55 protein-coding genes and 2 tRNA genes (2 of these 57 only partly in view) are annotated in these 56,563 nt (G+C 70.2%); 47 read left to right on the top strand and 10 right to left on the bottom strand.

Annotated elements, in window-relative coordinates; all coding sequences use genetic code 11:
- A tRNA-Gly gene (locus tag OO014_RS00565) sits at positions 1-46 on the top strand (it extends 30 nt beyond the left edge of the window).
- A 52-nt stretch (positions 47-98) separates the two neighbouring features.
- Here OO014_RS00565 and OO014_RS00560 read toward each other — a convergent pair.
- On the bottom strand, positions 99-665 hold the full coding sequence (locus OO014_RS00560) for a hypothetical protein (RefSeq protein ID WP_272460277.1): 567 nt from the start codon (positions 663-665) through the stop codon (positions 99-101).
- Between the two features lie 148 nt (positions 666-813).
- Between OO014_RS00560 and ligD the strand changes: the two genes are divergently transcribed.
- The 8 genes from ligD to OO014_RS00520 all read left to right on the top strand — a co-directional run bounded on the left by ligD (position 814) and on the right by OO014_RS00520 (position 5,947).
- Entirely contained in the window at positions 814-1,785 is a 972-nt protein-coding gene (gene ligD / locus OO014_RS00555; RefSeq protein ID WP_272460276.1) for a non-homologous end-joining DNA ligase, read from the top strand.
- A 74-nt stretch (positions 1,786-1,859) separates the two neighbouring features.
- Positions 1,860-2,342 carry a glutathione peroxidase gene (locus OO014_RS00550; protein WP_272460275.1) on the top strand — a complete coding sequence of 161 codons (483 nt, stop codon included), beginning with the start codon at positions 1,860-1,862 and terminating at the stop codon, positions 2,340-2,342.
- A 44-nt stretch (positions 2,343-2,386) separates the two neighbouring features.
- Positions 2,387-3,412, top strand: coding sequence for a chorismate-binding protein (locus tag OO014_RS00545; RefSeq protein WP_272460274.1), 1,026 nt, complete (start codon positions 2,387-2,389; stop codon positions 3,410-3,412).
- Positions 3,413-3,416: 4 nt separating this feature from the next.
- Positions 3,417-4,262: an aminotransferase class IV gene (locus OO014_RS00540; protein ID WP_272460273.1), complete on the top strand. Its 846-nt coding sequence runs from the start codon at positions 3,417-3,419 to the stop codon at positions 4,260-4,262.
- Positions 4,259-4,789 (top strand): TIGR02611 family protein, encoded by a 531-nt coding sequence (locus OO014_RS00535; RefSeq protein ID WP_272460272.1) that lies wholly within the window; start codon positions 4,259-4,261, stop codon positions 4,787-4,789. Before OO014_RS00540 ends, OO014_RS00535 begins: the two co-directional genes overlap by 4 nt.
- A gap of 41 nt (positions 4,790-4,830) precedes the next feature.
- Positions 4,831-4,904: transfer RNA gene (locus tag OO014_RS00530), tRNA-Val, on the top strand.
- A gap of 180 nt (positions 4,905-5,084) precedes the next feature.
- Entirely contained in the window at positions 5,085-5,435 is a 351-nt protein-coding gene (locus OO014_RS00525) for a hypothetical protein (RefSeq protein ID WP_272460297.1), read from the top strand.
- On the top strand, positions 5,432-5,947 hold the full coding sequence (locus OO014_RS00520; RefSeq protein ID WP_272460271.1) for a flavin reductase family protein: 516 nt from the start codon (positions 5,432-5,434) through the stop codon (positions 5,945-5,947). The genes OO014_RS00525 and OO014_RS00520 overlap by 4 nt, the downstream gene beginning before the upstream one ends.
- 8 nt (positions 5,948-5,955) lie before the next feature.
- On the opposite strand, the gene OO014_RS00515 is transcribed toward OO014_RS00520, so the two are convergent.
- The gene (locus tag OO014_RS00515; protein ID WP_272460270.1) at positions 5,956-6,672 is read right to left on the bottom strand and encodes a TetR/AcrR family transcriptional regulator; all 717 of its coding nucleotides are present in this window, start codon (positions 6,670-6,672) and stop codon (positions 5,956-5,958) included.
- 103 nt (positions 6,673-6,775) lie between these two features.
- Here OO014_RS00515 and OO014_RS00510 point away from each other — a divergent pair, with 103 nt between their 5' ends.
- The 5 genes from OO014_RS00510 to OO014_RS00490 all read left to right on the top strand — a co-directional run bounded on the left by OO014_RS00510 (position 6,776) and on the right by OO014_RS00490 (position 12,513).
- A complete protein-coding gene (locus tag OO014_RS00510) occupies positions 6,776-8,095 on the top strand; it encodes an acetyl-CoA C-acetyltransferase (protein ID WP_272460269.1) in 1,320 nt (439 codons plus the stop codon).
- Between the two features lie 3 nt (positions 8,096-8,098).
- Positions 8,099-9,433 carry a 3-oxoacyl-ACP reductase gene (locus tag OO014_RS00505; RefSeq protein WP_272460268.1) on the top strand — a complete coding sequence of 445 codons (1,335 nt, stop codon included), beginning with the start codon at positions 8,099-8,101 and terminating at the stop codon, positions 9,431-9,433.
- The gene (locus OO014_RS00500) at positions 9,430-10,314 is read left to right on the top strand and encodes a MaoC/PaaZ C-terminal domain-containing protein (protein WP_272460267.1); all 885 of its coding nucleotides are present in this window, start codon (positions 9,430-9,432) and stop codon (positions 10,312-10,314) included. Before OO014_RS00505 ends, OO014_RS00500 begins: the two co-directional genes overlap by 4 nt.
- Before the next feature lie 155 nt (positions 10,315-10,469).
- Positions 10,470-11,558, top strand: a complete 1,089-nt coding sequence (locus tag OO014_RS00495) for a hypothetical protein (RefSeq protein WP_272460266.1) — start codon at positions 10,470-10,472, stop codon at positions 11,556-11,558.
- Complete coding sequence (locus OO014_RS00490) at positions 11,473-12,513, top strand: zinc-dependent alcohol dehydrogenase family protein (RefSeq protein ID WP_272460265.1); 1,041 nt, start codon at positions 11,473-11,475, stop codon at positions 12,511-12,513. Before OO014_RS00495 ends, OO014_RS00490 begins: the two co-directional genes overlap by 86 nt.
- Positions 12,514-12,655: 142 nt before the next feature.
- On the opposite strand, the gene OO014_RS00485 is transcribed toward OO014_RS00490, so the two are convergent.
- The gene (locus tag OO014_RS00485; protein WP_272460264.1) at positions 12,656-13,147 is read right to left on the bottom strand and encodes a hypothetical protein; all 492 of its coding nucleotides are present in this window, start codon (positions 13,145-13,147) and stop codon (positions 12,656-12,658) included.
- Between the two features lie 231 nt (positions 13,148-13,378).
- Here OO014_RS00485 and thrS point away from each other — a divergent pair, with 231 nt between their 5' ends.
- Together thrS and OO014_RS00475 are read left to right on the top strand one after the other, a co-directional pair.
- Positions 13,379-15,373, top strand: coding sequence for a threonine--tRNA ligase (thrS, locus tag OO014_RS00480; protein WP_272460263.1), 1,995 nt, complete (start codon positions 13,379-13,381; stop codon positions 15,371-15,373).
- Between the two features lie 18 nt (positions 15,374-15,391).
- The gene (locus OO014_RS00475; RefSeq protein WP_272460262.1) at positions 15,392-15,889 is read left to right on the top strand and encodes a hypothetical protein; all 498 of its coding nucleotides are present in this window, start codon (positions 15,392-15,394) and stop codon (positions 15,887-15,889) included.
- On the opposite strand, the gene OO014_RS00470 is transcribed toward OO014_RS00475, so the two are convergent.
- From OO014_RS00470 to OO014_RS00460, 3 genes are all read right to left on the bottom strand, one after another.
- Positions 15,861-16,193 carry a hypothetical protein gene (locus tag OO014_RS00470; RefSeq protein WP_272460261.1) on the bottom strand — a complete coding sequence of 111 codons (333 nt, stop codon included), beginning with the start codon at positions 16,191-16,193 and terminating at the stop codon, positions 15,861-15,863. The genes OO014_RS00475 and OO014_RS00470 overlap by 29 nt on opposite strands.
- A gap of 136 nt (positions 16,194-16,329) precedes the next feature.
- Positions 16,330-17,019, bottom strand: coding sequence for a response regulator (locus OO014_RS00465; protein ID WP_272460260.1), 690 nt, complete (start codon positions 17,017-17,019; stop codon positions 16,330-16,332).
- Positions 17,016-18,662 (bottom strand): sensor histidine kinase, encoded by a 1,647-nt coding sequence (locus OO014_RS00460; RefSeq protein ID WP_272460259.1) that lies wholly within the window; start codon positions 18,660-18,662, stop codon positions 17,016-17,018. The genes OO014_RS00465 and OO014_RS00460 overlap by 4 nt, the downstream gene beginning before the upstream one ends.
- Before the next feature lie 483 nt (positions 18,663-19,145).
- Between OO014_RS00460 and OO014_RS00455 the strand changes: the two genes are divergently transcribed.
- The 19 genes from OO014_RS00455 to pdxS all read left to right on the top strand — a co-directional run bounded on the left by OO014_RS00455 (position 19,146) and on the right by pdxS (position 40,411).
- Entirely contained in the window at positions 19,146-20,066 is a 921-nt protein-coding gene (locus tag OO014_RS00455) for a tetratricopeptide repeat protein (protein WP_272460258.1), read from the top strand.
- Between the two features lie 12 nt (positions 20,067-20,078).
- Complete coding sequence (locus OO014_RS00450) at positions 20,079-21,164, top strand: SMP-30/gluconolactonase/LRE family protein (RefSeq protein ID WP_272460257.1); 1,086 nt, start codon at positions 20,079-20,081, stop codon at positions 21,162-21,164.
- A 135-nt stretch (positions 21,165-21,299) separates the two neighbouring features.
- Positions 21,300-22,502 (top strand): cytochrome c3 family protein, encoded by a 1,203-nt coding sequence (locus tag OO014_RS00445; RefSeq protein WP_272460256.1) that lies wholly within the window; start codon positions 21,300-21,302, stop codon positions 22,500-22,502.
- Between the two features lie 437 nt (positions 22,503-22,939).
- Positions 22,940-25,018 (top strand): cytochrome c3 family protein, encoded by a 2,079-nt coding sequence (locus OO014_RS00440; RefSeq protein WP_272460255.1) that lies wholly within the window; start codon positions 22,940-22,942, stop codon positions 25,016-25,018.
- A gap of 260 nt (positions 25,019-25,278) precedes the next feature.
- Positions 25,279-26,157 carry a tetratricopeptide repeat protein gene (locus OO014_RS00435; RefSeq protein ID WP_272460254.1) on the top strand — a complete coding sequence of 293 codons (879 nt, stop codon included), beginning with the start codon at positions 25,279-25,281 and terminating at the stop codon, positions 26,155-26,157.
- Positions 26,158-26,205: 48 nt separating this feature from the next.
- Positions 26,206-26,943 (top strand): cytochrome c biogenesis CcdA family protein, encoded by a 738-nt coding sequence (locus OO014_RS00430; RefSeq protein ID WP_272460253.1) that lies wholly within the window; start codon positions 26,206-26,208, stop codon positions 26,941-26,943.
- A 53-nt stretch (positions 26,944-26,996) separates the two neighbouring features.
- On the top strand, positions 26,997-28,547 hold the full coding sequence (locus tag OO014_RS00425; RefSeq protein ID WP_272460252.1) for a cytochrome c biogenesis protein ResB: 1,551 nt from the start codon (positions 26,997-26,999) through the stop codon (positions 28,545-28,547).
- A 27-nt stretch (positions 28,548-28,574) separates the two neighbouring features.
- Positions 28,575-29,513, top strand: a complete 939-nt coding sequence (gene ccsB, locus OO014_RS00420; RefSeq protein ID WP_272460251.1) for a c-type cytochrome biogenesis protein CcsB — start codon at positions 28,575-28,577, stop codon at positions 29,511-29,513.
- Positions 29,514-29,563: 50 nt separating this feature from the next.
- Positions 29,564-30,415, top strand: a complete 852-nt coding sequence (locus tag OO014_RS00415) for a TlpA family protein disulfide reductase (RefSeq protein ID WP_272460250.1) — start codon at positions 29,564-29,566, stop codon at positions 30,413-30,415.
- On the top strand, positions 30,412-32,088 hold the full coding sequence (locus tag OO014_RS00410; protein WP_272460249.1) for a cytochrome c3 family protein: 1,677 nt from the start codon (positions 30,412-30,414) through the stop codon (positions 32,086-32,088). Before OO014_RS00415 ends, OO014_RS00410 begins: the two co-directional genes overlap by 4 nt.
- 2 nt (positions 32,089-32,090) lie before the next feature.
- Positions 32,091-32,765, top strand: coding sequence for a MerR family transcriptional regulator (locus tag OO014_RS00405; RefSeq protein WP_272460248.1), 675 nt, complete (start codon positions 32,091-32,093; stop codon positions 32,763-32,765).
- Between the two features lie 185 nt (positions 32,766-32,950).
- Positions 32,951-33,442 (top strand): cytochrome c nitrite reductase small subunit, encoded by a 492-nt coding sequence (gene nrfH / locus OO014_RS00400; protein ID WP_272460247.1) that lies wholly within the window; start codon positions 32,951-32,953, stop codon positions 33,440-33,442.
- A gap of 7 nt (positions 33,443-33,449) precedes the next feature.
- Entirely contained in the window at positions 33,450-34,895 is a 1,446-nt protein-coding gene (locus OO014_RS00395; protein WP_272460246.1) for an ammonia-forming cytochrome c nitrite reductase subunit c552, read from the top strand.
- A gap of 456 nt (positions 34,896-35,351) precedes the next feature.
- The gene (locus tag OO014_RS00390; RefSeq protein WP_272460245.1) at positions 35,352-35,945 is read left to right on the top strand and encodes an HIT family protein; all 594 of its coding nucleotides are present in this window, start codon (positions 35,352-35,354) and stop codon (positions 35,943-35,945) included.
- 72 nt (positions 35,946-36,017) lie between these two features.
- A complete protein-coding gene (pgsA, locus tag OO014_RS00385; RefSeq protein ID WP_272460244.1) occupies positions 36,018-36,641 on the top strand; it encodes a phosphatidylinositol phosphate synthase in 624 nt (207 codons plus the stop codon).
- Entirely contained in the window at positions 36,638-37,633 is a 996-nt protein-coding gene (locus tag OO014_RS00380; protein ID WP_272460243.1) for a phosphatidylinositol mannoside acyltransferase, read from the top strand. The genes pgsA and OO014_RS00380 overlap by 4 nt, the downstream gene beginning before the upstream one ends.
- Complete coding sequence (locus OO014_RS00375) at positions 37,630-38,802, top strand: glycosyltransferase family 4 protein (RefSeq protein WP_272460242.1); 1,173 nt, start codon at positions 37,630-37,632, stop codon at positions 38,800-38,802. The genes OO014_RS00380 and OO014_RS00375 overlap by 4 nt, the downstream gene beginning before the upstream one ends.
- The gene (locus OO014_RS00370; RefSeq protein ID WP_272460241.1) at positions 38,799-39,350 is read left to right on the top strand and encodes a hypothetical protein; all 552 of its coding nucleotides are present in this window, start codon (positions 38,799-38,801) and stop codon (positions 39,348-39,350) included. The genes OO014_RS00375 and OO014_RS00370 overlap by 4 nt, the downstream gene beginning before the upstream one ends.
- Before the next feature lie 140 nt (positions 39,351-39,490).
- Entirely contained in the window at positions 39,491-40,411 is a 921-nt protein-coding gene (pdxS, locus tag OO014_RS00365; RefSeq protein WP_272460240.1) for a pyridoxal 5'-phosphate synthase lyase subunit PdxS, read from the top strand.
- Between the two features lie 93 nt (positions 40,412-40,504).
- Here the strand turns inward: pdxS and OO014_RS00360 are convergent, their stop codons facing one another.
- Positions 40,505-40,975, bottom strand: a complete 471-nt coding sequence (locus tag OO014_RS00360) for an RsbRD N-terminal domain-containing protein (protein ID WP_272460239.1) — start codon at positions 40,973-40,975, stop codon at positions 40,505-40,507.
- Between the two features lie 154 nt (positions 40,976-41,129).
- Between OO014_RS00360 and pdxT the strand changes: the two genes are divergently transcribed.
- The 10 genes from pdxT (at position 41,130) to OO014_RS00310 (ending at position 51,422) form a co-directional block, all read left to right on the top strand.
- Positions 41,130-41,729 (top strand): pyridoxal 5'-phosphate synthase glutaminase subunit PdxT, encoded by a 600-nt coding sequence (gene pdxT / locus OO014_RS00355; protein ID WP_272460238.1) that lies wholly within the window; start codon positions 41,130-41,132, stop codon positions 41,727-41,729.
- Positions 41,730-41,774: 45 nt separating this feature from the next.
- Complete coding sequence (locus OO014_RS00350; RefSeq protein WP_272460237.1) at positions 41,775-42,533, top strand: YebC/PmpR family DNA-binding transcriptional regulator; 759 nt, start codon at positions 41,775-41,777, stop codon at positions 42,531-42,533.
- Positions 42,534-42,699: 166 nt separating this feature from the next.
- On the top strand, positions 42,700-43,266 hold the full coding sequence (ruvC, locus tag OO014_RS00345) for a crossover junction endodeoxyribonuclease RuvC (protein WP_272460236.1): 567 nt from the start codon (positions 42,700-42,702) through the stop codon (positions 43,264-43,266).
- Positions 43,263-43,868, top strand: a complete 606-nt coding sequence (gene ruvA, locus OO014_RS00340; protein WP_272460235.1) for a Holliday junction branch migration protein RuvA — start codon at positions 43,263-43,265, stop codon at positions 43,866-43,868. Before ruvC ends, ruvA begins: the two co-directional genes overlap by 4 nt.
- Positions 43,865-44,968: a Holliday junction branch migration DNA helicase RuvB gene (ruvB, locus tag OO014_RS00335; RefSeq protein WP_272460234.1), complete on the top strand. Its 1,104-nt coding sequence runs from the start codon at positions 43,865-43,867 to the stop codon at positions 44,966-44,968. The genes ruvA and ruvB overlap by 4 nt, the downstream gene beginning before the upstream one ends.
- A 210-nt stretch (positions 44,969-45,178) precedes the next feature.
- Positions 45,179-45,502 carry a preprotein translocase subunit YajC gene (gene yajC, locus OO014_RS00330; protein ID WP_272460233.1) on the top strand — a complete coding sequence of 108 codons (324 nt, stop codon included), beginning with the start codon at positions 45,179-45,181 and terminating at the stop codon, positions 45,500-45,502.
- A 9-nt stretch (positions 45,503-45,511) separates the two neighbouring features.
- A complete protein-coding gene (gene secD, locus OO014_RS00325) occupies positions 45,512-47,389 on the top strand; it encodes a protein translocase subunit SecD (protein ID WP_272460232.1) in 1,878 nt (625 codons plus the stop codon).
- A complete protein-coding gene (gene secF, locus OO014_RS00320; RefSeq protein WP_272460231.1) occupies positions 47,386-48,555 on the top strand; it encodes a protein translocase subunit SecF in 1,170 nt (389 codons plus the stop codon). Before secD ends, secF begins: the two co-directional genes overlap by 4 nt.
- The gene (locus OO014_RS00315) at positions 48,552-49,109 is read left to right on the top strand and encodes an adenine phosphoribosyltransferase (RefSeq protein WP_272460230.1); all 558 of its coding nucleotides are present in this window, start codon (positions 48,552-48,554) and stop codon (positions 49,107-49,109) included. The genes secF and OO014_RS00315 overlap by 4 nt, the downstream gene beginning before the upstream one ends.
- Before the next feature lie 27 nt (positions 49,110-49,136).
- Positions 49,137-51,422, top strand: a complete 2,286-nt coding sequence (locus tag OO014_RS00310; RefSeq protein ID WP_272460229.1) for a RelA/SpoT family protein — start codon at positions 49,137-49,139, stop codon at positions 51,420-51,422.
- An 88-nt stretch (positions 51,423-51,510) separates the two neighbouring features.
- Here OO014_RS00310 and OO014_RS00305 read toward each other — a convergent pair whose 3' ends face one another.
- Positions 51,511-53,286: a DUF349 domain-containing protein gene (locus tag OO014_RS00305; protein WP_272460228.1), complete on the bottom strand. Its 1,776-nt coding sequence runs from the start codon at positions 53,284-53,286 to the stop codon at positions 51,511-51,513.
- On the bottom strand, positions 53,283-54,131 hold the full coding sequence (locus OO014_RS00300; protein ID WP_272460227.1) for a peptidylprolyl isomerase: 849 nt from the start codon (positions 54,129-54,131) through the stop codon (positions 53,283-53,285). Before OO014_RS00300 ends, OO014_RS00305 begins: the two co-directional genes overlap by 4 nt.
- Positions 54,132-54,309: 178 nt before the next feature.
- Here OO014_RS00300 and OO014_RS00295 point away from each other — a divergent pair, with 178 nt between their 5' ends.
- Both OO014_RS00295 and hisS read left to right on the top strand, forming a co-directional pair.
- A complete protein-coding gene (locus OO014_RS00295; protein WP_272460226.1) occupies positions 54,310-55,011 on the top strand; it encodes an MBL fold metallo-hydrolase in 702 nt (233 codons plus the stop codon).
- Positions 55,008-56,378: a histidine--tRNA ligase gene (gene hisS, locus OO014_RS00290; RefSeq protein ID WP_272460225.1), complete on the top strand. Its 1,371-nt coding sequence runs from the start codon at positions 55,008-55,010 to the stop codon at positions 56,376-56,378. The genes OO014_RS00295 and hisS overlap by 4 nt, the downstream gene beginning before the upstream one ends.
- Positions 56,379-56,546: 168 nt before the next feature.
- Here hisS and OO014_RS00285 read toward each other — a convergent pair whose 3' ends face one another.
- Positions 56,547-56,563, bottom strand: the 3' end of a protein-coding gene (locus OO014_RS00285) for a hypothetical protein (protein WP_272460224.1). It continues 595 nt past the right edge of the window; 17 of the gene's 612 nt are visible here — the last part of the coding sequence; its start codon lies beyond the right edge, outside the window — the gene reads right to left on this strand; the stop codon is at positions 56,547-56,549.

Raw genomic sequence — 56,563 nt, 5'->3', positions numbered from 1 at the left:
CTTGCCAAGGTTGAGGTCGCCGGTTCGAGCCCGGTCGTCCGCTCCACGAGAAGGCCCCCGACCTCATGGTCGGGGGCCTTCGTCGTGTGCCGGCCCGCTCAGCACACCAGCGAGGTGAGTCCCTGGTCGCTCTCCGAGCCGCCACGGAGGAGCTTGCCCCAGCCCTGCGTGCAGGACTGGGTCGTGCGGACGGGCGTCGAGTAGGTCAGCCGCTGCCGGTTGTCGCCGACGGTGTAGCCGCGGGTGTCGGTGCTGCCGCCGACGACGATGCCCGCCTGCGGGCGGTAGCCGAAGCCCAGGTTGTGATATTGCGCCCACACGTAGACGGACGCGAAGTTCATCCAGGCCGAGCCGCTGGAGTCCCAGCACCAGCCGATGTACTGCCGGACGGTGAAGGCGCTCATGCCCTTGTCCCGCACGACCTTGCTCGTGCCGAGCTCGCGGACGTTGGAGCAGTTGACGCTGGCGCTGTCCGCGGTCGCCTCGACCGGCGCGGCTGCCGGCTGGGCCGGCTGGCCGGCCGGCTGGGTTGCGGGCCGAGCGACCGGCGTGCGCGCCGGCGTCGCAGCGGACGCGGCGCTCGCCGTGGTGGGGAGGATCGCCGTGAGCAGCGCGGCGACGAGGACGGCCACGAACGCGGGGATCACGCGGTGGAGGGACTTCATGGTGGAGAGCTCCTGCAGGGTGGTGGTTCTTCGTGTCTGGGTCAGTTCTGCTGGGCTGGTGTGATAGAGGGAGTGGTGTCACGACAGTACGACGTCCGCCCCGGATCGGCAGCCCGAAATGTCCACGGTCCCGAATAAGGTGTCGATCATGGCCGCCGCGTCGAAGAAGACCCCCGCCGTCGTCCTCGACGTCGAGGGCTACGACGTCCGGGTCACCAACCCGGACCGGGTCTACTTCTCGGAGCGCGGCGAGACGAAGCTGGACCTGGCCCACTACTACCTCTCGGTCGGCCCGGGCATCGTCAACGCCCTGCGCGACCGGCCGTGCATGCTGCACCGGTTCCCCAAGGGGGTGGACGGGGACAAGGTGCACCAGAAGCGGTTGCCGGCCGGTGCGCCGCCGTGGGTCGAGACCGTGCGGCTGCACTTCCCGCGCTACGGCCTGCACGCGGACGAGCTGTGCGTCCAGCGACTCGCAGACGTCATCTGGGCCGTGCAGATGTCGACGGTCGAGTTCCACCCGTGGAACTCCCGCCGCGCCGACACGGAGAAGCCGGACGAGTGGCGCATCGACCTCGACCCGATGCCCGAGTGTGGCTATGACCAGGTGCGGCGGGCTGCGCACACGGCTCACGAGATCCTCGACGAGCTGGGGGCGGTCGGCTGGCCCAAGACGTCCGGGGGGCGGGGCCTGCACATCTACGTGCGGATCGAGCCGACGCACGGCTTCCAGGACGTTCGGCGCGCGGCTCTGGCCTTTGCGCGTGAGGTCGAGCGCCGGTTGCCCGACGATGTGACCACGGCCTGGTGGCGCCGGGACCGGGCGCCGGACGACCTGTTCGTCGACTACAACCAGAACGCCCGGGACCACACGATCGCCGCGGCCTACAGCGTCCGGGGCAACAGCCGCGGGACGGTGTCCGCGCCGCTCGGCTGGGACGAGATCGACGACGCGCTCCCCGACGACTTCACCATCGCCACGATGCCCGAGCGGTTCGCGCGGCTCGGTGACCTCCACGCCGGCATCGACGACGCCGTCTTCGACATCGCGCCGCTGCTCGAGTGGGCGGAGCGAGACGAGAAGGCGGGCAGGGACACCCCTCCGGAGCCCGAGGAATAAGCCGTATGCCGCTGGGCTTGCTTCTCGTGCAGGCTTCCCCAGCAGCCCCCGACCTTCGCACCCAAGGAGCATCCATGGCCGTTCTCGGCGACTTCACCGCAACGACCATCGACGGCGTCGAGCAGCCGCTGTCCGACTTCGCCGGGCAGGTGGTGCTCGTGGTCAACACGGCGAGCGAGTGCGGCTTCACGCCGCAGTTTGCCGGGCTCCAGGAGCTCTGGGAGACCTATCGGGACCGCGGCCTGACGGTGGTCGGGTTCCCGTGCAACCAGTTCGGTGAGCAGGACCCCGGCACGGACGACGAGATCGGCGCCTTCTGCCAGAAGAACTACGGCGTCACCTTCCCGATGATGGCCAAGGTCGACGTCAACGGCGCCGACACCCACCCGGTGTGGGAGTGGCTCAAGGCGGAGAAGGGCGGCCTCCTGGGAGATCGCATCAAGTGGAACTTCACCAAGTTCCTCGTCGGCAGGGACGGCCACGTGATCGGTCGCTATGCCCCGCAGGCCGAGCCGGCCACGCTGGTCGGCGACATCGAGAAGGCCCTGGCTGCCTGAGACTCCCTGGCTGCCTGAGGCTCCCGCAGGCCTAGGATCTGCGGGTGGACCACGCTCGCTTCCCGGACCGCCACGCGCGTGAGGTGGTCGACGTCCGCCGGGGTGAGGACGCCCTCGAGGCCATCTCGCGGGCGGGTTTCTGGGCGGTCCTCGCCACCTTCGAGGGCGAGGTCACTGCGGTCCGCTTCGCGGACGTGCGTCGCGGCGAGCCCGCCCCGCGAGTGGTGGACTGGGCTCCGCTGGATCGTCACTGGCAGACGTCCCTCAGCTCAGCGGCATACGTCCAGGCGGTGGAGGAGGTGCGACGGCGGATCGCCGCCGGCACCGTCTATCAGGTGAACGTGTGCCGCATCCTCAGCCACGACCTGGCCGAGCGGGCCGACCTCGACGGGCTCGACGACCTGCTCCGCGCGGGCAACCCCGCCCCGCACGCGGCCCGGATCCGATGCGCCGAGGCGGGGATCGACGTGGCCAGCGCCTCACCGGAGCTGTTTCTGGCCCGGCGGGCCGGGCGGCTCGTGACCAAGCCGATCAAGGGCACCGCGCCGACAGCCGCTCAGATGCTGCCGAAGGACCACGCCGAGAACGTCATGATCGTCGACCTCATGCGCAACGACCTGTCGCCGGTGTGCGAGCCGGGCACGGTGGCCGTGGACGAGCTGTGCGCGATCGAGGCGCACCCCGGCCTCGTCCATCTCGTGTCGACCGTCAGCGGGCGCCTGCGCCGTGGCGTCACCTGGGGCGACATCTTCGGCGCGACGTACCCGCCGGGGTCGGTGTCCGGCGCTCCGAAGTCCAGCGCCCTGAGGGCCATCGCCGACCTCGAGACGGCCCCCCGCGGGCCGTACTGCGGTGCGATCGGCTGGGTCGACGCGGACGCGGGCGAGGCCGAGCTCGCCGTCGGCATCCGGACCTTCTGGGCAGAGCGGGACGCCGCGGGTCGGCGCTGGCTGCGCTTCGGGACCGGCGCGGGGATCACCTGGCACTCGGACCCGGAGGGGGAGTGGCGCGAGACCGAGCTCAAGGCAGCCCGGCTGGTCGGCCTGGCGGCCGGCACTGTGACACCATGACGGCATGACCGGCAGCCTCCCGCGCGTCTGGGTGAACGGCGACCTCGTCGACCCCAGCGGGCCCTCCATCTCGGCGCTCGACCATGCCGTCACCGTCGGCGACGGCATCTTCGAGACCGCCAAGATCGACCGGGGCCGTCCGTTCGCGCTCTCCCGGCACCATGCGCGGCTGCAGCGCTCAGCCGCCGGGCTCGGCTTCCCGCCGGTCGACCTCGCCTTCGTCGCCAAGGGCATCGACGCGGTCCTCGAGGGTGACCCGATCGACTTCGGCCGGCTGCGCTACAGCGTGACCGGCGGTGTGGGCCCCCTCGGGTCCGACCGCGGCGACACCGACCTCACCTACATCGTCCTGGCGGGGGCGCAGCCGCGCCCACCGGCCTCGGGCAAGCTCACCGTCGTGCCGTGGACGCGCAACGAGCGCTCGGCCATCGCCGGCCTCAAGACGACCTCCTACGCCGAGAACGTCGTCGCGCTGGCCCGGGCCAAGGAGGCCGGCGCGATCGAGGCCGTCTTCGGCAACACGCGCGGCGACCTGTGCGAGTGCACGGGCAGCAACGTCTTCGTCGTCGTGGACGGCCAGGTGCTGACGCCGCCGGCCGACTCCGGGCTGCTGGCCGGCATCACCCGCGAGCTCGTCCTCGAGTGGGCGGCCGACGCGGGTGTCGCGATCCGTGAGACGCCGCTGCCGCTCGACGTGCTCGACACCGCCGACGAGGTCTTCATCACCAGCTCGACCAAGGACGTCCTGCCCGTCCACGCGGTCGACGGGCGCGAGCTGCCCGTCGGGCCCGTCGCCACCCGGCTGCGTGACCTGTTCCGGTCCCGGACGGAGCAGGACCTGGACCCATGACCGAGGCAGCGAAGAGCGCCGAGGCCATCGAGACGATCGTCGCCGTCCAGACCGGCGAGGCGGCTGCAGATGAGTCGGCCGCGACGGGCATCGACTACTCGGATCCCAACGTCAGCCTGGACGCGCACGAGGACCGGTGGGCGTGGCGGGCTAGGCTTCGCCGGCACCCCGCGACTCACCTGGCCTGGCGGAGCGCGGTGGGCGTGGTCGGCGGGGTCGTCACGGTGGCGGGGCTCGTCATGGTGCCGGCCCCCGGGCCGGGGTGGGCCGTGGTCATCCTCGGTCTCGTCATCCTGGCGAGCGAGTTCGAGTTCGCGCAGCGCTGGCTCGACTTCGTCAAGCGTTACGTCCACCTCTGGAACCGGTGGGTCATGGCCCAGCCGGTGTGGCTTCGCTGGGCCATCGGTTTCGCCACCCTGCTGCTCGTCTGGGCGCTCCTGTGGCTCACCTTCGCCCTCTTCGGCATCCCGGGATGGACCCCGGACTGGGCCGCACAGCAGCTCGCGCGCCTGCCCGGGCTCGATTAGGGCCGGAGACGCCCACCCGCTATTGTTTTCCCGCACCACCAGGACGTGTAGCTCAGCTGGTTAGAGCGCTCGCTTCACACGCGAGAGGTCAGGGGTTCGAGTCCCTTCACGTCCACCCTCAGTTTCGTCCGGGTCCGGCTCTGGGCCGACCCGTTGAATCAGCCGGTCCGGGCCGCATCGGACATAGACTCCCGGCAGGAGCGATTCCCCGATCAGGGACATGGCGTATGCCGCTCAGCTGAGTCCCGCGCGCTGGCGCGCCTCCGCGGTGGCGGCGGAAAGGTGGGACGTGGGCATGCCGGCAAAGGTGAGCAGTCTCTTCATCTATCCAGACTCCGACGAGCCGGCGCAGGAGCTCGAGTCCGTCGACATGACGCCGACGGGCCCCAAGGGCAACCGGTCCAAGAAGCACGCGGTGCACATCGTCTCGGCGGAGGAGTACGTCGGCACCCACCCCAAGGCCAACATCGTGCTCGACATCGAGACCGAGGCGCTCTTCTCGCTCGTCGGGTCGGTGATCCGGCTCGGCGACTGCACGCTGACCATCTCCAAGCGGCCCTCGCACTGCCCCGGCGTCTACGCCGAGGTGGTGGAGCCCGGCGAGGTGGCCGTCGACGACCTCCTGCTCGCGGCGGAGCGCGAGTGACGATCCACTCGAGCCACCCCTTCGAGGAGGGCGAGGCGGAGCGGGATCCCGTGCGGCGCTTCCGCGGCCGCATCGGCGGCACGGTGTCGTTGTGGACGTCAGGGACCGGGCGGGACCGGGCCGGGCTGACAGTGACGTCGTTCCTCGTGGCCGCGGGTGACCCGGCCCGCACCCTCGTGCTGGTGCATCCCGACGCTGACCTCCTCGAGCAGCTGGAGGAGACCTCGACGGCCGTCGTGAGCCTGCTCTCCTGGCGGCACCGCGATCTCGCCGAGGTGTTCGCCGGCCAGTTCCCGGCTCCCGGTGGCCCGTTCCGGATGGACGCGTGGCAACAGACGGAGTGGGGGCCACGACTGGCTTCCGCAGCGTCGTGGCTCGGTGTGCGGGTCGACACCGCGTCGCGCCGGGACGTCGGCTGGTCGGTCCTCGTCGAGGGCGTCGTCGAGCACGCGGAGGTGGGGGAGGAGCCGGACCCGCTCTTGCATCGCCGGGGACGCTACGTGCGCCTCTGACCGGCCGTTCACCGGGCTGTTGAGCGAGACTCTCGGTCGGAGAGGCTGGGGGCCAGCCCGGACCAGGCGAGGTCGGTGAGCGACTGGACGAGTTCGCCTCGGGTCGGCCGGCCGGGACGGGCCGGTGCCGCCAGCCAGTCGTCCCCGACCGCCTGCACCGAGCCGACGAGGGCCACCGCCCACACCCGGGTCGTCGCGGGGTCGAAGGGCCTCCCGTCCGACCCGCCCAGCCGGCCCTCGAGCAGGTGGGTCAGCTGGTCCGTCACGTGGCTGACGAGCTCGCCGACCGGGTCGTCGGTGAGGGGACGGTCGACGATCGGCCGGTTCACGACGAAGCGGTAGAGCTCGGAGTCGGACTCCACGAGCTCGAGATAGGCGTTCACGGTCGAGGAGATGAGCTCGCGGGGGTCCTTGCCCACGCCGGTGGACTGCTCGAGAGCCCGGGCGATGCCCCCGACGACACGCGCCTCGACGCGCTGGGCCACGGCGCGGTAGAGACCGGCGCGGTCCTCGAAGTGCCGGTAGATGACGGTCTTGCTCGTTCCGGCCTCGGCGGCGATGTCGTCCATGCCGACGGTTGCTCCGTGCCGGCGGATCGCTCGGATCGTCGCGTCCACGAGGCTCGCCCGCCGCTCCTCCCGGTGGCGCTCCCACCGCACGGACCGGCCGTCCGGGGCAGCGCCTTGCTCGCGGACCGGGCCGGGCGGGCGGGAGACCTTCGTCATGCCGAGCAAACTAACAGGTACTCGCTGTATCGACTACTGACGGTTTCGGTTAGCCTGACGGCAGGCGGGCCACAGGGCCCCACCCCAGACGTAGGAGAGCCACATGGCACGCAAGACCCCAGCACCGCCGACGCGGCAGGCGCGCCGCGTCGCCGTCCTCGGCGGCAACCGCATCCCGTTCGCCCGAGCCCACGGCGCGTACGCCCGGGCGTCGAACCAGGACATGCTCACGGCGGCCATCGACGGCCTCGCGGCCCGCTACGGCCTGTCCGGTCAGCAGGTCGGTGAGGTCGTGGCCGGCGCCGTCCTCAAGCACTCCCGCGACTTCAACCTCGCCCGGGAGTCCGTCCTCGGCTCGCGGCTCGCGCCAACGACCCCGGCCTACGACATCCAGCAGGCCTGCGGCACCGGGCTCGAGGCCGCCATCCTCGTCGCCAACAAGATCGCCCTCGGCCAGATCGACTCCGGCATCGCCGGCGGCGCCGACACGACCAGCGACGCCCCCATCGCCGTCAGCGAGGACCTGCGCAAGATCCTGCTGGCGGCCAACCGGGCCAAGAAGCCGGTGGACAAGCTCAAGGCCCTCGCCGCGGTCCGCCCCCAGCACCTCGCGCCCTCGATCCCGCAGAACGGCGAACCGCGCACGGGCATGTCCATGGGCGACCACATGGCCGTCACCGCCGAGCAGTGGGGGATCACCCGCGAGGCCCAGGACGAGCTCGCCGTCGCCAGCCACCGCAACCTCGCGGCCGCCTACGACCGTGGCTTCCTCGACGACCTCGTCACCCCCTTCCTCGGCCTGGCCCGCGACAACAACCTGCGCCCCGACTCCAGCGTCGAGGCGCTCGCCAAGCTCAAGCCGGTCTTCGGCACGGGCCCGAACGCGACGATGACCGCGGGCAACTCGACGCCCCTGACCGACGGCGCCTCGACCGTCCTGCTCGCCAGCGAGGAGTGGGCGAAGGCCCAGCACCTGACCCCGCTCGCCTGGTTCGTGGACGGCGAGACGGCGGCGGTCGACTACGTGCACGGCGAGGAGGGGCTGCTCATGGCCCCGGCCTACGCGGTCCCGCGGCTGCTGGCCCGCAACGGCCTCACCCTGCAGGACTTCGACTACTACGAGATCCATGAGGCGTTCGCGTCCACCGTCCTGACGCACCTCAAGGCGTGGGAGGACGAGGAGTTCTGCACCAAGCGACTCGGCCTCGACGCCCCGTTGGGTGCGATCGACCGCACCAAGCTGAACGTCAACGGCTCCTCCCTGGCAGCGGGTCACCCGTTCGCCGCCACTGGCGGCCGGATCCTCGCGTCACTGGCCAAGCAGCTACGCCAGAAGGCCGACGAGACCGGGCAGCCGGTCCGCGGGCTCATCTCGATCTGCGCGGCCGGCGGCCTGGGCGTCGTCGCGATCCTGGAGGCGTGATCCATGGCTGACCTGTTCACCACCATCATCACGTCCCCGCTCGCCAGGAAGGCCGGGGTCCCGCAACCGACGAAGCTGCGTCGCTACACGCCGGGGGACCCCCTCGTCGAGGGGCCGGTGCTCGTCGCCGGGGGCGGTCACTTCGACACGTCCCTGGCCAACCGGCTCGAGCAGGCCGGAGCCCAGGTCGGCACTGCGCTCGAGGAGCTGGACGGGCGGCTGGGAGCCCTGGTCCTCGACCTGTCCGCCGCGGCCGACCCGTCGGACCTCGTTGCCCTTCATGCCATCGGCGCCCCTGCGGTCAAGCGACTCGCCAAGAACGCCCGAGTGGTCGTGCTCGGCACGGACCCGGCGACCCTCACCGACGTGAGCCACATCGCGGCGCAGCGGGCCCTCGAGGGGTTCACCCGCTCCCTCGGCAAGGAGCTGCGCTTCGGCGCGACCGCCAACCTGGTGCTGGCCACTGCTGCTGACCCTGCCCTCGCGGAGAGCGGCGTCTGGTCGGCGGTGGAGTTCTTCCTCTCGGGTCGCTCGGCCTACGTCGACGGTCAGGTCGTCCGGGTCGGCGACGCCGCGTCGCCCTCCGCCGCCGACCCCCTGCGGCCGCTGGCCGGCAAGGTCGCGGTCGTGACCGGCGCCGCCCGGGGAATCGGCGCCGAGATCGCCGCGGTCCTCGCCCGCGACGGCGCGACGGTGATCGCCGTGGATGTCCCACAGGCCGGTGAGAGCCTGGCCAAGGTCGCCAACGACGTGCGCGGCACGGCCCTGCAGCTCGACGTCACCACCGAGGACGCGGGCCGCCGGATCCTCGAGCACGCGACCTCCCGGCACGGGTCGCTCGACATCGTCGTGCACAACGCCGGCATTCTCCGGGACAAGCTCTTCGTCAACATGTCCGACGACAAGTGGGCCGCCGTCCTCAACGTCAACCTGCGCTCGATCATCCGCATGAACGAGACCTTCCTCGGCGGCGGCGGGCTGGGGGAGGGCGGTCGCATCGTCTGCCTCTCGTCGATCGCCGGCATCGCGGGCAACCGCGGCCAGACGAACTACGCCGCCAGCAAGGCAGGCGTCATCGGCATCGTCGAGGCGCTGGAGGGGCAGGTCCGCGACCGCGGGATCACCGTCAACGCCGTGGCTCCCGGCTTCATCGAGACGGAGATGACCAAGTCCGTCCCCTTCGCCACCCGTGAGGTGGGCCGCCGGAGCAACTCGCTCCAGCAGGGCGGTCTGCCCAAGGACGTGGCCGAGACCATCGCCTGGCTCGCCCAGCCGGGTGCGGCTGCCGTCAACGGGCAGGTGCTGCGCGTGTGCGGCCAGAGCCTCCTCGGCGCATGAGCGGGGCGCCTGGCTCCGCGGAGGGCAGGCGTGAGCTGCGCTTCGACACCGCCCCGGACCTGCGCCGGATCTACGCCTCGGCGCTCGTGGCCGGCCGCGCTTCGTCGGGGCCGCTGCCCGATGTGCTGGCCGTCCGCCTCGAGGTCCGAGCCGACGCGGACACCGTGGCCGACTATGCGCGCGTGTGCGGGTTCCCGGTCCGCTCGACCTTGCCGCTCACCTATCCGCACGTCCTCGCCTTCCCGCTGCAGACGGCGATCATGAGCCAGCGCGAGTTCCCGCTGGCCCTCATGGGTTCGCTCCACGTCGAGAACGTCATCACGGCCACCCGGCCGATCGGGCTCGACGAGGCCTTCGACCTCACCGTGCACGCCGAGAACCTCCGGCCGCATCGGCGCGGGCGTCAGGTCGACCTCGTGTCGGAGGCGACCGTGGCCGGGGAGACGGTGTGGCGAGGGGTGAGCACCTACCTTTCCCGGGGGGAGGACCACCCTGATGCCACGACCTCCGAGCCGCCGGACCTCCAGCCGCTGCAGGCCGTCGCGGCCGGTCCGACGTGGCGCTTCGCGGAGGACGTGGGGCGCCGCTACGCGAGGGTCTCCGGTGACTGGAATCCGATCCACGTCCACGCGCTGACGGCTCGGCCGCTCGGTTTCCCGACCTCGATCGCCCACGGCATGTACAGCTACGCCCGGGTCGTCGCGGCGCTGGGTCCGCGAATCCCGGATGCCGGGGTGACCAGCCACGTGTGGTTCCGCAAGCCCCTGCGGCTACCGTCCACCGTGCGGCTGCGCAGCGAGTTCGAGGCGAACCGTGCCTTGTCGCTCCTCAGCTCCGCCAAGGCCGACGTGCAGCACGCCATCATCGAGCACCGCTGGTAGACGACCCATTCCGTATGCCGCTGAGCCCGGCCCCGCTGTCAGTGCAGCGGGTGCCGGGCTCAGCCGCGAGGATGAGCGACCTTCATCCGCCGGACGGAACCGCGCGAGACGAAGGAGTGACGCGCTGATCCCGGGTCGCGCGCGAGGCTGGCTGCATGAGCTCGACCAGCCCCGTCCTCACCTCCACCCGATCCCGTCCCGACCCCGCCCCGGCGCGCCGGGTCTCGCGGCTGCGGCGGCGCATCTGCATCGCCACGGTCCTCGTGTGCCTGCCCTACACGCTGCTCAAGGTCGCCTGGCTGAGCGGGTGGCCCGTTGGCGTCGCGGACGGGGGCTTCACCGACACGACCAGGGTGGCCAACGGCGTCACCGCCGGCCTCGACGTCGTCGCGATCCTGCTCGCCATCGGCTTCGTCGCACCCTGGGCTCGCCGCATCCCGGCGTTCCTCGTGGCGTTTCCCGTGTGGATCGCCACCGGGTTGCTGGCCCCGGTGATGATGGGCTTCCTGGTCGGTGCGCCGTTGCAGCTGCTCATCGACGGCAGCAACCCGTTCCTGGGTGACGAGGTCCTGGCTCCGTGGGTCTTCGGGATCGTCTACGGCGGCTTCGTGCTGCAGGCCGCCCTCCTGCTCCCCGCCTTCGTCCTCTACGCACGGGATCGCTGGCCCACCGTGACAGCCGGTGGGACCGAGGGCAGGGGAGGTCGGACGGACGCGCTGCAGAACGTCCTCGGCATGGTCTTCATCGTCGCCGCAGTCGTCTTCGCCGTCGTGCAGCTCGGTTGGGCGACGGTCGGGGGCGGCTCCTTCGGCGAGCCGGACGTCCCGCAGCGCTCGCTCTTCGCCGGGTCGGCCCTCGCCGCTCTCGGTGCGGCCGTCGCCGGCGTGGGCCTGATCCGAGGTGGAGCGCTGACGCGAACCCGGCTGTCGCTCAGCTGGCTCGGGAGCGGGGTCATCTTCACCAGCACGCTCAACGACACGCTGAGGAACGTCGCCACGGCGCCCGGGGCGTGGGGCTCCTCCAGCGCCAGCGCAGGGGATCGCACCCTGCTCCTGTTCGTCCTCCTGGGCGCCCTCGGTGGCGCCATCGGCGGTGCGATGCGTCTCGTCGAGGAGGAAAGCGCGACCCCGCCGCCGCAGCCGCGAGAGGCTGGTGACCATGGACAACGGGCGCAGCCTTCCCGAGACGATGGGGGTGTGGGAGACGGTGGGGGCCGACGGCCCCGAACGGATCCGCAGGGTTGACCGCCCGGTCCCACGACCGCGCAGCGACGAGGTCCTCGTGGAGGTCGAGGCGTGTGGCGTGTGCCGGACCGACCTGCACGTGACCGAGGGCGACCTGCCGGAGCACCGACCCCACGTCGTCCCGGGACACGAGGTCGTCGGTCGCGTCGTCTCCTGCGGCTCCGGGACGTCGCGGCTCGTCGTGGGGGACCGGGTCGGTGTCGCGTGGCTGCGCAGGACGTGCGGCTCGTGTCGCTGGTGTCGGTCCGGACGCGAGAACCTCTGCCTCGCAGCCACCTTCACCGGGTGGGACGAGGACGGCGGTTACGCCCAGTTCACCACCGTGCCGGAGGCCTACGCCTACCGCATCCCCGAGCATCTTGCGGCCGAGCAGGCGGCCCCGCTCCTCTGCGCCGGCATCATCGGCTACCGCGCGCTGCGCCGGGCCGCGCTGCCGGTGGGCGGACGCCTCGGGATCTACGGCTTCGGCGCCAGCGCCCACCTCACGGCCCAGCTCGCGCTGGCCCAGGGTGCCGAGGTCCACGTGCTGACCCGCGGCGCCGACGCGCAACGGCTGGCCCTCGACCTCGGGGCGACGTCTGCCGGTCCCGCCGACGGCCGGCCGCCGGTCCTGCTCGACGCCGCGATCCTCTTCGCCCCCGCCGGCGACCTGGTTCCCGTGGCCCTGGAGGGCCTCGGGCAGGGTGGAACCCTCGCGCTCGCCGGCATCCACGTCTCCGACATCCCCACCCTGACCTACGCCACCCACCTCTTCCGGGAGCGGACCATCACCTCCGTGACGGCCAACACGCGCCAGGACGGCGAGGAGCTCCTGGCGCTCGCAGGGCGGCTGAACCTGCACTCGACCGTCACCTCGTACGGCTTCGACCACGCGGACCAGGCGCTGGACGACCTGGCCGCGGGCAGGTTCGCCGGCGTCGCGGTCCTCAGCCTCGGGCTCGACCCGGCCCCCTGAGCGGGACCGGGCCCAGCGGCATACGGCCCGGTGGTTCCGGACGACCGTTGCCCGCGCCCAGGCGAGTGGGAGGTGCGCCGCGCGCGGGGTGCCGGGGACGTTGGCGGGCAACGGTCGTCCGGGGCTGGGTCGCCGGGAGGGGTCAACAGCGCAACGAGGTCATGCCCTGCGCGGACTCGGCCCCTAGGCGGTAGAGCTTGCCCCAGCCTCGGGTGCACACGTTCACGGTGCGAACGGGCTTGGAGAAGGTCAGCCGCTGTCGGTTGGGGCCGATCACATAGCCGCGCGTCTCCTGTTCGCCCTTGACGGCGATACCCACCTGGGCCCGATAGCCGAACGCGCGGGCGTGGTACTGCTGCCAGACGTAGACCGAGGCGAAGTTCATCCACGCCCAGCCGCGGCTGTCCTGGCAGTAGCCGAGGTACTGCCGCACGGTGAAGGCGGCCATGCCCTTGTCCCAGACGACCTTCTTCGTGCCGATCTGGTGGACGGACGTCGCCCGGCATGCGGTGGTCGATGTGGTGACGGACGTGGTCGAGGCTGGCGCCGCAGAAGCCGCGGGTGCCGCTGCCAGTGCGCCGCCCGCGAGCAGCGCCGCCGAGGCGGCCACGGTCCCGGTCTTGAGAGCGTTCATGTCAGGTCCCCCTGTGGGTCGCGTGGGCCTGGTGGAGGGGGGTCGGCTGACCCCGTGGCCCAGTGCACACAGGACGCGGCTTCCCGAGGGAAAGGTTGCGCCGGGACAGGACGAGTTCGAAGTCTGTATGCCAGCGGCGGGAACGACTTCGCGGTGCGGCCGGGTCAGTCGATACGCTGGAGCGGCGACCGCGCGCAGCGGTCGGGAACCCGCATCGAAGGAGCATCATCCGTGTCTGCACAGATCAGCGTCACCGCCGCCGGGAGCGAGCGATCGGTCGACGCGCAGACGACGGCCGGAGAGCTCCTCGAGCAGGCTGGGATCGGCGGGCGGGACGTCGTCGTCGCACGCGTCAACGGCGAGCTGCGCGACCTCTTCCATATCCTCGCCGACGGGGACGACGTCGAGCCGGTCACCGTCGACAGCGAGGACGGCCTCGCCGTGCTCCGCCACTCGACGGCGCACGTGCTCGCCCAGGCCGTGCAGTCCCTGCACGCCGAGGCGAAGCTCGGCATCGGCCCGCCCATCCGCGACGGCTTCTACTACGACTTCGACGTCGAGACCCCCTTCAACCCCGATGACCTCAAGGCCCTCGAGAAGGCCATGCAGAAGATCATCAACGAGGGCCAGACCTTCGAACGGCGCGTCGTCACCGATGCGGAGGCACTGACCGAGCTCGCCCACGAGCCGTTCAAGTGCGAGCTCGTCGGGCTCAAGGGCGGCGCGGGCGAGGCCGCCGAAGGCGCCAGCGTCGAGGTCGGCGCGGGCGAGCTGACGATCTACGACAACATTCGCCGCGACGGCACCCGCGCGTGGGGCGATCTCTGCCGCGGACCGCACATCCCGAGCACCAAGCTCATCGGCAACGCCTTCAAGCTGATGCGCTCGGCCGCCGCCTACTGGCGCGGCTCCGAGAAGAACCCTCAGCTGCAGCGCATCTACGGCACCGCCTGGCCGACCAAGGACGAGCTCAAGGCCTACCTCGACCGGCTCGCCGAGGCCGAGCGGCGCGATCACCGCAAGCTCGGGGCGGAGCTCGACCTCTTCAGCTTCCCGGACGAGCTCGGCTCGGGACTGCCCGTCTTCCACCCCAAGGGCGGGGTCATCAAGCGGGAGATGGAGGACTATGTCCGCCGCCGGCACATCGAGGAGGGCTTCGACTACGTCGGGACCCCGCACATCACCAAGGACGGGCTCTTCCACACGTCCGGGCACCTGCCGTACTACGCCGACACGATGTTCCCGCCCATGGAGCTCGAGGGCGCGAAGTACCAGCTCAAGGCGATGAACTGCCCGATGCACAACCTCATCTACCAGTCGCGCGGGCGTTCCTACCGTGAGCTGCCGCTCCGGTTCTTCGAGTTCGGCTCCGTCTACCGCTACGAGAAGTCCGGCGTCGTCCACGGGCTGACCCGGGTGCGGGGAATGACGCAGGACGACTCGCACTCGTACGTGACTCCCGAGCAGGCGCCCGCGGAGATCAAGCACCTGCTCGACTTCGTCCTGTCGCTGCTGCGGGACTTCGGCCTGGAGGACTTCTACCTCGAGCTGTCGACCCGGGACACCGAGGGCGAGAAGTCGGCGAAGTTCATCGGCTCCGACGAGCAGTGGGAGGTCGCGACGAAGGTCCTCGAGGACGTGGCGACCGCCTCCGGCCTCGAGCTCGTCGCCGACCCGGGCGGTGCCGCGTTCTACGGACCGAAGATCTCCGTGCAGGCCCGGGACGCCATCGGCCGCACCTGGCAGATGTCGACGATCCAGTACGACTTCAACCAGCCGGAGCGCTTCGGCCTGGAGTACCAGGCGGCCGACGGCACGCGGCAGCAGCCGGTGATGATCCACTCGGCGAAGTTCGGGTCGATCGAGCGGTTCCTCGGGGTGCTCGTCGAGCACTACGCCGGGGCCTTCCCGGTCTGGCTCTCGCCCGTGCAGGTGCTCGGTGTGCCGGTCGCCGACGAGTATGCCGACTACCTCGGCGGCGTGCTGGACCAGCTGCGCCGCAAGGGAGTTCGCGTCGAGCTCGACGCCAGTGACGACCGCTTCCCGAAGAAGATCCGCAACGCGTCGAAGTCGAAGGTCCCCTTCGTCCTCATCGCGGGGGAGGACGACCGGGCTGCGGGGGCCGTGTCGTTCCGTTTCCGGGACGGGTCGCAGAAGAACGGCGTGCCCGTGGACGACGCCATTGCCGAGGTGCTGGCGGCGATCGAGTCGCGGGCCCAGGTCTAGGCCCGACGGGAGAGAGCGATGGACGTCGAGGTCGTGGCTCGGGTGCTCGACCGCATCGGTGGCGGCCGCAAGGCCAGGCTGCGGGTGCCGGCCGAGCACACCGAGCATCCCGAGAGCCGGCGCATCCTCGCCGACGTGGCGACGGGCATCACGGCCGCTTTCTCCCTCGACGTCGCAGCGGTCCTGCTCGCCGTGGTGCGCAACGAGATGGGGGACTCGCTCAGCTGGATCGTCTGGACCCGGCTGGTCATGATCTCGCTGCTCACGGCGTCGCTCTACTACTTCGTCTGGCGGGCGCAACGGGGCTGGTGGTGGGCCTACTCGAGGATGCGGCTGTTCACCATCATCTTCCCCGTGGTGGCCGTGGCCAGCTGCTTCATCCCCGGCTTGTATCCAACTTGGATGGTCATCGAACAGGTCGCGCTCGCCGGGATCCTCGTCGTCGTCGCAGCGCTGCTCAACTCCCGCCACCTGCGGGCGGCCTACGTCAAGCCAGAGCCTCCGGCTGCGGGTTGACCGGCAGGGCGTCGAGGATCGCCTCGAAACGCATCGTCTCCGTCGGGTAGCCCCGACCGATCGACCTCGTTGCGTCGACGACGCGGGACGTCGGACTGAGCGCCCTGACCCGCTCGATGCACGCCGGGTCGGTGCTCTCGATGATCACGACATCCGGCCGGCCACGCAGGGCCAGGACGACGGAGTGGTCGTTGTGTGCCGTGGTGACCAGCACCTGGATGCCCATCGACGCGAGGCGGGCAGCGAGGCCCTCACCGAGCAGCTCGTGCTCGCAGATGACGAGCACCGACGTCTCATGCGCCACTCTGTCACCCTCCTCCGCGAGTCCGGCCGTTCCCGCGCTTCAGGCTAAGTTGCGAGACCGACCGGCAGCCATCCGGCTCTGGTTACAGGAATGGCACGGGTCCGCCTATACCTGACCCGGCTGAGCTGAGCAGCCGTCAGCGACCGGTGGGCTCGCCGCTCGGGGCGCCGAGGCCCTGGCGGATGACGTAGGCGGCGGCCTGGATCCGGTTGTCCATGTGGAGCTTCTCGAGGGCGTTGTGCACATGGTTCTTCACCGTGCCCTCGGTGATGACCAGCCGCTTGGCGATCTCCTTGTTGCTCAGTCCCTCCGCGACCAGCCTGAGGATCTCGAGCTCTCGACGGGTCACCGACTGCTCGGGCTGGGCCGCAGGCGAGGTGACGCGGGGCTTGCTGCTGCCCTGCCGGATCTCCCGAAGCAGCCGACCGGCCACGCCGGGGGAGATCGGCGTCTCGTTGCGCATGACCGAGCGGATCATGTCGTACAGCTGCTCGGGGCGCAGGTCCTTGAGGAGGTAGCCGTGGGCGCCGTTGCGCAGCGCGTCGAGGACGTGGTCCTCGACGTCGGAGACCGTGAGCATGATGACCTTGACGTCCATGACCTGCTCGCGGATGAGCCGGACGGCCTCGACGCCGTTCATGACGGGCATCTCGACGTCGAGAATGACGAGGTCCGGCCGGAGCGCATGGGCCGCCTCGACGCCGAGCAGGCCGTTCTCGGCCTCCCCGACGACCTCCATGTCCGGCTGGCCGGCGAGCAGGGCCGCGATCGCGCCCCGGAAGAGCGGCTGGTCGTCGACGAGGAGGATCCGCGTCGGCTCGCTCACCGCACACCGCCAAGGACCCGCGGGGCGAACGGGCGCTCCGGGACGGTCACCATGATGCGCGTGCCGCGGCCGAGCACCGAGTCGATGTCGACCGTCCCGCCGAGCAGGGCAGCCCGGTCGCGCATCGTGAAGAGGCCGTAGCCATCCTGCGCGCCGACCGTGCTGGTGTGGTCGAAGCCGACGCCGTCGTCCTCGATCTCAAAGGTCGTCGAGGCGTCCGTGCCGCTGACGCTCACCGTCACTGACGACGCGGCTGCATGCTTGCGCACGTTGGTCAGAGCCTCCTGAACGACCCGGATCAGGTGCACCTCTGCGCGCGGGGACAGGCTGACCTCGTGCCCCACCTCGTTGACGAGGGTCGCTGCGATGCCCGACTGCGAGGAGTACTTCATCAGGTAGGCGCGCAGGTTGTCCTCGAGGCTGCGATCGGCATGCTGCTGCGAGTCGCGCAGGCCGAGGATCGTCTCCCGGACGTCCCGGTAGGACTCCGCGCACACCTCGGCCAGCGAGTCGACCTCGGCACCGACCTGGTCCTTGGGCAGATTGGCGAACGTCGCCCCGAGCGCGCGGAGTCGGAGGTGCACGGCGCCAAGCACCTGGGCGAGACTGTCGTGCATCTCCCGGGCGATGCGCGTGCGCTCGCTGAGGATGGCCCGCTGGCGCGACAGCTCCCGCATCTGCGCGCCGGTGAGGGCGATGCCGATGAGGCTGGCGAGGGTGGACAGGAAGCCGCAGTCCCGTTCGGTGAAGGGGCCTGCATCCGACCGTCCGACCTCGATCTGGCAGACCGGCCCGGTGGCTCCGTCCCCCTGGCGGGCTGCGGTGTGGCTCCACGTCTGCCTGGCAGCGCCCCGGGCGACGACGGCTGAACCGTTCGGCTCCAGGGTCGGGGCGTCCGGGCCGGCTTCGAACCGGACGGACCGGGCGATGTCGGGGAAGACCGTGATCGCGGCGCCGTCAGCGCGCAACAGCGTGACCGCGTGCCGGGCCACGGTGTCGAGGACGGCGGTAGTCGGCTCCTGGTTGGAGACCCGAAGGAGGATGTCGTAGAGGGCGTGGCCCTCGATCTTCCGGCGGTTCAGGTCGCCGACAGCCTCCGCCAGCTGGATCGCGCAGGCGATCTGAGTGGTCAGGCTGGACAACGCGGTCGTCCCCACCCGGTCTCCGAGGTAGGTCTCCTCGTCGTACCAGACGGACAACCGTCCCACGGTCGTCGGCCCGTGGGTGAGGGGAACATCCACGCTGGGGTTGTCGGTCGAGGCGGCCAACCCGGGGGCCACGACGGTGTGGGCCGTCGCATCCTCCTCGGGCAGGTCAGCCGGCTGGAAGAGCCGAATCCGGGCCTGGGCGGTACCGCCGGTGCCCACGAGGGCTGCGAGCGACCCGTCGACGATGCTCGACACGGTCGACTGGCCCTGGATGGCGGCGGCGACCGCATTGGCAGTCGCGAGATCGCGGTTCTGCCGGATGACCTGTCGCTCGGCACGGTCGATCAACCAGAACATGGTGAGGCTGAAGACGACGATGCCCAGGATGACCAGCAGCACGGTCGCCAGGTGCCAGTTGCCGAGTGTGCTCGGCGTCCAGTAGCCGCGGTGCTCGAGAACGTAGCGCACGATCTCGAGGGCGATGGCGAACGCCACCGGCAGCAGGATGCCCACAGCCTTGAGCCGGCGCCCCACGAGACGGCGCTCGCGCGGCTGGGGCGGCAGGGGGAAGGCGGGGTCGTCTTCGCCCGGGGCCGGGTGCCAGGCCGCGGCACTCGTGCTCTCGGCGTGACTCTGGCTGGTGGCGTGCTTGGTGGCGATCGACGTGCTCCTTCGCCGGGCCGGCTGACTGATGCGTCAAAGCAGAGTGTAGAGCGATCCGGGGAGCCTGAATCGCCCGTGAGGGGAAACGTGACGGGATCCATCAGTTTGAGCGGATAGGGACGAGGCAGCGCCGCCCTCTATCGGATCTCTACCCTGCGGCGGATAGGCCCAGGAGCGCGTCCCGAACACGATGGACACGGAGGATCTCGCCTCCGAGCGGCAGGCATGCCGGCACCACCGCCACAAAGGACGGGTGAGGTACCAGTGGCACAGGCACGAAGCGAGCACCGGCTCGCGGTCAGGTCTTCTGACCGGATGTTGAGCTTGTTCCTACGGATCGGGGTGGTGGTGCTCGTCGCCGGGCTCGCCTCCGTGGGCTTCCTCTACTACAAGGACCAGTACGTCACCCCGGCTCCGTCGATGCTCCAGCAGCAGATCAACCTGACGGAGGCCGAGGTCCGCAAGAACCCCAACAGTGTGGATGCGCGACTGCACCTCGGCCTCGTCTACCAGCAGGCTCAGCGCTTCGACGACGCGGTGGCCCAGTTCGAGCAGGTGCTCAAGGTCGCCCCCGACAGCAAGGACGCGTTGGTCGCGAAGGGCTACGCGCTCCTCGAGAAGGGTGACCTGGAAGGGGCGATCACCCCGTTGACCAAGGTCATCAAGGCGACGCGCAAGGGCGAGTTCGCCAACTCCGACTCCCTGCTCGGCGCTGCCTACTACTACCTCGGGGTCATCGCGATCAAGCAGCAGAAGCCCGAGGTTGCCATCGACCAGCTGAGCCACTCGCTCAACATCGCGCCGACGGACTCCGACGCGATGTACCAGATCGGGCTGGCCCAGCTCCAGCAGGGCAAGCCCGAGAAGGCGATCGCCACCTTCAAGAACGCGCTCCGCTTCGTCCCGACCGGGTGGTGCGAGCCCTACCAGCAGATGCAGGGCGCCTACACGACGATGAAGAAGCCGGAGCTCGCCGCGTATGCGGGGGCGATGGTCGCCTTCTGCGGTGACGAAGTCGAGGAGGCCAAGACCCAGCTCACTGCGCTCACCGAGGGCCCGGCCGCGGCCGAGGCGATGCTCGGCCTGGGCCTGATCGCCGAGACCGAGAGCGACAGCAAGGCGGCCATCGGCTGGTACGAGAAGGCCCTCAAGGAGGACCCGAAGAACGTCTCCGCCATGTCGTCGCTCTCATCGCTCGGCGTGACGCCGGACGCGAAGCCCACGGCGAAGAAGTGAGGGGGAGCCGACATGACTGACATCCAGACCACCGCAACGCAAGAGGCCGGCGAGGACCTCCTGCAGGAGCTCGACGACCTCGGAGGTCCCCCCGCGACGCCGCCCGCAGTCGTGGAGGACCCGCGCGGGCGCCGGCGGCGCAGGATCATCGCCTGGCTGCTCGTCGTGGCACTCGTGCTCTTCGGCGCGGTCGCGGCGTGGTACCTGCTCAACCGCAAGCCGCTGAGCGAGCTGCCTGGCCTCGACGTGGACAAGGTGCCGACCTACAAGACCGCGCTCTACGGGGTGGAGAAGCCCCTCGGCGTCGCCGTGTCCCTCGACGGCTCACTGCTCTACGTGACCCAGTCCGGCACCAAGCCCGCCGCGTTCATCCTCGACCGGGACGGCAACAGCGTGGGCCGGCTCAAGCCGCCGGCGGCGGACAAGGGCTACCACGTGCCGGTCTACGTTGCGGTGCACCCCACGAGCGGCGACGTCTACGTCGGCGACCGGGCGGCAGGGAAGGTCTACGTGTACGACCGGGCCGGCACCTACCGCTCGACGTTCACGCCGAAGGACAAGAAGATCACCTTCTCTCCGCTCGGCCTGGGCGTCAGCGCTGACGGCACTGTCTACGTGGCCGACGCCTCCAGCGCGGAACCCAAGAACCACCGCATCCTCGTCTTCGCGCCCGATGGGTCTCTCGTCAAGACGCTCGGCAAGGGTGAGCTCAACTACCCGAACGCCATCGTCCCCGGTGCGCAGGACGCGATCTATGTGACCGACAGCAACAACGGCCGGGTCGTCGTCTTCGACTCCACGGGCGCCATGACGACCCTGCTCGCCCGAGGCATCGGCGACGGTGACCTCGGCCTCCCACGCGGCATGGCCCTCGACGACCAGGGCCGGTTGTTCGTCGTCGACACGACCGACCAGCAGGTCCGCGTCTTCACGACCGGCGCCATGCCGACCGACCACCCGGCCTACGTCGGCTCGTTCGGTGACCAGGGCCGCGAGGACGCCACCTTCCTCTTCCCGAACGGCGTCGCGACGGACACCCGCGGTCGCGTCTACGTCGCCGACCGGGAGAACAACCGAATCCAGGTCTGGGGCTACTGATGCCACGTCGTGGCGCGGCCGGGACCGCCTAGGAGTGGCCTGTCGGAGGCACGCCGGCACTACGGCGAGGCGGACGAACTGGTTCACCGCACAACTGAATACACAAATTCACAGCTCAGATTGGAAACAGCGATCATGAGAACAGAACGAAAAGTGGTGCGGAGGCTCGTCGTACTGGCGGCCGCCTCCGCGGCGCTGTTCATCGGGGCCATGCCGGCGCAAGCCGACAACGGTCCGCACGTCTCCACCGCCACGAATGAAGTCAAGTCCGGCATCAAGATCAGCGATGCCGGGCAAGGGCGTTGCGCCTCCTGTCACCGTGCCCACACGGCGAAGTCGGCGTATCTGCTCAACGCGGCGAGTGAGGAGGACCTGTGCCTCTCCTGCCACGGCGGCAGCGGCACCGGCGCCACCACGGACGTCCAGAACGGCGTCGGCTATGACTCTTCGGCGACCACCTACTACCCCGACGGGAAGACCGTGCTCACGGTCAAGCGTGGGACCCAGGTGGGAGCCCTCCGCGGTGGCGGCTTCGAGCAGGCCATGCTCGGCACCGACTCGGCGACGAAGGACACCTATCTCTACACCTACGCTGACGGGCGGGTTGCCTACCGCTCGAAGAACCAGCTGATCCCGCCTGCCGCGGCTCCCAAGGGAACCACGTCGAGCCACTTCGGTGGCGTCGGCATCATGTGGGGCAACGGCTCACTCTCCGGCACGGTCAACGTCGGCCTGGACATGTCCACGACGACGACAGGCAAGCTCGAGTGCTCGTCCTGCCACGACCCGCACGGGAACAAGCAGTACCGGATCCTCAAGCCGGTGCCGAGCGACTCCGGGTTCGCCACGGTGATCCCGGGGAACACCCAGCCCGGCGTGTTCATCAAGGACACGGCCAACAAGGTCTACACGACGACCAACTACTGGATCGCCGGTGACCCTGCGGCCCTCGCCGACACGGGAACGACTACGACGCTCGGTGCCACGTCGATCACGGATCCGACCCCGAAGGCAACGACGGGGACCACGACCGTGAGCTCCTTCCAGGCAAACGTCGCCGCGTGGTGCACCACCTGCCACACGCGCTACCTAGCGCCACGGAGCTCGTGGAAGACGAACTCCGGCGACGCAGTCTTCACCTACCGCCACACCGGCGACAACATCAACGGTGACGCCGCGTCCAACCGGAACTGCATCCAGTGCCACGTCGCGCACGGCTCGAACGCAGCCATGCCGAACTCGGCCGTGGAGAACCCTGGCGACACCGCGCTCAGCACCGACAGCCGGCTCCTGCGAGTCGACGACCGGGGCGTCTGCGTGATGTGCCACAACGTCTGATCCGGCCCAGCTGAGACACAACAGCCGAGCCTGACCAGATCACCGTGAGGCTGCGGGTGGCCTCTCACCCAGGTCGCCCGCAGCCCCACACCTTCCCACCCACCCACTCCGACCACCGGAGGACACCACTGATGACGAGCACCCGGACCCGCCCGCCGCGCCACATCCGGCACGGTGGGTGGCCGGCTGCCGTCGCCGTGGCACCACTGCTCGCGCTGGCCCTGAGCGCCGCGCCAGCGGCCGGTCTCGCCGCCGAGGATCCGACGCCAACACCGACAGCCACCACCACCGCTACTACGCCCGCCCCAGACCCGACCGCGACGTCGACGGACACGCCGACCGAGCCGGCGCCTACAGCCCCCGTTACGGCCGAACCGTCACCTACGACCACGGAGCCGACCACGGAGCCGACCACGGAGCCGACTGCATCCACTTCGGTGCCGGCGGAGGCCACTGGGCTGTCTCCCGAGCCCGTCGCCGCGACGAGCGACCTGCCCGCCCTCCCGGTCCCCGGTCTGAGCGGCGGTCCCAGCGTCCTGGCCCTCCTGGGCGCGCCCGGCACAGACCCCACCTACCTCCCCCCCGGCGCCCGCGCCGAGAACGTCGTCCCGTTCCAGACCTTCCGTCTCGTCGCCCCACTCTTCAACGGCGGCAGCGACCCCGTCACGGTGACCCCCCGGCTCGAGTTCCGAGTCGCCGGCACCGGCGAGTTCCAGGTCGTACCGGAAGCCGCGACGCCGGGGGCGCCCCTGCACGCAGCCGAGGAGTGGGTGACCACCGACGACGGCTCCGTCCCCGCGCCGAGAATCGCCCAGATCGCTGTCGATCAGCTGCAGCTCGACATCCCGGACGGCCTGACCGCGGCCGTCGGCCAGCGGTCCAGCGGAGCCAACCCCGTGAACGCGTACTTCCTTGCCCCCGGCACGGCCACGGTGCAGGAGTTCACCGTCGCCCTCTCGATCGACGCCGCCTACGGGACGAGCTACGAGCTGCGGGTGACCGACGACGGAACCGCGATTGCCCTGCTCGCCCCAGCCACGGTCACGGTGGGCGACGTGCCGGCGACCCTCGCCAGTCCCGGACAACGGGCTGGTGCGGACGTCCCCGGCCTCCCGGATCCATCAGCGGCCGACTACGCCCTCGTGGGGGCACCGGAGTCGAAGGCCACCGCCACGAGCTATCCCCTCTACAGCGCACTCGCGTCCACGGAGACCGCGCCGGCAGCGGCCGAGGACGTCATCGTCGTCGGCCCGAACGGCCCCGGCACGATCCACAACCCGGGCAACTCCACCACGAGCGGCCAGTGCAGCGCCTGCCACCAGACCCACTCGGCCAAGGCCAAGGCGCTCGTCAAGAAGGACAGCGAGACCACCCAGTGCTACACCTGCCACGCCGGCGGGACGGGAGGCGCCGACGTCCAGGCGCAGTACGCCCTGGGCCAGCCAACGAACGACCCGGCGACGCGGTCCTACTGGTCGCACGACACCACCGACTCGAGCAACCACGTCCTCGACTCGAACAATGAGTTCAAGGCGGTGCTCAACCGGCACAGCCAGTGCAGCGACTGCCACGACCCCCACGGCGCGTCCACCGCCAAGGCGGCCATGACGGCGACCGGCTGGACCGCCCCCGGCGGCTTCACCAAGGTGTCCGGCGTCGCCGTGACGAACGGCGCCGCAGGCACCGCACCGACCTATACGTGGCTCGACGGCATGGTCGAGCCGGTCACCGCCGAGTACCAGTTGTGCTTCAAGTGTCACTCCGGCTTCACGACGCTCCCGGAGGACGTCCCCGGCAAGGCGTCCCAGAACTTCTCCGACCTCGCCGTCGACTTCAACCCCAACAATGCCTCCTACCACCCGGTCGAGGCCCCTGGTCGCAACCAGACCCAGAAGCTCGCGGACAGCCTCGCCGGCCCGTCGCCCTACAAGCTGTGGAACTTCACGACGAACGACACGATGCGTTGCGTCAGCTGCCACGCGAGCAACACGACCGGCACCTCGAGCGACCCCGCCGAGAACAGCCCGGACGCCACCCTCACCGTGCACGCCTCGACGAACCGCGGCATCCTCATCCGCCCCTACGAGAACCGCGTCCTGTCCAAGGCCGGCCAGTTCTACGACGCCAAGGGCTTCGCCCTGTGTCTCGCCTGCCACATGGAGACCCCCTTCGCCAACCGGCTTCGCCCGGCGGCCGCGGAGGGAACCAACTTCGTCTTCCACGGCCTGCACGTCTCCGGCATCACGACGAAGGGCAGCGGCGGCCTCGACATCGACACCCCGGGCGCCGGGCAGGGCAACGCCCGCTGTGCCGAGTGCCACTTCAGCAGCCATGGCACGACTCAGCTGCCCGGCGACCAGAAGGTGGCGGGGGACCGGCTCGTGGGCTTCTCGCCGAACGTCCTGCCGAGCAAGGCAATGGGCGGCGTCCCGACCTTCAAGAAGACGGCCACCGGCGGCAACTGCACCTTGACCTGCCACGGCAAGGACCACCAGGGCGCGACCTACAGCAACTGACGTCCGGCACCTCATGACCACGCCCCTCAGCCGCGCCCACCGCCCACCGCGGTGGGAGCGCGAAGCCGACTCAGCGGCATACGGAATCCGCTTTTTCCATGGCCTCCACGAGGGGCACATGTGCCCCGCACGGGCGCCTGGACCGGATCTCTACCTGACATGTGCCTTGCGGCGGATAGTTCAGCAAATCGCTCAAAAGCACACTGGATTCACCAAGCTTCACCACCCAACGAATGCCACCTGACGCAGGAGTGAAACCCATGTCCCGAGCCAAGGGCGCCACCACCACGACGAGCACCACGCGCGTCAAGTCCGACCTCCTGGCCCGGCTCGGCCTCGACGGCTCGGCCGACGACCAGGCGGTCGAGAGCACCCACGAGCAGATCGTCGAGTACCTCGAAGGGGCACCCGACGACATCCGTGGGTGGGCCGACCGCCGGCAGCAGGAGGTCGACCGCGTGTTCGCCCTCCTCACCGGACCGGAGTCGGACCTCAAGGCGCTCGCGCGGCCCGCCACGCCGGCCGCCGCCGAGACGACCGACCCCAACCGGACCAACCGGATTCTTGTCGGTGTCATCGCCGTCCTCGTCACCATCGGCGTCGTCCTCGGGGTCTACTGGATGGGCAAGCCGGACGTGCCCGAGATGACCGCCGCGCAGGACACCAGCCAGAGCCAGACGGCGGCAGCCGTCGACCCGGCCCGGCTCGCCGAGCTGACCAAGAAGGTCGAGGCCAACCCCAAGGACGTCGCCTCCCTCCAGGCCATCGCCGATCTCTACTTTGGGGCCAACGACTGGGCGAACGCGAAGGCCTTCTCGCAGAAGGTCCTCGACGTCGACCCGAAGAACGCCCAGGCCCTGATCAGCCTCGGCGCGGCGGCCTACAACTCCGGTGACAACGCCACGGCCGAGAAGACCTGGAAGGACGGCATCGCCGCCCACCCGGACAACGCCGAGCTGCGCTACGACCTCGGCTTCCTCTACATGACCACCGGGCGGATGGACCTGATGCGGGCCGAGTGGGCCAAGGTCGTCGAGATCGACCCGAACAGCGAGCTCGCCAAGACCGTGCAGTCGCAGGTCGGAGCCGTCACCGCTCCGGCCACCACTCCGGCCGCCACGCCGACGACCACCAAGTAACCACCCAGTCAGCCAGCGGATCGACGCGGAGCACGGGAGCACAGCGACATGACCGGCAACATCACTCTCGCGGTGGCGTTCCTCGCAGGCATCGTCTCCTTCGCCTCGCCCTGCTGCCTGCCGATGGTGCCCGCCTACGTCAGCTACATCGTCGGCGGCACCGGGAGCGAGGTGCGCCCCAACCGGCGCACCACGCTCCACCAGGCTCTGGCCTTCGTCCTCGGCTTCACCGTCGTCTTCGTCGCCCTGTGGGCCTCGATCGGGCTCGTCGGCTACCTGCTGCGCGACCAGGTCGACATCCTCCGCAAGGCCGGGGGAGTGATCCTGATCCTCATGGGCCTGCACGTCGCCGGCCTCATCTCCCTGCCGTTCCTCACGCGGCAGAGCGGGCTGTCCATGGGCAGCCTGCTGCGCCGCCGGCCGGACGGGACCGTCGAGCAACAGAAGCCGCACGTCGGGCGATCGGTCCTCTTCGGCGTCGTCTTCGCCGCCGGCTGGACGCCCTGCGTCGGCCCGATCCTCAGCGGCATCATCGGCCTCGCCTCGCTCCGCTCGAGCGTCGGCGAGGGGGCCGTCCTCCTCGTCGCGTATGCCGTCGGGCTCGGTCTGCCGTTCATCTTCGTCGCGCTCGGGGTCAGCGCCCTGGGCAGCCGGCTCAACTGGTTCGTCCGCCACGAGGCGGCCGTCTCCATGGTCACCGGCTCGATGCTCGTCATCGTCGGCTTCCTGATGATGACCAACCTCTTCGTCCGCCTGTCCCAGTACGTGCCCGGCTTCACCATCTGAGCCGTCTGGCCCACCCACCACCACCACAACCGCCAGCTGAAAGAGGCACCGAGATGAGCACCAGCGTCAGGAACCGCCAGGAGGCGAGATCGCGGGTCGCGACACGCGTCACGGCCCACGTGCCTGGCCATGTCGACAGCGTCGACGGTCTGGACGACCTCGCCCACGTCGAGCACGGCGTCGACGTCCTCGACGGCCTCCACCAGCCCGACAAGGGCCACCCGCACCACCGCAACCAGCACCCACTCAAGCGGGTCTGGCTCTTCCTCATCTCGATGCGCACGGGACTCTGGATCATCCTGCTGCTCGGCCTGCTGACCCTCGCCGGCACGCTGCTGATTCAGGCGACTCCGGAGGCACGTGCCGACGAGCAGGCCTACGCGCAGTGGCTGGCCGGCACACCGTCCGAGCGCTACGGCGGCTGGGTCGGGATCCTCGACCGGCTCGGCCTCTTCCACGTGTACTCGACGTGGTACTTCCAGGGCCTGTTCGTCGTGCTGAGCATGAGCATCCTGGCCTGCTCGATCAACCGGGCACCCAAGCTGTGGCGCGTCGCCACCCACCCGCGGACGTCGATGCGCGAGGTGTTCTTCACCCACGCCCCGCTCCGCGCGACGATCGACCTCCCTGGCGACGTGGACAGCGCCGCCCAACAGGTGCGGGATGCGCTGCGCGGCAAGCACTTCCGGGTCCTGGACGGCACGGCCAAGACCGGCGCGGACGTCTACGGCGACCGGTTCCGCTGGGGTCCCTTCGGCACGGTGGTGGCCCACCTCAGCATCATCGTCATCATGCTCGGCTTCGTCGTCTCGGCCACGACGGGCTTCAAGGACACCGACTTCATCGCCCCGGTCGGGGTCGACGTCCCGGTAGGCCACAACACCGGCCTGACCGCAAAGGCGCTCTCCTTCACCGACACCTACTACGAGAACGGGCAGCCGAAGGACTACGTGTCCGACCTCGTCCTGACCAAGGACGGCCGGCAGGTGGCCCGTCAGGAGGTCCGGGTCAACACGCCCCTCATCTACGAAGGTGTGTGGTTCCACCAGGCGTTCTTCGGCATCGGCGTCGACGTCAAGGTCAGCGAGAACGGCAAGGAGCTCTTCCGCGAGATGGTGCCGCTCAAGTGGCAGTCGAACGACGGCCAGCAGAGCATCGGCCAGTTCGAGATCCCCGAGAAGGGCATCAGCGTCTACGTCATCCAGGCCGCGTCCGGCCAGGTCCTCAAGGAGCTGCCGGCCGGGACGGCGCAGTTCGAGGTGCACAAGGACGGCGTCGAGAACCCCCTCGGCTGGCCCGTCATCGACCAGGGCGACTCGATCGACGTCGACGGCCTGACCTACACCTTCGAGCGCAACCGTCCCTACACCGGCCTGACCATCAAGCAGGACAAGGGCTCCTGGATCGTCTGGGTGGGCTCGGCGCTGCTCATCATCGGCAGCTACCTCGTCTTCTTCCTGCCCCACCGCCGCATCTGGGCCCGCGTGCGGTCCAACGGTGACGGCACCAGCCGCGTCATGATCGGCGCGCCACTCAAGCGGGACCCCGCCTTCGAGCCGGTGTTCAAGAACATCGTCTCCTCCATCAAGACGTCCGACAGCTGAGTCGGCACACCACAAGGAGCCACGGAGATGCTCACCTACTCACAGTTCGCGTTCGTCGCAGCGCTCATCACGTCAGTCCTGGCCACCATCGCCTACTTCTGGGCGATGTCGGCCGGCCACCGCGCCCTCAAGCAGCAGGCACCACAGCGCCAACGGGTGCGCGTCGGTGACGCCAGCGACGACCTCCTCGACGACGACCTCGCAGACATTGCGGTCCCCGACGCACCGGAGGCCCCGCGCTACTCGTCGATGTCCGCGGCGACCCTCGCCCGATTCGCGACCCGGCTGACCTGGCTCGCGATCGCCTTCCTCACGGTGTGCCTCGGCCTGCGGATGGCGGTCACCGGCAACGGCCCCTTCGTCTCCCAGTACGAGTTCGCGACGTCGATGGCCTGGGGGATCCTCGTGTCCTACGCCTACTTCGAGTGGAAGTACCGGGCGCGGACGCTGGCACTGTTCGTCATGCCGCTCACCGTGATCGCCCTCGCCTACGCCGGCACCCAGCCCACCCAGGTCGACCCGCTCGTCCCGGCGCTGCAGAACAGCCTGCTCCTCACGCTGCACATCATCGTCGCGATCTTCGCCTACGGTGCCTTCGCGGTGAGCTTCGCCGCAGCTGCCCTCGACCTGTGGACCCCGCAGAAGTGGCGCCACCTCATCCCCAAGCCGGAGGTCCTCGACCGGCTCGGCTACCGCGCCGTCGTCATCGGCTTCCCGCTCGACACCATGGTCCTCGTCCTCGGAGCCATCTGGGCCGAGATCGCCTGGGGCACCTACTGGAGCTGGGACCCGAAGGAGACCGCCTCCCTCGTCACATGGCTCATCTACGGCGGCTACCTGCACGCCCGCGTGGCCCGTGGCTGGACCGGCAAGCGCGCCTCCTGGCTGCTCGTCCTCGGCTTCGCCAGCGTCGTGCTCACCTTCGTCGGCAACGCCTTCTTCGGCGGCCTGCACAGCTACTCCTGATCCGCAGCACCGGCCCGGCAGCCAGCGAACACTGAAAGGAAGCGATCGAGATGTCCGACCGTTCTCCCCGGGACGCGTCCCTCACGGAAGCCCTCGAGGACCCGATCCTCGACGACGACTTCGACGTGGAGGATCTGCTCGAGGCCGAGCTGAACGGGGAGGAGGACCGCGCGGACGGGGAACCGGCGTCGAGTGTGGTGGCCACGCCGGCTTCCCGTCCCGTGCCCTCGTCGGGCGCTGTCGACGGCCTCGCCGAGCCGGAGACGAAGCCGGATGCCGCTGGGCCGGCTTCCGGTGGACGGCGTGACCTTCGTGAGCGGATCCGGTCGAGCCGCTACGGCACCCTCGTCGTCCTCCTCGTCACCGCCGGGCTCGTCGCCGCCGGGATGTGGCTCGTCGACGGCCGGAGCCCCGGCGGTGAGACGCTGCCCAACGGCGCCACCGCGGTCAGCATCCCGGGCAAGTCGACGGTGCCGCCGCCGAAGGTGGGCTCGCCGGCCCAGGACTTCACGGTCACGACGATCGACGGCAAGCAGGTCTCGCTCAGCCAGTACAAGGGCAAGGCCGTCTGGGTCGTCTTCGGCGCGAGCTGGTGCGCCCCGTGCCAGGCCGAGGTCCCGGACATCGAGGCGGCCTATCAGAAGTACGGCCCGCAGGGCCTGGAGATCCTCGGCATCAACATCACCGAGGACACGCCGACCGTGCGTGAGTACGTCGAGCGGGTCAACATCACCTTCCCGGTGGCGGCTGACCCGGAGTCGGCCGTCGCGGATGCCTACCGGGTGTCCGCCATCCCGGCGCACTTCTTCATCGACAAGGACGGCGTGCTCAAGCAGATCTGGCAGGGCAGCGTCTCCGAGACGAGCATCGAGGCGTCGATGAAGGGACTCGTGACGCCATGACCGGAACCTCCGACGGCCCGCAGCGGGGCGACCCCCCGCGCTCGGCGGACCCGGACGGCCCCGCCGCCCAGGGAACGCCCCCGAACCAGACGATGTCCCCCGCCGGGGCCGCTGACGCGGCCTCGGCCGAGGCCGGTTCACCACCCCGTCTGGGCTTCTGGGGTCGGTGGCGGCGGCGGCTCCTCCGCCTCGTGCCCGTCCCGAAGACTCCCCTCGGCGTGCTCGCGCTGGTCGGAGGGGTCCTCGTCATCGGGGCCCTCGGCACCATGGGCGGGGTCGAGGTCGTGCACTACTCCGAGGGTGCGAGCTTCTGCACGACCTGCCACACCATGGATCCGCAGAAGAAGGCCTACGAGTCCGGTGTGCACCAGGACGTGGCTTGCGGTGAGTGCCACGTCGAGCCCGGGGTGCTGGGGTTCGTCAAGGCCAAGCTGGCCGGCACGAGGGAGCTCTACGCCCTCGTCACCAACACGTATCCGACGCCGATCCCGGCCATCGAGCACGACGCCCTGCCGACGACGAAGCAGACCTGCGAGCAGTGCCACCCCCTCTCCCAGATCGCCAAGGACGGGCAGCCGACCAAGCTGATCACCCGGGCCAGCTTCTCCAGCAACGAGAAGAACACCCGCAACGACCTGGCCGTGCTGATCCGGCCCGCGAAGGCCGGCACCACGGAGGAGGTGTCGATGCACTGGCACGTGCTCCAGGAGGTGACCTACACCTCCACGGACGAGCACCAGCAGACGATCGACACGGTCGAGTTCCGAGACAGCAAGACCGGCACGCTCGTCCAGTACATCTCGGAGGCCGCGGTTCGCCAGTCCTCCAACGTGGATGCGGACATCGCGCGGCTCAAGGCAGCCGGGTCGACCCGGGCCATGGACTGCCTCGCGTGCCACAACCGCGTCGGCCACGACATCCCGTCCGTGGACAAGTCGGTCGACCAGGCCATGGCGGCCGGCGCGATCAGCCCGTCCCTGCCCTACATCAAGCGCAACGCCGTGGCCCTGCTCAACCGCAAGTACGACACGGACGCGGATGGCCAGGCGGCGATCGCGAGGCTGGGTGAGTTCTACGCCAAGGACTATCCGGCCGTGGCCAAGGAGAAGGCCGACGAGATCGCGGCGGCAAGCCGGGCCATCGCCGGCATCTACGGGCTCGTCGTCACCTCGGAGATGAACACTCGCGGCGGCACCTATGCGGACAACCTCGGCCACCAGAGCTCGCCGGGGTGCTTCCGGTGCCACGACGGCGCCCACTACAAGGTCGTCGAGGGACAGATCACCAAGGAGACGATCCCGTCGACCTGCAACACCTGCCACACCTTCCCGCAGGGCACGACGACCCCGGCGAGCGTGCCGATCGGCAAGAAGCCGGCGGACCACGTCGACCCGCTCTTCGTCTTCAGCCACCGGAACGTGGCCGGAGGCGTCAAGCCGGCTGCCGAGACCTGCGGCTCCTGCCATGAGACGACCTACTGCGAGGACTGTCACGACAGCGGTGCCGTCAAGGTGGACCACTACGGGATGCTCTACAACCACGCCCAGTCGGTGGTCGACGCAGGCAACAAGAACGCGTGTGCGGTGTGCCACCAGCCGGCGTACTGCTCGCAGTGCCACAAGGACCCCGTCCTCGTGCAGACCAACGCCAAGCTGAGCAAGGGAAGCGGGTAGCCATGAGCACTCCACGACACCATGCGGTCGAGGACGCCGAGGTGTGGCTCGGCGTGCAGGAGGCGAGCGACATGCTCGGGGTCTCGCCGGCCACGCTGCGCCGGTGGAGCGCGGCCGGCAAGGTCCGGGCCTTCACGACGCCAGGAGGGCATCGCCGCTACGCCGAGTCGACCATCCGCCAGCTCCTCGGGCGCGCAGCGGGCCTCGACTCGTCCGTCTCGGCGCTGGGGGAGTCGGTCGACCGTGCCGCCTGGGCGCTGCACGAGCAGCTCGCGCCCGTGTGCGGCAGCCTCTCCTGGGTCCCACGGGCCACTCCGGAGGAACGGCAGATCCTCGGCCTTGCGGGGCGCTCGATGGTGCAGGGGCTGCTGGGCTACGTCGACGGCCGCAACGACCACGAGTGCGAGTCCGCGATCCGGCCGGCGATCGAGGCAGCGGCCATGCAGGGCCGGATCGCGGCGCGCCACCACGGGGACCTCGGCGAGACGCTGGAGACCTTCCACCGCGTCCGTGGGGCCCTCGTGGATGACCTCGCCGCGCGAGCCTGCCTCGCCGGCCTGGACACGCCCCGGGCGACCCGTCTGCTGGCCCGGGCCAACGACGGAGTGGACCGGCTCATCGTGGCGCTCGTGGACGCTCACGCCGCGGCGCCGGCTGCGGCCGTCAGCCCGGGCTGAGGCGGGAGCACGCCCGACCCGAACCGCTCATCTCTCGCTACGTGAAAGATGAGCGGTTTGCTCATCTTGAGCGAATTTGATTGCGGGGTGGTCTGATTCACACCTTAAGCGGGATTGTGATCATTGTGGGTCGGGCAGTTTCTCGGAGACGATCAGAGGGAAACGAGGAGCCGGAAGAAGGGGACATGGCCGTTAAAGAGAGCACTCGAGCCACGCTGGCCAGGCGGGTCAGACGATGGTTCCTCCCGATCGTCGGAGTCCTGGTGGGCGTCCTGGTCGGGCTGTCGTTCTTCACCTTCGGATACGCCAACGGATCGGCGTACTTCGGCAAGGACCCGCAGGCGTGCGCCCAGTGCCACGCCATGAACGACCAGTTCACCGCCTGGTCCAACGGCGGGCACCGCCACGTCGCCACCTGCCAGGACTGCCATGCGCCGCAGGACGACCCCGTGGCGTGGGCGCTGGACGAGGCGGACAACGGGTTCTGGCACTCCCTGAAGTTCACCTTCGACGCCTACCCGCAGAACATCAAGATCCGGGACAAGAACCGCAAGGTCGTCCAGGAGGCCTGCCTGTACTGCCACAAGGACGTCGTCGACAAGACCGAGATGACCCGCGACCACAGCGAGGGCGTCTCCTGCCTGCAGTGTCACAGCGAAGTCGGTCACGAGAGATAAGGGCGCCATGAGCGACAACACACCCAGTCAGACCGGAGAGCGACCCGCTCCCCGCCGCCGGAGGCGGTTCCTCCTCGTCGCGTTCCTCGTCGCGGGCGCGGTCGTCACGTTCGCGGTCGCCGCGCTGCTCGTCAACATCATCGAGCGCCGGGCCGAGGACAAGGCGACGTTCGTCAAGGTCACCGAGCTGACCGACACCACCTACGACTCAGCTGTGTGGGGGCAGAACTTCCCGGCCGAGTACGAGGGCTGGAAGAACACCGCCGAGATGGACCCCAAGGACGTCGAGGCGCGTCAGGCCACGCCCGAGGACCCCCGCACCGAGGTGGCGCAGCAGAAGCTCCTGAAGGACCCCCGCCTGGTCACGATGTGGCAGGGCTACGCCTTCGCCATCGACTACCGCGAGCCCCGGGGGCACGCCTACATGCTGCTCGACCAGCGCCACACCAGGCGTGTCCTGGAGAAGGAGCAGCCGGGAGCCTGCCTCAACTGTCACGCCTCCCTCCCGGAGATCACCAACGCCCTCGGCAAGGGTGACGACGCCGCCGGCTGGGCCGCGATGAACAAGATGCCGTACAAGGAAGCCACCAAGCTGGCCAAGCACCCCGTCGGCTGCATCGACTGCCACGACCCCAAGACGATGGCGCTGCGCATCACGCGCCCGGCGTTCATCGAGGGGATCAAGGAGCTCAAGGCCTCACAGGGCGTCCCGAACTACGACGTCAACAAGCAGGCCACCTTCCAGGAGATGCGCAGCTTCACCTGCGCCCAGTGCCATGTCGAGTACTACTTCAAGGGCGAGGAGAAGACCCTGACCTTCCCGTGGGACCGGGGCCTGACCGTCGACAACGCGCTCGAGTACTACGACGAGGTCGGCTTCACCGACTTCACGCACAAGCTGACCGGGGGCCGGGTGCTCAAGGCGCAGCACCCCGACTACGAGACGTACGAGCAGGGTGTGCACGCCAAGGCCGGAGTCAGCTGTGCGGACTGCCACATGTCCTACAAGCGCGAGGGCGCGATGAAGGTCACCGACCACCAGGTCCGCAGCCCGATGATGACCGAGGCGACGATCAACCAGTCGTGCCTCACCTGCCACAAGACGACCGAGGTCGAGATGCGCGAGCGGGTCGATACGATCCACGACCGCTACGAGGCCGCCAAGGACGTCACGTTCGACGCTCTCACCGCCCTGATCAAGGACATCGAGAAGGCCCAGGCCACCGGCGTGGCCCAGGACCGGCTCGAGAAGGCGCGGGCGTACCAGCGCAAGGCGCAGTTCTTCCTGGACTACGTCGTGTCCGAGAACTCGCGCGGCTTCCACGCCCCGCAGTACTCGCTGCGCGTCCTCAACGACGCGACCGACGCCTCGCGACTCGGCCAGCTCGCCCTGGTCGGGATCGAGCCGGAGACGACGACGAAGCCGGCTCTGCAGCCTCCGGCCACGTCCTGATCTACCGCTGACCGCGGCTCTCCCGGCGTGTCGACGCGACACGCCGGGAGACTGGCGAACCGCCAGGAAAACTTTTGTGGAACCCCTTGCCAATGACAGGTGGCGGGGCTACAAAGGAACTACCGAACCGCTTCGGCGGATCGGATTCTTCCTCACTTCGGTGAGCGAAGATCGAAGGCCCGGGAACTCATACTTCCCGGGCCTTCACCTTCCCGGACGATGCGCTCTCGCGCCGCGCCGGCACCGCGATCTCCGGCCCCGTGGCTCTCACACCCACGGGGCCGCGCGGTACCCGCGGGAGCCGGCCCAGCGGCATACGGCCACCTGGGTCTGGACGTGAAGCGGCCCTGCGGTCTCACACACCGCAGGGCCGTCTCCATTGAACCGGCACATGCCCGACCGCCCCAAATCGACACGCCCGCCGTGCCCCGACGCGCTCGACATAGGATGCGGCCCATGACCGATCAGGCCAGCGACAGGACGGTCGGGGCAGCCGCGCGGGGCAGCGGTCCCCGGCTCGAGGACCACGCCGGCTTCGCCCACGTCGACGACGGGTTCGAGCGGCTGTGGACCCCCCACCGGATGGCCTACATCGTCGGCGACAAGCCCACCGACGAGGCCGGCGCCGGCTGCCCGTTCTGCGCCGCGCCGGACAAGCCCGACGCCGAGGGCCTCATCGTCCACCGCGGCACCCACTGCTACGTCGTCATGAACCTCTTCCCCTACAACCCGGGGCACCTGCTCGTCTGCCCCTACCGGCACGTCTCGCTCTACGTCGACCTCACCGACGACGAGACGGCGGAGTTCACGCAGCTGACCAAGTCCGCCATCCGAGCCCTCGAGGCCGCGTCCGGACCGCACGGGTTCAACCTCGGCATGAACCAGGGCGCCGTCGCCGGCGCGGGCGTTGCCGCGCACCTGCACCAGCACGTCGTGCCGCGGTGGGGCGGCGACTCCAACTTCCTGCCCATCGTCGGGCAGACCAAGGCCCTGCCCGTCCTCCTGGAGGACACCCGACAGCGAGTCGTCGACGCCTGGCCGACCGACTGACACCTGACCGTCACCGCCGCGTCGGCCCGTCGAGCGGCCGGCCCTCCGCCCGGTCAGTAGGCTGGGCCCACCATGCTCAACACACTCCTGCGCGCGACGGTCACCAAGATCCTCGGTCCGATCGCCCACCTGTTCCTGCGGCTGGGCATCAGCCCTGACGTCGTGACCATCGTCGGCACCGTCGGAGTCAGCGCCGGAGCGCTCGTCTTCTTCCCCCGCGGCGACCTGTGGATCGGCGTCCTCGTCATCACGGCGTTCGTCTTCTCCGACACCATTGACGGGATCATGGCCCGCCAGTCCGGCCGGTCGACCAAGTGGGGCGCCTACCTGGACTCGACCCTGGACCGGGTCGGCGACGCGGCGATCTTCGGCGGGCTCGTCCTCTACTACGCATCGGTGGGGGACAACAGCCTCATGGCCGGCCTCGCGCTGGCCTGCCTCATCCTCGGCAGCGTCGTGTCGTATGCCCGGGCGCGCGCCGAGGGGCTCGGCTTCACCGCGTCCGTCGGGATCGCCGAGCGTGCCGACCGGCTCCTCGCCGTGCTGGTCGCCGCCTTCTTCGCCGACCTCCTCGACTCGACCCTCCTGCTCGGCGGCGTCCTGGCCCTGCTCGCCGTCGCCAGCCTCATCACCGTCCTGCAGCGCATCCTCACGGTCCGGTCGCAGGCGATGGCCACAGGAGAGGTCAACCATTGACGCGGCCGACCGTCGAGTCAGCGAGCGCTGGCCGGCGCCACTCCATGGCCAAGCGGCTGACCGACCGTGCGACCGCGACAGGCTTCAAGCTCGGCTGGCGGGTGCTCCGTGGACTGCCCGAGCCGCTCGCCTACGGCCTCTTCGACCGCATCGCCGAGGTCAGCGTCCGTCGCGGCGGCAAACGGCTCGACCGGCTGCGCTCCAACTACCGGCGCGCCCGCCCCGAGCTCGATGACGCTGCGCTGGAGGCGCTCGTCCGGGCCGGGATGCGGTCCTACATGCGCTACTACTGCGAAGCCTTCCGGCTGCCCTCGCTGACCCGCGACCAGATCGAGGGCGCCGTCGTCTGCCACGGCGACGACGCGATCCGGCGCTTCACCGAGAAGGGCGAGACCGTCGTCGTCTTCGTCGGCCACCTGGGCAACTTCGACCTCGCGGCCGCCTGGGCCGCGGGGCAGCTCGGCCCGGTGACCACGGTGGCCGAGCGCCTCGAGCCGGAGGAGGTCTTCGAGGAGTTCGTGGCCTTCCGCAACGCCATCGGGATGGACATCATCCCCCTGACGGGTGGGGGCGACCCCTTCGCCGCCCTCGTCGAGACGGCCCGTGCCGGCGGCCGGGTCATCGCGCTGGCGAGCGACCGGGACCTGACGAGCAACGGCGTCGAGGTCGACCTCGTCGGCCACCGCGCTCGCATGGCCAAGGGCCCGGCAGTCCTCTCGCTCCTGACCGGGGCGCCCCTCTTCTGCGCCTCGATCCACTACGAGCCCGCCCCACGGGGCACCGGCCTGGGCGGCTATCGCACCGTGATCCAGTTCAGCCACCGCCTCGAGCCTCGCGTCACCGGACCGACCGCCGCCAAGGCCCAGGACCTCGTCCAGCAGTGTGCCGATCACCTCTCCGCGACGATTCGCGAGCACACGTCGAGCTGGCACATGCTCCAGCGGGTGTTCGTCGACGACCTCGAGGCAAGCCCTCCCCGGGGGGCGCGATGAGGATCGGCATCGTCTGCCCCTACTCGTTCGACGTGCCGGGCGGCGTGCAGTTCCACGTCCGCGACCTCGCCGAGCACTTCATCGGGGAGGGGGAGGAGGTCTCCGTCCTCGCCCCCGCCGACAGCGAGACGACCCTGCCCGGCTACGTCGTCTCGTCGGGAGGCGCCACCCCGGTGCGCTACAACGGCTCGGTCGCCAGACTCAACTTCGGACCCGTCACCGCGGCGAAGGTCAGCCGCTGGCTCGACCACGGCCGCTTCGACGTCCTGCACATCCACGAGCCGATGGCGCCGAGCGTCAGCGTCCTCGCCCTGATGGCGGCGGACGGGCCCATCGTCGCCACCTTCCACACCTCGATGATCCGCTCGCGCACCATGCAGACCGCCTACCCGATCATTCGGCCCGCCCTGGAGAAGGTGGCAGCTCGCATTGCGGTCAGCGAGGACGCCCGCCGCACCGTGACGACGCACATCGGGGGAGATGCCATCGTCATCCCCAATGGTGTCTATGTCGACCGCTTCGCCGCGGCCCCGCACCGTCCCGAGTGGACGAGCACTCCCGAGCGACCCACGATCGCCTTCCTCGGCCGGATGCACGAGCCACGCAAGGGCCTGCCGGTCCTCGCGGCGGCGCTCCCGGCCGTCCTCGACGAGGTGCCCGGGCTGCGTCTCCTGGTGGCCGGTCCGGGCGACCCGGTCGAGGTCACCGATGGCTGGCCGGAACGAGTCCGGCAGGCCGCTGAGTTCCTCGGCTCCGTGTCCGACGAGGACAAGGCGTCCCTGCTGGCGTCGGCCGACGTCTACATCGCCCCCAACACCGGCGGCGAGAGCTTCGGGATCATCCTCATCGAGGCCATGTCGGCGGGGGCGTGCGTGCTCGCGAGCGACCTCCCGGCCTTCTCCCGGGTGCTCGACGGAGGAGCCGTCGGTGCGATGTTCCGCAACGAGGACCCGGCCCATCTCGCGGAGCAGCTCATCGGTCTGCTCAAGGACCCGGAGCGGCGCCGGGAGCTGGCGACGAGCGGCCAGGCCCGGGCGCACCTGTTCGACTGGTCGGTGGTCGCCGACCAGATCCGGGCCGTCTACGAGACGGTGGTCGAGGGGCGGCTGGCGGCCCAGACCGAGCCGTCGACACGGTGGAACCGCTTCCTGCGTGGGGGTGCCCGATGAGCGACGTGCTGTCGTGGGTGTTCGCCGTCCTCTTCGTCCTCGTCGTCATCGCCTGGTACCTCACCTACACCGCCGCCCGTCTCGACCGCCTCCACGTGCGGCTCACCGGGACGCTCGCGGCACTCGACGCCCAGCTGGTCCGTCGGGCCGAGGCCTCCCTGGAGCTGGCGCACAGCGGCCTGCTGGACGGCGCGACGTCGCTGATCCTCGCGACGGCGGCGGCGGAGTCCCTCGAGAACCCAGGTGAGCACGGCGAGATCCGAGAGGCCGTCGAGAACGACCTGACCGAGGCCCTCCACGTGTCCGTGACCGAGGAGGTGGGCGAGACGCTGCACGAGGACGGCCCGCTCGGAGTCGACCACCTCGCCCGGCTGCGCTCGGCGTGCATGCGGGTCCAGCTCGCCCGCCGCTTCCACAACGACGCCGTGACCGACGTGCGGCGAGTGCGGCGCAAGTGGGTGGTGCGGCTCTTCCGCCTCGCCGGACACACGCCGATGCCGCGCACGGTCGAGTTCGACGACGAGATGCCACCCGGGCTCGTCGCCTGACGGGGGCCTGACGGGGGCCTGACGGGGGCCTGGCGAGGGCCTGACGCGGGCCTGACCCACGCCTGACCAGAGGCGGTCGAGAGGACCCAGCGCATGGGCCTACGATTTGGGGAACAACCGAGCACGAAAGCAGGACGAGCGTGAGCACAACCGAGACCCAGTCTCACTCCCAGCCCGACAGCGCCACCGGCACGTCCCCCGTCAAGCGGGGCATGGCCGAGATGCTCAAGGGCGGCGTCATCATGGACGTCGTCACGCCGGAGCAGGCCAAGATCGCCGAGGACGCCGGCGCCGTCGCCGTCATGGCCCTCGAGCGGGTCCCGGCCGACATCCGCGCCCAGGGTGGCGTGTCCCGGATGAGCGACCCCGACATGATCGACGGCATCATCGAGGCCGTCTCGATCCCCGTCATGGCCAAGGCCCGGATCGGCCACTTCGTCGAGGCGCAGGTCCTCCAGAGCCTCGGGGTCGACTACATCGACGAGTCCGAGGTCCTCACCCCGGCCGACTACGCCAACCACATCGACAAGTGGAAGTTCACCGTCCCCTTCGTCTGCGGGGCGACGAACCTCGGCGAGGCGCTGCGCCGGATCACCGAGGGCGCGGCGATGATCCGCTCCAAGGGCGAGGCCGGCACGGGCGATGTCTCCAACGCGACGATGCACATGCGTCAGATCCGCGCCGAGATCGCCCGCCTGCGCAGCCTGCCGGAGGACGAGCTCTACGTCGCGGCCAAGGAGCTGCAGGCGCCCTACGCGCTCGTCGCCGAGGTGGCGCGCGAGGGCAAGCTCCCGGTCGTGCTCTTCACGGCCGGCGGCATCGCGACGCCCGCCGACGCGGCGATGATGATGCAGCTCGGCGCCGAGGGCGTCTTCGTCGGCTCCGGCATCTTCAAGTCCGGCAACCCGGCGCAGCGCGCCGAGGCCATCGTCAAGGCGACGACCTTCTACGACGACCCCGACGTCATCGCCAAGGTCTCCCGCGGCCTGGGTGAGGCCATGGTCGGCATCAACGTCGACGAGATCCCGCAGCCGCACCGGCTCGCCGAGCGCGGTTGGTGACCTGGCCGCCACCACGAGCAGGCCGTATGCCGCTGGGCTGAGTCAGCCCGGCGGCATACGTCTGTCTGCGGCCGGCTCGACCCCCGGGGAGGGTCAGCTGGTGGGGGAGCCCTCGTCGACCCCGGAGAAGAGGGCCTTGTAGTCGAGCGACGGGACGTGCCGGTGCGAGGCGAGGGAGACGTACTTCCGGGCCAGCACGTCCTTGCCGAAGCCGAGGACGGTGCTCAGCAGCCCGATCGCGTCAGCCAGCTGCTCCGCCGGCTGTGCCGTGACGACCCGCCGCCACATCGCCTCCTCGAGCGAGTTGAACGCCAGCTGCACCTCGGAGATGTCGAACCCGGCCGCGAACCGCTCCGCGGCGATGCGGTCCGCGTAGCCGGCCAACGGCCCGAGGCTGCGCGTCTCGATGGCCCCGACCACCAGGTCGAACAGCCGGCCCAGTCGCTCCCGGGTGAACGCTTCACCGGCCTTCTCGTAATGGGAGACGTGCGAGCGCTCGAGGGCTCGGAACGCCTCATCGAGGATGTCGGTCTGGGACTCCCGCAGCGCGGTCTCCAAGGTCATCGGTACTCCTCTGGTCGACTGCTCCCATCGTGCCAACCCCGACCGCCGCGCCCGCGCGCGACGTGACCAAGACGATGCGTGGTGTCCGTCGCACTCGGGGCAGGGAAGGGCGGATTCACGCTCACCCGGCCCAGCGGCATACGATCTGGGGTTTGTGACAGTCACCATCGGCGTCCTCGCCGTCCAGGGCGACGTGCGCGAGCACGTCGCCGCCCTGACCGACCTCGGCGCGCACGTCATCACCGTGCGCCGACCGCACGAGGTCGAGGCGATCGACGCCCTCGTCATCCCCGGCGGCGAGTCGACGGTGATGGACAAGCTCGTGCGGGCCTTCGACCTGCAGGAGCCGCTGCGCAAGCGGCTCGCCGACGGGATGCCGGCCTACGGGTCGTGCGCGGGGATGATCATGCTCGCCGACCGGATCGCCGACGCGCGTGCCGACCAGGAGACCCTGGGCGGCATCGACATGACCGTGCGCCGCAACGCCTTCGGCCGGCAGGTCGACTCCTTCGAGACCGAGCTCGACTACGCCGGTTTCGATGGCTCCGTGCACGCCGTCTTCATCCGCGCACCATGGGTCGAGGAGGTCGGCGAAGGGGTCGAGGTCCTCGCCCGGGTGAGGCACGGAGCAGCCGCCGGTAGGATCGTGGCGGTTCGGCAGGGAAATCTCATGGCGACGTCCTTCCACCCGGAAGTCGGTGAAGATCGCCGGATCCACGCCGAGTTCGTCAGGATCGTCGAGCAGAGCCGCTGACCGGCCAGCGGGCGAACGCATCAGCAACGGAACGCGAGGGAACGCATGAGCGGCCACTCCAAATGGGCCACCACCAAGCACCAGAAGGCGGCGAAGGACGCCAAGCGCGGCAAGCTCTTCGCCAAGCTCATCAAGAACATCGAGGTGGCGGCTCGCCAGGGCGGGAGCGACCCCGCCGGCAACCCGACGCTCTATGACGCGATCCAGAAGGCCAAGAAGACCTCGGTCCCCAACGACAACATCGACCGTGCCCTCAAGCGCGGCTCGGGTGCTGAGGCCGGCGGGTCTGACTACCAGACGATCATGTACGAGGGCTACGCCCCGAACGGCGTCGCGCTGCTCATCGAGTGCCTCACCGACAACCGCAACCGCGCGGCCGCCGAGGTCCGCACCGCGCTGACCCGCAACGGCGGCCAGCTCGCCGACCCGGGCTCCGTGGCCTACGTCTTCAACCGCAAGGGCGTCGTCATCGTCCCCAAGGGCGAGAAGTCCGAGGATGACATCCTCGAGGTCGTCCTCGACGCCGGCGCCGAGGAGGTCAACGACAACGGCGACACGTGGGAGATCGTCTCCGAGGCGACCGACTTCGTCGCGGTGCGCACGGCGCTGCAGGACGCCGGGATCGACTACGACTCCGCCGAGGCGTCGTTCGTGCCCAACCTGCAGGTCCCGCTCGACCTCGACGGGGCGAAGAAGATGATCCGCGTCATCGACGCCCTCGAGGACAGCGACGACGTCCAGAACGTCTACGCCAACGGCGACATCCCCGACGACGTGCTCGAGCAGCTCGACAACGAGGAGTGACCGGCTCGCCCGTGGCGCGGCAGCACTGATGCCGTATGCCGCTTGGCTCGCTCCCAGCCGGAAGGCACGTCGCGCGCGGCGTGCCTTCCGCCGTTCCGGGGGAGGGGGCCGTTACGGTGGAGCCGAACACGTGTTCGGTCAGCAGAAACAGGTCTGGAGGTGGGTCGTGCGCGTCCTCGCGGTGGACCCCGGCCTCACCCGGTGCGGTGTCGGCGTCGTTGACGGGCTGCCCGGCCGGCGGCTCTCGCTCGTCGAGGTCGGGGTGATCCGGACGCCGTCGACCGATCCCACACCGCGGCGGCTGGTCGCCCTGGAGGACGAGCTGCGCGAGTGGTTCGAGCGGACCCGGCCCGAGGCCGTCGCCATCGAGCGGGTCTTCGCCGACACCAACGTCTCCACCGTGATGGGCACGGCGCAGTGCACCGGGATCGTCATGATGCTCGCCGAGCGACGGAGCCTGCCGGTCGCCCTGCACACGCCGACGGAGGTCAAGGCCGCGGTCAGCGGCAGCGGGCGGGCCGACAAGCGGCAGGTCACCGCGATGGTGACCCGGCTGCTCGGCCTCGACCAGGCGCCCAAGCCCGCCGACGCCGCCGACGCCCTGGCCCTCGCCATCTGTCACGTGTGGCGGGGCGGCACCCAGAGCAGGTTCGCCGAGGCCGCAGCGGCCCAGGCCCGGACCACGCCCACTCGCCATCGCCGACCCACGACCGCTGGAGCAGCCCGCCGATGATCGCCTCCCTGTCCGGAACCGTCCTCAAGGCCGGCCTCGACTCCGTCGTCCTCGCGGTGGGCGGGGTCGGCATGCTCGTCCACACCACCCCTGCCACCGCGGCGTCGGTCCGCGCCGGGCAGCCCACCGACCTCGCGACGAGCCTCGTCGTGCGCGAGGACTCCCTGACCCTCTACGGCTTCGCCACGGAGGACGAGAAGCACGTCTTCGAGACGGTGCAGACGGTGTCCGGCGTCGGGCCGCGGCTCGCCCTGGCTCTGCTGGCCGTGCACGACCCGACGTCCGTGCGCCGCGCGCTCGGGTCGGGGGACATCGCGGCCTTGACCAAGGTGCCCGGCATCGGCAAGAAGGGCGCTGAGCGGCTCGTCCTCGAGCTGCGCGACAAGCTCGGCGTCCTCGGTGGGTCGGGGGAGTCGGCGGGCGTCACGCCGCAGCGGAGCGGGAGCGACGACTGGCGCGAGCAGGTCCGCGAGGCCCTCGTCGGCCTCGGTTGGACGGCCCGGCAGGCCGATGACGCGATCGACCGCGTCGCACCCCAGGCCGCCGACGGCGCCAGCGTCTCAGCGATGCTCCGGGCTGCCCTGCGAGAGCTCGGCCGATGAGCATCGACGAGCAGGAGTGGGACCAGTCCTACGACGCCACCGCGCGCATCGTGGACGCTCGCAGCGACGCCGACGACCGGCAGGTGGAGGCCGCGCTGCGGCCGCGGCGGCTCGACGACTTCCCCGGGCAGACCCGGGTGCGCGACCAGCTCGGCCTCGTTCTCAAGGCGGCCCGGCGCCGCGGCACGCCCCCCGACCACGTGCTGCTGTCCGGACCCCCGGGCCTGGGCAAGACGACGCTCGCGATGATCGTGGCGAGCGAGCTGGAGCAGCCGATCCGGATCACGTCCGGACCAGCGATCCAGCACGCCGGCGACCTCGCCTCGATCCTGTCCTCGCTGGCCGAGGGGGAAGTGCTCTTCCTCGACGAGATCCACCGCATGTCGCGCGCGGCCGAGGAGATGCTCTACCTGGCGATGGAGGACTTCCGGGTCGACGTCATCATCGGCAAGGGACCCGGCGCCACGGCGATCCCCCTGGAGCTGCCCCCGTTCACCGTCGTGGGCGCCACGACGCGTGCGGGACTGCTGCCGGCGCCGCTGCGGGACCGGTTCGGGTTCACCGGCCACCTCGACTTCTACGACCCGAGCGACCTCGTGACGATCCTGCACCGCTCGGCCCGCCTCCTCGGCCTGGAGGCCGACGAGGACGGCATCGTCGAGATCTCGGTGCGGTCCCGGGGGACACCTCGGATCGCCAACCGGCTCCTGCGCCGCGTGCGCGACTGGGCCCAGGTGCACGGCGAGGACCGCGTCACCCAGAGCGCTGCCCGGCAGGCGCTGGAGCTCTTCGACGTCGACGAGCGCGGTCTCGACCGGCTCGACCGCGCCGTCCTCGACGCCCTCTGCCGGCGGTTCAGCGGCGGCCCCGTCGGGCTGTCGACGCTCGCCGTCGCCGTGGGGGAGGAGCCCGACACCGTCGAGACGGTCGCCGAGCCGTTCCTCGTCCGCGAGGGCTTCATGGTGCGCACGCCGCGCGGCCGGGCCGCCTCGGCACTGGCCTGGGAGCACCTCGGACTGACGCCGCCGCTCGACGCCCAGGGACTCTGGGCGGCCACCCTCCCGCTGGAGGAAGGGGCCGGGGGACGGTTCGAGACGTGACCACCGCGCGACCGCGGCCAAAACGTGACCGAGCCCAGCGGCATACGGCCTCCTCTCGGTCTGACAAACCCGCACGCCGGACGTAGACTCCAGCGGGCGCCTCCGCCGTCGCCGCGGCACCATCCGGTGCCCCCGGACGTTCGACGTGGAGCCCACCACCCGCTGGGCTGCGTGACGCCCGGAACGAGAATTCGAAGGATTGAGCCTGATATGGATACCGGCAACGGGGCCTCCTCGCTGATCATCCTGGCCCTGCCGCTGATGCTGCTCGGCTGGATGTTCTGGAGTGCCAACCGGCGCACCAAGCAGATGCGCCAGTTCAACTCCTCCCTCAACGTCGGTGACCAGGTCGTCACCTCGTCGGGCATCTTCGGGACGATCCGACACCTCGACGACATCAGCGCCCACCTCGAGGTGGCCGAGGGCCTGATCATCCGCTTCGACCGCAGGGCCGTGGCGATGAAGCAGGCCGACGTGACGGCACCGCCCCCCAACCGGACGCCGTCGGACGACGCGCCCCAGTCCGGTCAGTGAGGCCGCCCAGTGGCTCGTAGCATCACCACGAAGAAGGCGGCCCTCAGGAGCCTCGGCGTCCTGCTCGCGCTGACGATCGGCCTCGCGGCACTCGCCGGCGGGCTGTTCCAGTGGGGCGGCGGACAGCTGACGCCGCGTCTCGGCCTCGACCTCGAGGGCGGCACCGAGATGGTGCTCGCTCCCGTCATCGAGGACGGCTCCGCCGTCAACCCCGGCCAGCTCGACCGCGCCGTCGAGATCATCCGCCAGCGCATCGACGCCAACGGCGTCGCCGAGAGCGAGATCTCCACGCAGGGCGGCAAGAACATCGTCGTCGCCATCCCCGGCACCCCGTCCGAGGAGCAGCTCGACGCGATCCGCAAGCCGTCGCAGCTGCGCTTCCGCCCCGTCTTCCTCCAGGACTTCGAGCGGGGCACGCCGCAGGCCACCCCTGAGGCAACGCCGTCCGGGACCGCGACCACGACGGGCGCCGTGACGGGCACGACCACGGGCACGCCCGCCCCCTCCGCCAGCACGACGGCCGCCAGCGGGATCGTCCCCGAGGCCCTGGTCGCCGCGACCACGGCGCCCACGACGTCGGCGACCCCGTCCGGGACGGCGACGACCAACGCTCCGGCCACCGAGACGCCCGCCGCGCCGACCGACGCCGAGCTCGAGGCCGCCGTTGCCGCGCAGACCGTCCAGGGGCTCCTCACCCTGGGCTGGGAGCAGGACAAGGCCGACAAGGCCGCTGCCACCGTGGCCAAGGAGTACATGGCGCTCAACTGCCTGGCGCCGGGTGCCGTCGACAAGGCCTCGGACCTCAAGGACGCGCCGATGGCCACCTGTGGCGAGGACGGCGTCACCAAGTACGTCCTCGGCCCGGTCGAGATCGACGGCAGCGAGATCGGCGACGCGACGAGCGGCTACCAGCCCGGGCCGACCGGCCAGCCGACCTCCATCGTCGAGGTCCGCCTCTCCTTCAAGGACGCGGGTCGCACGAAGTTCGCCGAGGTGACCAAGCGCCTCGTCGGGCTGCAGAGCCAGCCTCCGCTCGACCAGTTCGCCGTGGTGCTCGACAAGCGGGTGATCACGGCCCCGCAGGCCAAGGCCGTCATCACCGACGGTCGCGCCTCGATCACGGGGTCGTTCACGCTCGACTCCGCCCAGCGGCTCGCCGAGCAGCTGAAGTTCGGTGCCCTACCGATGTCGTTCGCGCTCCAGACCAACGACACCATCACGCCGCAGCTCGGCGAGGAGCAGCTGCGCCTCGGCCTGCTCGCCGGCCTGATCGGCCTCATCCTCGTCGTCGTCTACTCGATGTTCCAGTACCGCGCACTCGGCATGGTCACCGTCTTCTCGCTCGTCGTCGCGGCGGTGCTGACCTACCTCGCACTCGTCGTCCTCGGCACGACGCACGGTTTCCGCCTCACCATGGCGGGCGTCACCGGCGTCATCGTGGCCATCGGCATCACGGCCGACAGCTTCATCGTCTACTTCGAACGGATCCGCGACGAGGTCCGCGAAGGACGACCGCTCGTCGCCGCCGTCGAGACCGGCTGGAAGCGGGCGCGCCGCACGATCATCGCCGCGGACACGGTCAACCTGCTCGCAGCGGTCGTGCTCTACCTGCTCGCCTCTGCGAACGTCCGCGGCTTCGCCTTCACCTTGGGTCTGACGACGCTCATCGACCTCGCGGTCGTCATGCTCTTCACGCACCCGATGGTCCAGCTGCTCGCCCGGACGGAGTTCTTCGGCAACGGCCACAAGTGGTCCGGACTCGACCCGGAGCGGCTCGGGGCCAAGGAGGCGCCGCGCTACCGCGGTCGCGGCCAGTTCCGGCCGGCCGGGGCGACACCTGCGACTCGCACCGCCACCCGTCTCGCCGAGGGGAAGGCCCAGGCATGATCAACTTCGCCCAGTTTGGCAACGACCTCTACACCGGCCGCCGTTCCATCGGCTTCGTCCAGCGCCGCAAGGTCTGGTACGCCTTCTCCGCGGTCCTCATTGCCATCGCGCTGTCCGGGATCGCCCTCAAGGGGCTCAACTTCGGCATCGAGTTCCGTGGCGGCATGGAGTTCCGGGTGCTCGGCGTCTCCAGCACCCAGGACTATGAGGCCAAGGCGCAGGAGGCGGTCAGCGAGGCCGGCATCCCCGGCACGGTCACCACGACCGTGGTCGGCGGCAACACCGTCCGGGTGCAGACCGAGACCGCCCAGGACAAGACCGACGCCGCCCGCACGTCGTTGGCCGAGCGCTTCGGCGTGAGCCGCGACAGCATCAGCTCGACGCTCATCGGTCCGAGCTGGGGCGCCGCCGTCAGCGAGCAGGCCATCCGCGGACTCATCGTCTTCCTGGTCCTGGTCACCATCGTCATGGCGCTCTACTTCCGCACGTGGAAGATGGCCGTCGCGGGACTCGCGGCCCTGCTGCACGACCTGATCATCACCGTCGGCATCTACTCGCTCTTCGGCTTCGAGATCACCCCGTCGTCGATGATCGGCTTCCTGACCATCCTCGGGTACTCGCTCTACGACACGGTGGTCGTCTTCGACAAGGTGCGCGAGAACACCGCGGAGGCGTTCCGCACGAAGCGGATGACCTACGCCCAGGCCGCCAACCTCGCCGTCAACCAGACCCTCGTCCGGTCGATCAACACGACGGTCGTGGCGCTCCTGCCGATCGCGGCGATCCTCTTCGTCGGCTTCACCATGCTCGGCCCGGGCACCCTGCTCGACCTGTCCCTGGCGCTCTTCATCGGCATCGCCGTCGGCGCCTACTCGTCGATCTTCATCGCCACCCCGCTGCTCGTGCACCTGCGCCGCAAGGAGCAGGCCGTCGTCGACCTGGACCGCTACGTCGCCCGTCACGGAGCGAAGCAGCCGAGCTGGGACGAGCGCACTCCTGCAGCAGCCGGCGCGACAGGCGAGCCGGTCGGAGTCGGTGCCGACCTGACGGGGGAGCCGGGCAACGGCGCCGATGTGGCCGGTGTCGGAGCCGCGCGGCCCGTGCACAAGTACGCCCAGTCCGGGCCCCGCAACCAGCCCCGCCGCGCGCCGAAGTCGAAGAGATGACGGCGGTAGGGAGCCCGGCGGACGGCGCGCAGGCGGACGTCGCGGAGATCGTCCGAACCCACCTGCGCGACATCCCGGACTTCCCCAAGCCGGGCGTGGTGTTCAAGGACTTCACGCCGCTCATCGCCGATGGCCCTGCCATGCGGACGCTCGTCCTCGACATCGCGCGGCGCTACGCCGGTCGGGTCGACGTCGTCGTCGGGATCGAGGCCCGCGGCTTCATCCTCGGGGCCGCGGTCGCCTATGAGCTCGGCCTCGGTATGGTCCCGATCCGCAAGGCCGGCAAGCTGCCCGGCCAGACGCTCAAGGAGTCCTACGCCCTCGAGTACGGCCACGCCGAGATCGAGGTGCACACCGACGCCTTCGAGCCGGGCCAGCGGGTCCTCGTCATCGACGACGTCCTGGCGACCGGCGGGACGGCAGAGGCGACCGCCGCACTCGTCGAGCGGGCCGGCGCCGAGGTCACGGCCATCGAGGTCGTGCTCGAGCTGTCCTTCCTCGGTGGCCGGGAGCGTCTCGGCGACCGGGACGTCAACGCCATCCTCACGGTCTGATTTGCCACGGCCCCCTAGACTCAGTTCATGAGCGAGGAGGTCCGGAGCGAGCTGAGCGCCCCGTCGCGGGTGCGGGCTCGCTTTGCCCGGTTCGGGGCGAGCCGACCGTCCGGCAACCCCGTCCTCGAGCCGCTCATGACGGCCGTCCGGCAGAACCACCCCAAGGCTGATCTCTCGGTCATCGAGCGGGCCTACGCGGTCGCCGAGCGCGCCCACGAGGGCCAGATGCGCAAGAGCGGCGACGCCTACATCACGCATCCACTGGCCGTCACGACCATCCTCGCCGAGCTCGGGATGACGCCACCGACGCTGGCAGCCGCGCTCCTGCACGACACCGTCGAGGACACGTCGTACCGCCTCGAGGATCTGCGCAAGGACTTCGGCGACGAGATCGCGATGCTCGTCGACGGCGTGACGAAGCTCGACAAGGTCACCTACGGCGAGGCCGCGCAGGCCGAGACCGTGCGCAAGATGGTCATCGCCATGGCGAGGGACATCCGCGTCCTCGTCATCAAGCTTGCCGATCGCCTGCACAACGCTCGGACCTGGCGCTACGTCAGCGCCGAGTCGGCCAAACGCAAGGCCAACGAGACGCTCGAGATCTACGCGCCGCTCGCGCACCGGCTCGGCATGAACACCATCAAGTGGGAGCTCGAGGACCTCTCCTTCGCGACGCTCTACCCCAAGGTCTACGACGAGATCGTGCGCCTCGTCGCCGAGCGGGCTCCCGCCCGTGAGGAGTACCTCGCGGGGGTGCGGGCCCAGGTCACCGAGGACCTCACGGCGGCGAAGATCAAGGCGGTCGTCACCGGCCGCCCCAAGCACTACTACTCCGTCTACCAGAAGATGATCGTCCGCGGCCGCGACTTCGAGGACATCTACGACCTCGTCGCGGTCCGCGTCCTCGTCGACACGGTGCGCGACTGCTACGCGGCCCTCGGCGCCCTGCACGCGAGGTGGAACCCGGTCCCCGGCCGGTTCAAGGACTACATCGCGATGCCGAAGTTCAACATGTACCAGTCGCTGCACACGACGGTCATCGGTCCGCAGGGGAAGCCGGTCGAGATCCAGATCCGGACCCACACCATGCACCGGCGGGCCGAGTACGGCGTGGCGGCGCACTGGAAGTACAAGGACCAGACGGTCGGGGGCGGCGCCCGACCCGGCGAGGGTGCGCCGCAGAACGACATGGCCTGGCTGCGCCAGCTGCTCGACTGGCAGCGAGAGACCGAGGACCCCGGCGAGTTCCTCGACGCGCTGCGGTTCGAGATGGGCTCGAGCGAGGTCTACGTCTTCACGCCCAAGGGTTCGGTCGTGGCGCTGCCGGTGGGTGGCACCCCGGTGGACTTCGCCTACGCCGTCCACACCGAGGTGGGGCACCACTGCATCGGTGCGCGCGTCAACGGCCGCCTCGTACCGCTCGAGTCGACGCTCGAGAACGGCGACGTCGTGGAGGTCCTCACGTCCAAGGCCGACGGGGCCGGACCGAGCCGCGACTGGCTGGGCTTCGTCAAGAGCGCCCGGGCGCGCAACAAGATCAAGGCGTGGTTCTCCAAGGAGCGTCGCGAGGAGGCCATCGACGCGGGGAAGGAGAGCATCGCCAAGGCCCTGCGCAAGCAGAACCTCCCGCTGCAGCGCCTGATGAGCCACGAGTCGATGACGGCGGTCGCGACCGACCTGCGCTACCAGGACATCGAGGCGCTCTACGCCGCGGTCGGCGAGGGACATGTCTCGGCCCAGCACGTCGTGGGCAAGGTCGTCGCATCGATGGGCGGCGTCGAGGGCGCCACCGAGGATCTGGCCGAGGCCACGGTCCCGAATCGCGCCATGGCCAGACGCAGCCGTGGGGGAGACCCCGGTGTGGTGGTCGTCGGCACGGCCGACGTGTGGGTCAAGCTCGCCAAGTGCTGCACACCGGTCCCGGGCGACCCGATCCTCGGCTTCGTCACGCGGGGGAGTGGAGTGTCGGTCCACCGCGTCGACTGCACCAATGCCTCACAGCTGACGGCCAACCCGGAGCGGCTCATCGACGTCGAGTGGGCCCCGTCCTCCGCGAGCGTCTTCCTCGTCCAGCTCCAGGTGGAGGCGCTCGATCGCAATCGCCTGCTCAGCGACGTGACCCGGGTCCTGTCGGACCAGCACGTCAACATCCTCTCGGCGTCGGTCCAGACCTCGCGTGACCGGGTCGCCATCTCCCGCTTCACCTTCGAGATGGGCGACCCGACCCATCTCGAGCACGTCATCAAGGCGGTCCGCCGCATCGACGGCGTCTTCGACGTCTACCGGGTCAACGGCGGCAAGTCCACCGCCTGAGCCTCAACGAGAGAGCAGCTCGTCCGCCCGTCTGGTCCGAACTAAGCGCACGGGCCAGGCAGGCGGACGAGCTGCTCCTCGGTTGGCGTCAGCCGCCGAACTCGCGCACTCCGGCGCGCGCCTGGTCGAGCCAGGCCTGCCGCGCCTCGAGGGCGTCCTTGGCCTTCTTCACCTTGTTCGCGTTGCCCGAGGCCTCAGCCTTGGCCAGGTCGTCCTTGAGGTCGGCGACGGCGCGCTCCAACTGCTCGACCATGCCCTGGGCGCGGGCTGCCGCCTCCGGGTTCGTGGAGTGCCACTTCTTGTCCTCGGCGTCCCGGACGGTCTGCTCGACCCGGCGCATGGCCTTCTCGATCCGGTCCATGTCGGCGCGCGGCACCTTGCCGGCGGCGTCCCACTTGTCCTGAATGGCGCGCAGCTGGGCCTTGGTCCGCTCGAGGTCGGTGACCGGCAGCAGCGCCTCTGCCTCGACGAGGAGGGCCTCCTTGACGGTGAGGTTGCCGCGGTACTGCTCCTCCTCGGCCGCCACGACGGCATCCTTCGCGGCGAAGAACGCATCCTGAGCGGCCTTGAAGCGAGCCCACAGTCGGTCGTCGTCGGTCCGGCTGGCGCGTCCGGCCCGGCGCCAGTCGTCCATGAGGCGCTTGAAGGCGCCCGCGGTGGCCGCCCAGTCGGTGCTCGTCGAGAGCTTCTCCGCCTCGGCGACGAGGCGCTCCTTGGCGCCCTTGGCCTCGGCGTGCGAGGCGTCCAGGCCGGCGAAGTGCGTGCGGCGGGCCTTGTCGAACCGGTTGCGCGCGGCGCTGAACCGCTGCCACAGCTTGGTCTCGGTGTCCCGATCGAGCCGCGTGGCCGAACGCTGATGCGCCTTCCACTCGTCGAGCAGCTCGCGCATCCGCGCGCCGCTCTGCTTCCACTGGATCCGGCTCTCGGGCTGCTCGGCGATCGACTCGGCCTCGGCGACGATCCGCTCGCGCTCGGCGGTGGCGGCCGTCCGGGCCTCGGCACGGTGCTGCTGCTCGACGGTCCGCTTCGCGGCGACGCCGGACTGGATCTCGTCGAGCTTCGTCGCCAGGGCCTCGAGGTCGCCGACCACGGCGGCCTCGGCCACCTGACCGGTGAGGACCTTGAGCGCCTCTGCGACGTCCTTGGACGGCACCTCGGGCTGGCTGAGTCGCTGCTCGAGTAGCACTGCAGATGCATAGAGCTCGTCGTACTTGCGGGCGAAGTAGGTCAACGCCTCGTCGGCGGTGGCACCGGGGTAGGAGCCGACCTCCTTCTCGCCCTCCTTGGTGCGCACGAAGACGGTGCCGTTGTCGTCGACCCGACCGAAGGCCGCCGAGGCGGAATGGTCGGTGGTGATCACCGGAACCGCGGGGGCAGCAGGCGGGTGGGGCACCGCCTTCGCCAGGGCGGCCGGGGTCGGGATGGCACTGGGTTTGGGAATCGACGCCGGGCTCGGGCGCGGCGCCTCGGCGGGCTCAGCCGCCGGCTCGTCTGCCTCTGCCGTGGTGGTGTCCTCGGCTGGCTCGGCAGCCGCCTCGTCTGCCTCGGCGGCAGGCTCGGGGACGTCGGCGGTCGCCGTGTCCGCTGCCGCGGTGGTGTCCTCGGCAGGCGCCGCCGTCTCCTCCGTTGGGGTGGAGTCCTCAGCGGGGGCCGTCTCCTCAGCAGGTTGGGTCGAGACGGGCCTCGTCGGCTCGCTCTCCGCTGCAGCCCCCTCGGTCTGCTCGGCCTGCTCGGGCTGCTCGGTGGCCACCGGAGCGGTCTCCTCAGCAGGCTGCGTGGACACCGGCTCGGCGGGCAGCTCCGTCTGGGCGACAGGGGTGGCGACGCCCTCGGGCTGCGGCTGGGACTCGTTGCTGTCCGTCATGACTTCTTCTCCGTGACCTTCACGCTGAGGATGCTGATCGGCGACACCGGGGTGCCGTCGGCCGGGCTCGGGTCGAGCGCCTTGTTCGCCGCGATCTTCTCAACGATGTCGAGACCTTCGGTGACCTTCCCGAAGATCGAGTAGCCGCCGCCGTCGGTCGGCAGCTGGGATTCCTTGTACGTGATGAAGAACTGGCCCCCGTTGCTGTTGGGGTCCTGCGTCCGCGCCATCGCGAGAGAGCCGGCGGGGTAGGTGCCGTCGGCGGGCGCGTTCTCGATGCCGAACGTGTAGCCGGGGCCGCCGGAGCCGGTGCCGGTGGGGTCGCCGCACTGGAGGACGAAGATGCCCTCCGTGGTCAGGCGGTGGCACGGGCTGGGCGCCCAGTAGCCCTCCTTGGCGAGGTTGAGGAACGACGCGACGGTCTGCGGGGCCTTCGCGCCGTCGAGCTCTAGGGTGATGTCGCCGCAGGTCGTGTCGAGGGTCGCGACCCACGTCTTGCCGGCCGCGGTCGCCTTGTCGGGCACCTCGGTGAAGGACTTCGGCTCAGCCTGGAGCGCGGGGGGCTCGGTGCACCCGGCGGCGAGCTTCTGGCCGGCGGCCAGCCCGCCGGTGGCGCTGTCACTCGGGGTCGTCGCGGCGTTGCTGGGCTGCGCAGCGGGATTGGCGTCAGTCCGGTCGGGGATGAACTGGGGCACGATGAGGACCGCGGCGAGGATGACGATGACCGCGAGAATGACGCCGAAGACCTGCTTGTCGCGCGTGGCATCACCCACGGGCGGCTTCTGGGTCTTCTGCACTTCTTCGTGGCGGCGGCGCGCGCGGGCGCGTTCCTGCTCTTTCGTCACAAACTCTCCTCGGGCGGGTGTGCCGGGCTCACCCCGGCGTTCGGTCATTTTAGGGACCGTTGTCGCGTTGGTCGTGCTCAACGGGTCACGACTGCGTGACAACCTCCACCCTTTCACAGCAGGGCCACGCTGCCGTATGCCGCTGGGCCGGCTTTCGCGCCGCGGTTAGGCTCCCAGCGTGCTGACCATCGCCTTTCCTGCACTCGCGTTCGACACCAACTGTTACGTCCTGGCCCCGGCTGCCGGCGAGGAGTGCGTCATCGTCGACCCGGGCATCGGTGTCGAGGAGACCCTTCGGGAGGTGCTGACCACGCACCGGCTCCGCCCGGCGGCGGTCCTGCTGACGCACGGTCACGTCGACCACGTGTGGTCGGTGACACCGGTGTGCGGCGCGGACACGGCTGCCTACATCCACACCGACGACCGCTACCGGCTCGTCGACCCGCTCGGCAAGAGCAACGCCGGCCTGGTGGCCATGTTGGAGCAGCAGTTCGGCTCCCGCGCGACGTGGACGGAGCCCACCAACGTCGTCGAGATCCGGGACCGGGCGCGGCTCACGCTCGCCGGCCTCGACTTCGAGGTCCTGCACGCGCCCGGGCACACCGAGGGCTCAGTGATGTTCGGCACGTCGAGCGTGCCCGAAGGGATCGGCGACCAGGTCGACGTGGACCGCACCGTGCTGACCGGAGACGTGCTCTTCGCCGGCTCGATCGGCCGGACGGACCTGCCCGGCGGTGACCCTGCCGCGATGACGCGCAGCCTCAGGGACGTCGTCCTGCCGTTGCCGGACACGACCCTGGTGCTGCCCGGCCACTACCACGCCACGACGATGGCCCACGAACGCATGACCAACCCCTACCTGAGAGACTTGCCCGCGTGAGCAACCCGCAGCCGACCGCCCCTTCGACGCCGGTGACGACGACCAAGGTCACCCCGATCAGTGGCTTCCCCGAGTACCTGCCTGCCGAGCGCATCGTGGAGCAGCGCTTCCTCGACGTCATCCGCGAAACGTTCGAGCTCCACGGGTTCTCCTCCATCGAGACGCGAGCCATCGAGACGGTGGACCGGCTCCTCGGCAAGGGCGGCGACACCGACAAGGAGATCTACGGGGTGTCCCGCCTGGCCGGTGACGACACCGACGGCGCCAAGTGGGGTCTGCACTTCGACCTGACGGTGCCCTTCGCCCGCTACGTGCTCGAGAACGCCGGCAAGCTGTCCTTCCCGTTCCGCCGCTACCAGATCCAGAAGGCCTGGCGTGGCGAGCGCCCCCAGGAGGGCCGCTACCGGGAGTTCACCCAGGCCGACATCGACGTCGTCGACGTGGGGGAGCTGTCGCCGCACTTCGAGGCCGAGATGCCCCTCGTCATCGCCGACGTGTTCAGCCGGTTCCCGGTCGGGGACTTCGTCATCCAGGTCAACAACCGCAAGATCCCCAACGGCTTCTACCAGGGGATCGGCCTCACGGACGTGACGACGACCCTGCGCATCGTGGACAAGCTCGACAAGATCGGACCGGACAGGGTCACCGAGCTCCTCGTCGAGTCGGGGGCCACACCAGAGCAGGCCGACCTGTGTCTGGACCTGGCCGGCATCCGCACGGAGGACCTCGGCTTCGTCGACCGCGTGCGCGAGCTGGGCGTGACGCACCCGCTGCTCGAGGAGGGACTCGAGTCCTTGAGCGCCGTGATCCGCACCGCCATGGCGCACGCGCCCGGCAAGGTGGTCGCGGACCTCCGGATCGCCCGCGGGCTCGACTACTACACCGGCACCGTCTACGAGACGCAGTTCGTCGGCCACGAGGAGTGGGGCTCGTTCTGCTCGGGTGGCCGCTATGACGCCCTCGCCTCGGACGGCCGCACCACGTATCCCGGTGTGGGCATCTCGATCGGGGTCTCACGGATTCTCGGCCTGCTCGTCGGGCAGGGGCTCGTCACGGCCTCCCGCTCCACCCCGGCCGCCGTGCTGGTGGCGCTCACCGACGACGACTCGCGGGACCGGTCCGTGTCCGTGGCCACCGCGCTCCGGGCTCGCGGCGTGCCGTGCGAGGTCGCTCCGTCGGCAGCGCGCTTCGGCAAGCAGATCCGCTACGCCGAGCGCCGGGGCATCCCGTTCGTGTGGTTCCCCGGGGCGGGAGAGTCGGGCGACGAGGTGAAGGACATCCGCAGCGGCGAACAGGTTCCTGCGTCGGCCGACAGCTGGGTCCCGCCGCAGGAGGACCTGCACCCGAGCGTCACCCGCGCCGACTGACCAAGGCCCGCCACCCCACTCGAGTGGCCCCGAAGTCCACAGGCCACCCCCGGGCTCAACACTCGAGTGGCCCCGCCGTCCACATGTCGAGGTGTGGATTCTGGGGCCACTCGAGTTGGCTGGGGAGGGGGGATTCCCGGGCCACTCGAGTTGGACGGCGGGTCGGGCTCAGGTGCCCCGCGGAG

Origin of the sequence: Intrasporangium calvum (assembly GCF_028446585.1) — a bacterium.
In the GTDB taxonomy this organism is placed as follows: domain Bacteria; phylum Actinomycetota; class Actinomycetes; order Actinomycetales; family Dermatophilaceae; genus Intrasporangium; species Intrasporangium calvum_A.
This window is presented reverse-complemented; position numbering and strand designations above follow the sequence as displayed.

Bases quoted from the DNA above. Each gene is read 5' to 3' on its own strand.
- OO014_RS00560 (WP_272460277.1), bottom strand. From the start codon at position 665: ATGAAGTCCCTCCACCGCGTGATCCCCGCGTTCGTGGCCGTCCTCGTC.
- ligD (WP_272460276.1), top strand. From the start codon at position 814: ATGGCCGCCGCGTCGAAGAAGACCCCCGCCGTCGTCCTCGACGTCGAG.
- OO014_RS00550 (WP_272460275.1), top strand. From the start codon at position 1,860: ATGGCCGTTCTCGGCGACTTCACCGCAACGACCATCGACGGCGTCGAG.
- OO014_RS00540 (WP_272460273.1), top strand. From the start codon at position 3,417: ATGACCGGCAGCCTCCCGCGCGTCTGGGTGAACGGCGACCTCGTCGAC.
- OO014_RS00535 (WP_272460272.1), top strand. From the start codon at position 4,259: ATGACCGAGGCAGCGAAGAGCGCCGAGGCCATCGAGACGATCGTCGCC.
- OO014_RS00525 (WP_272460297.1), top strand. From the start codon at position 5,085: ATGCCGGCAAAGGTGAGCAGTCTCTTCATCTATCCAGACTCCGACGAG.
- OO014_RS00515 (WP_272460270.1), bottom strand. From the start codon at position 6,672: ATGACGAAGGTCTCCCGCCCGCCCGGCCCGGTCCGCGAGCAAGGCGCT.
- OO014_RS00510 (WP_272460269.1), top strand. From the start codon at position 6,776: ATGGCACGCAAGACCCCAGCACCGCCGACGCGGCAGGCGCGCCGCGTC.
- OO014_RS00505 (WP_272460268.1), top strand. From the start codon at position 8,099: ATGGCTGACCTGTTCACCACCATCATCACGTCCCCGCTCGCCAGGAAG.
- OO014_RS00500 (WP_272460267.1), top strand. From the start codon at position 9,430: ATGAGCGGGGCGCCTGGCTCCGCGGAGGGCAGGCGTGAGCTGCGCTTC.
- OO014_RS00495 (WP_272460266.1), top strand. From the start codon at position 10,470: ATGAGCTCGACCAGCCCCGTCCTCACCTCCACCCGATCCCGTCCCGAC.
- OO014_RS00490 (WP_272460265.1), top strand. From the start codon at position 11,473: ATGGACAACGGGCGCAGCCTTCCCGAGACGATGGGGGTGTGGGAGACG.
- OO014_RS00485 (WP_272460264.1), bottom strand. From the start codon at position 13,147: ATGAACGCTCTCAAGACCGGGACCGTGGCCGCCTCGGCGGCGCTGCTC.
- OO014_RS00475 (WP_272460262.1), top strand. From the start codon at position 15,392: ATGGACGTCGAGGTCGTGGCTCGGGTGCTCGACCGCATCGGTGGCGGC.
- OO014_RS00455 (WP_272460258.1), top strand. From the start codon at position 19,146: ATGTTGAGCTTGTTCCTACGGATCGGGGTGGTGGTGCTCGTCGCCGGG.
- OO014_RS00450 (WP_272460257.1), top strand. From the start codon at position 20,079: ATGACTGACATCCAGACCACCGCAACGCAAGAGGCCGGCGAGGACCTC.
- OO014_RS00445 (WP_272460256.1), top strand. From the start codon at position 21,300: ATGAGAACAGAACGAAAAGTGGTGCGGAGGCTCGTCGTACTGGCGGCC.
- OO014_RS00435 (WP_272460254.1), top strand. From the start codon at position 25,279: ATGTCCCGAGCCAAGGGCGCCACCACCACGACGAGCACCACGCGCGTC.
- OO014_RS00430 (WP_272460253.1), top strand. From the start codon at position 26,206: ATGACCGGCAACATCACTCTCGCGGTGGCGTTCCTCGCAGGCATCGTC.
- OO014_RS00425 (WP_272460252.1), top strand. From the start codon at position 26,997: ATGAGCACCAGCGTCAGGAACCGCCAGGAGGCGAGATCGCGGGTCGCG.
- ccsB (WP_272460251.1), top strand. From the start codon at position 28,575: ATGCTCACCTACTCACAGTTCGCGTTCGTCGCAGCGCTCATCACGTCA.
- OO014_RS00415 (WP_272460250.1), top strand. From the start codon at position 29,564: ATGTCCGACCGTTCTCCCCGGGACGCGTCCCTCACGGAAGCCCTCGAG.
- OO014_RS00410 (WP_272460249.1), top strand. From the start codon at position 30,412: ATGACCGGAACCTCCGACGGCCCGCAGCGGGGCGACCCCCCGCGCTCG.
- OO014_RS00405 (WP_272460248.1), top strand. From the start codon at position 32,091: ATGAGCACTCCACGACACCATGCGGTCGAGGACGCCGAGGTGTGGCTC.
- nrfH (WP_272460247.1), top strand. From the start codon at position 32,951: ATGGCCGTTAAAGAGAGCACTCGAGCCACGCTGGCCAGGCGGGTCAGA.
- OO014_RS00395 (WP_272460246.1), top strand. From the start codon at position 33,450: ATGAGCGACAACACACCCAGTCAGACCGGAGAGCGACCCGCTCCCCGC.
- OO014_RS00390 (WP_272460245.1), top strand. From the start codon at position 35,352: ATGACCGATCAGGCCAGCGACAGGACGGTCGGGGCAGCCGCGCGGGGC.
- pgsA (WP_272460244.1), top strand. From the start codon at position 36,018: ATGCTCAACACACTCCTGCGCGCGACGGTCACCAAGATCCTCGGTCCG.
- OO014_RS00375 (WP_272460242.1), top strand. From the start codon at position 37,630: ATGAGGATCGGCATCGTCTGCCCCTACTCGTTCGACGTGCCGGGCGGC.
- OO014_RS00370 (WP_272460241.1), top strand. From the start codon at position 38,799: ATGAGCGACGTGCTGTCGTGGGTGTTCGCCGTCCTCTTCGTCCTCGTC.
- OO014_RS00360 (WP_272460239.1), bottom strand. From the start codon at position 40,975: ATGACCTTGGAGACCGCGCTGCGGGAGTCCCAGACCGACATCCTCGAT.
- OO014_RS00350 (WP_272460237.1), top strand. From the start codon at position 41,775: ATGAGCGGCCACTCCAAATGGGCCACCACCAAGCACCAGAAGGCGGCG.
- ruvA (WP_272460235.1), top strand. From the start codon at position 43,263: ATGATCGCCTCCCTGTCCGGAACCGTCCTCAAGGCCGGCCTCGACTCC.
- ruvB (WP_272460234.1), top strand. From the start codon at position 43,865: ATGAGCATCGACGAGCAGGAGTGGGACCAGTCCTACGACGCCACCGCG.
- yajC (WP_272460233.1), top strand. From the start codon at position 45,179: ATGGATACCGGCAACGGGGCCTCCTCGCTGATCATCCTGGCCCTGCCG.
- secF (WP_272460231.1), top strand. From the start codon at position 47,386: ATGATCAACTTCGCCCAGTTTGGCAACGACCTCTACACCGGCCGCCGT.
- OO014_RS00315 (WP_272460230.1), top strand. From the start codon at position 48,552: ATGACGGCGGTAGGGAGCCCGGCGGACGGCGCGCAGGCGGACGTCGCG.
- OO014_RS00310 (WP_272460229.1), top strand. From the start codon at position 49,137: ATGAGCGAGGAGGTCCGGAGCGAGCTGAGCGCCCCGTCGCGGGTGCGG.
- OO014_RS00305 (WP_272460228.1), bottom strand. From the start codon at position 53,286: ATGACGGACAGCAACGAGTCCCAGCCGCAGCCCGAGGGCGTCGCCACC.